Origin of the sequence: Phaeodactylibacter sp. (assembly GCF_040219495.1) — a bacterium.
GTDB lineage: Bacteria > Bacteroidota > Bacteroidia > Chitinophagales > Saprospiraceae > Phaeodactylibacter.
In genome coordinates this window covers 1-57671 of the sequence record NZ_JAVJSK010000101.1, presented here as the reverse complement: position 1 = coordinate 57671, position 57671 = coordinate 1, and the positions used below count along the sequence as shown (strand labels likewise).

The following is a 57671-nucleotide window of genomic DNA, read 5'->3' as shown; positions in this document are numbered from 1 at the left end:
GCTGTTTACGCTGGCGATACTCGCTGCTTCCTGTGTAAGCAAAAAAGAGTACATGGCCCTCCAAACCGAGCTGGAAATTGCTAATAAGGATGTTGCCCGATTAGGCGAAAGCCTCAACGATTATATGAAACGCCTTTCGGATTGCGACCGGGAGAAGGCTAACCTTAAAGCCCGCCTGCAAGCCTCGGAAAGCAATATGGTCTTGCGGGAAGAGCAAGTCAGAGACCTGAAAGACCTGGTGGCCGACCTCCGGCAGCAGCGCGATGCACAGCTCAATCAGGTAGATGGCCTGACTACACTTTCGCAGTCTGCCAGCGACAACATCAAGGAAACACTCTCCCAATTACAAACCAAAGACAAATACATCCGGATGCTACAAGCGGCCAAGACCCGCGCCGATTCCATCAACCTGGCCCTGGCGGTCAACCTTAAAGGAGTGCTGAGCAAAGGGATTGAAGATGAGGATGTGGAGGTAAAGGTGGACAAGACCGTTGTTTTTATCAACCTGTCTGATAAAATGCTCTACCAGAGTGGGAGCGCCAAAATCACCGACCGCGCCAACGAGGTGCTGGGCAAAATCGCCAGGATTATCCAGTCCCGACCAGACCTGGAAGTGATGGTGGAAGGTTATACCGACAGTCAGCCCATCAACACCGCCTGCATCAAAGATAACTGGGACCTGAGTGTGCTGCGCTCTACTTCTGTGGTGCGGGCTTTGCAGTCCAACCATGGTATTGACCCCAACCGCCTGATTGCTGCGGGCCGGGGCGAGTACAATGCCCTTTCTGGTAATGATACGGCAGAAGGCCGGGCCATGAACCGCCGTACCCGAATCATTATCCTGCCAAAACTGGATCAGTTTTATGATCTCCTGAACCCAAACCAGGCACCTAAGTAGTACGGTCCTCTGAAATCCCAACAAGCTCTAGACGGCCCTGCAACTGAAAAGTAGCTGCAGGGCCGTTGTTGTTTAAGCTACGCCTTTGTCCAGCTTGTACCTTCTTTGCTGTCCTTCAGCACAATCCCTACTTCCTGGAGCACATCCCTGATTTTATCAGAAGTGCCCCAGTCCTTGTTGGCACGCGCCTCGGAGCGGATATCGATGATGAGGCTCATCAGCCCATCCATCGGGCTATCGCCATTACTTTCACCAGCCAGTCCTTCATCTTCAAGAGCGAGTATGTCATCCACAAAGTTGCGGAAGGTCTCCTGAAGGCGGCTGAGGGTCAGCTCCGTGAGGTCAGTCAACTTGAGGTGGCCAGCCTTGAGGCTGTTGACCTTGGTCACGATTTCGAACAAGACCGCCAGTGCTTTAGGCGTATTGAAGTCGTCGTTCATCTCGGCATGTACCTGATCGATGAGTTTGTTGAGCTCCTCGTCAAGCGGGCCCGGTTTGCCGCTGCCGGGGTGAGCCATCTCCTGTAGGAGTTTGCGGCCCTCCATCAGGCGCTTATAGCCTTTTTCTGCCGCCTGCAGCGCCTCGTCTGTCAGGTCGAGGGTACTGCGGTAGTGCGACTGCAACATAAAGAATTTTACCACCATTGGGCTATACCCTTTGATGATGTGCGGGCTGTCGCCGGTGAAAAGCTGCGTGGGCGTGATGGTGTTGCCATCGCTCTTGGACATCTTTCGGCCGTTCATCAGCAGCATATTGGCATGCATCCAGTAACGGGCGCCGCTGCAGTTGCAGGAGCCCATATTCTGAGCGATCTCATTCTCGTGGTGTGGGAATTTCAGGTCGTTGCCCCCACCGTGGATGTCAAAGGTTTCGCCCAGGTATTTGGTGCTCATAGCCGAGCATTCGAGGTGCCAGCCGGGGAAACCTACCGACCAGGGAGAGCTCCAGCGCATCAGGTGGGAAGGTGAAGCTTTCATCCAAATGGCAAAGTCTGCCGGATGGCGCTTTTCGCTCTGGTTTTTGAGATCGTCCCGGCTTTCCGCCAAAAGGTCTTCAACCTTCCGGCCCGACAGCTTCCCATAGGCTTTAGTCTGCTCGATAAATTTCAGCGTATCGAAATAGACCGAGCCATTCGCTTCGTAAGCATAGCCGTTGTCGATAATGTCCTGCACCATTTTGATCTGCTCCGGAATATGCCCGGTAGCCCGTGGCTCTATACTGGGCGGCAGGGTGTTGAAGATGCGCATCATATCATGGAAGCCGTTGGTGTACTTCTGGGCAATCTCCATTGGCTCCAGTGCTTCCAGGCGCGCCTTCTTTGAAATCTTATCCTCTGTGCCGATCTCATCACTATCACCTTCGAGGTGGCCCACATCGGTGACGTTACGGACATAGCGCACTTTGTACCCCAGGTACATAAGGTAACGGTAGATGACGTCAAAGCTGGTGAAGGTGCGGCAGTTCCCTAAATGGACATCGCTGTAAACGGTAGGGCCGCACACATACATTCCAATGCGCCCTTCATTCAGGGGCGTGAACACTTCTTTTTCGCGGGCAAGGCTGTTGTAAATCTTTAGCGTATTTTCCATTCAGGGTATTTTTTGACGGCGCAAAAATAAGAAGCCTAACCGCAGGAATCAAGCAAATTATTGCTTTTACGAACGTGGTAAGCGGTAATTAGTTCCCACCGAGGCGGCCCGCTTCGTCTTCCAGCCCGGTCTTCCGCTTGCGTGATTTGATCTTTTGGTTACCAAACTGGTAGTTCAGGCTCACGCTGATGCGCCGGCTGTCCCAACGGCCACTGCCCTGGGAAATCAGCCCGGCGAAGTTGGACTGCCCGTCCCAGCCGGTTTCGTAGAACAAGTCCTGCCCGCTCACCCGCACATTGAGCTTATCGTCCAGGAATTTGCGTTGCAGCCCCAGGTCGAGGCTCCAGTTGCTTTCGTATTCGAATACGCCGCCCCAAACGCCGGGGCCGCTGTAGTAGCCCGAGATTTCACCCTGAAAGCCCAGGGGCAGGTTGAAGGTATGCTGCTGGAAGATGCTGTAAGTGAACGCCTGCAGGTCGACCACCGCCCCGTTGCCGTAGTCGGCCTGATTGTCGAGGTGGGAGGCACTGATATTGAAGTAGGCATTCCACTTTTCTGTAATCTGTACCGGTGCACTGATATTAGCGCTGATAACAGTTTGGCTCGCTAAGTTGTCCCAGGTGATGAAGCCTGCACGGGGGTCACGCTCATCCGGTGCCATCAGGCGGGTGATTTGGTCGGTGGTTTTGCTGTAGGCAATTTTGAAGTTGTAGCGGTAGGCCAGGGTGTAGCCCAGCTCCAGGTTGTTGACGATTTCTGGTCGCAGGAAGGGGTTACCTTTTTCGTAGGACAGTTGGCTGATTTGATTATTGAAGGGGTTCAGCACATTGTAATCGGGCCGGTTGATACGGCGGCCGTAGTTGAGCGATAAGCTGTTTTGCTGCGACAACTGATAAGTCACGCCTGCGCTGGGAAACCAGTTGAGGTAATTGAGCTCCACCGGAGGCTCCTGCAACTCGGGCCTGAAGGCCTGAAGGTCACCGGTAGCATCAGTCTGCTCAGCCCGGACGCCAGCGGAGATATTCCATTTTTCTCCCATCTTACGGGCGTAGTTAACATAGCCGGCGTAGACATTCTCGTCGTAATTGAAGCGGTTGGAAGAGTTGTCGTTGCGCACCGGCACCCCGTCATTCACATCAAAAAACAGGAAAGTATTGTCCGAAACGACCTTACTCAGCTTAGTTCCTGTACTGAATTTACCCCCCCAGAGCGGCTGCTCATAGTCCACTTTGAAGGTATAAATGTCAATATCCGTTGGCGTATCAAAGCTGTTGATAATCTCTGTGAGCAGGGTTTCCTCATTCGCATCGTAGTAGAGGTTAGGCTGGTAGCGCTCGCTCTCGTTGCGGAAGCGGCCGTAGTCGGCATCAACATTCAGCGTACGTTCGTTCCCCCCATCGTAGCGGTAGTTAAGGTTGAAGGTATTCTGTGTGCGGGCATCATCAGCAGCATTGCGTGCTACCAGGATACTGTCGGGCAGGGAGAAGCTGGAGTTGAGGTTGAAAATCTCGATACGGTTGAAGGCATCGTTTTGCCCCTCGAATCCGCGCCCATCGGTCAGGAAGCCGATGGTGTGTTTGTCGGAAATAAAGAAATCAGCTCCCAGGCGGTAGTTAAAAAACTCCCGCTTATTGCGGTGGTTATTGACCTCGTCCAGGCGTAAACCGTTCTGAAAGCTTACAAAATTCATATTATTGAAGCCTTCCCCTTCCCCGTATCCACCGCCGCCAAAGATATTCATATTTCCGTTGCGAAAGTTGCCACTTGCATTCAGGTTAGCGTTGTTGAAGCGCCCCTGACTGAAGGTGCCATTCAGGGAGCCATTGGCCCCAACGCTGTCGTCTTTTTTGAGGCGGATATCGATGATGCCGGCATTGCCTTCTGCCTCATACCTGGCCCCGGGGTTGGTAATGATATCGATACGGTCAATCTGGTCGGCCGGGAGGTTTTGCAGGAAGTTGCTGAGGTCCTGCCCACCAAGCGGCAGGCGTTTGCCATCCACATACACGAGCACGCCGGATCGGCCGAGCACGTTGATGTTGTCGTTGTTGTCTACCGTCACGCCCGGTGCTTTGCGCAATAGCGATAGCCCGTCGGACCCGGTGCTGTTGATGGTGCCCTGCACATTGAAGACGGTGCGGTCGGGCTTGATTTCCACCATAGCGCGCTGTGCGGTCACTGTGGCTTCCGCCAAATCAATGGAGGTACTGCCAAATTGCAGAACGCCCAGGTCTTTTTGTTCGCCTTCCGTCAGCGTGACCTCCGGCAGCCAAAGGTCAGCAGCGCCCACATAGGAGGCTTTGAAGAGGTAACTACCCGATGACATATTCTGAAACCGGAATACCCCGGATTCATCACTGACTTCCACTTTGATGATGGCAGTGTCAGCCGGGTTATACAGGATAACATTCGCAAAAGGTACCGGCTCTCCGGTTTCGTCTTGCAATTGTCCTTTGATACTGCCCTCCTGGGCCAAAAGGGTGATGGAAAAAAATAAGAGTGTAAGTGATAATAAAGCTTTCATGGTGTCGCAGTGGTATGGTGCTGCTTGCACAGCCGGGTGTTCAAAACTATGTGAGTATAAACCGAAAAGTCAAACCTGTTCAAATCGTCTTCCGGTGTAATGGAGACAAATATCTGACAATAGCTGCACAGGGGCACGCTTTTTTCGATGAACAGCCTCCTGGGCAGATGAATTAGCAATAAAGTTTACGAAGTACGGATTGGGATGGATTTTACCCGGACGTTTCACCCTGCAAAAAGTCGAGGCAAAGGGCAGCTGACCATGAAAACTGATCGGTACCGCAGCCGATTTCTCCTGAAGCAGAACGCCGGGGGTCAAAGTATTCGTAAAAGCCATGCGTGGTGATCAGTTCAAGGCTGTGCTGCCGAATTTTATCCGCCATCTGCGTCATATCGTACCGCACCAGACCATGGTAGAGCAGCCAGTTGAGGTTGATCCAAACGGGGCCCCGCCAGTACTTTTTGTAGTTGAGGTCTTTGGCTTGCAGGCTGTAGGTAGGACAAAGCAGAATATTAGGGTCTTTGCCGCCAAAGTCATCACTTTCCAGGGTACGCAGCATCACTTCGGCCTGTTCCTGAGTCGGTACTTCCCCGCAGAGCGGAATAAGGCCGGAGGAGGTGTGCACCGGAATGACCTCCCCGGCGCTTAAATCGTAGGCATTGTAGATGCCCCGCTCTTCATCCCAGAGCTTTTCGTTCATAGACCATACGGTAAGCTCGTGCCATTGCATTGGCTCGGCGATATCGGCTCCGATCAGGCTGCCTATTTGGATTAGCGCCTCGTTGGACCAGGCGAGGACGCCGTTAAAAAGTGGATCCTGAATCAGGAAGGGGCAGTCTTTGTAGATTTTTTGGTCATCATAATCGTGCTGCCGGAAGAGATCGACCAGATAAACGTAGCGGTCGTAGTCCTCCTGCGTAGGCCGGTGTTCGGCGGCTTTAGGGTTTTGGAGGTCTTTGCGCTCGTAGGGCGGCAGTTGCGACGGATCGACCACAATGCGCGACAAGGCGCGGTCCCAGATCGGGCTGTTGTCGGTGCCGCCTTCCCAGGGGTGACGGATATAGACCAAGCCTTCTTCTTCCGGGTCTCGGTAATCGTACAGGTAGCGGTGCAGGGCCAGCACCTTCGGGTACATCTCTTTGAGGAAGGCTTTGGCAACGGCTTTGTCGGCAGCGGCTTCGTACATCCGCCAGAGCACAAACCCATGTACCGGCGGCATCGTGATGCCAGAGGTTTCCACCCCTTGAGGAGCGTGGGCCGACCGGCTACCCTGCCAGAAGTCCGGGCCGGGGAAATACCGGGCCTGCGGGTCATCCCCAAACACAATCTGCGGGACCATGCCTGTGTTCCATTGGGCACGGAAGAGGTGGCGCATTTCCGCCATTGCCCGGTCGAAGTTGTGGTAAGCATTCCCGATGGCAATGAAGCCGGCATCCCAGTTCCATTGATGCGGGTAAAGGCTGGGTGCAGGTTTGGTAAATTTACCGTTCCAGTTTTGATCGAGGACGGCCTGCGCCGCTCTTTGCAGTTTCTCGTTATTCATGGGTATTCGCTGATTAGCCGCCTTGGTCAGTTGTACTCAAGGCGGGCGATTTTAAGCCGGTTGCGCCGCTCGCTCGGGATCAGGAGGGTATTGGCATCTATTTGCATAGCGTCACGGAACCGGAGCCGCAATTTAAGGTTTTCGGTGCTCATCAGGCTATTGCGGTCAAAACGGCCGTTGCCGCGCAGTACATATTCACTGACGGTGTTCTCATACTTGATCTCATCATTGAACAGAAACCGCAGGCTACTGGCGTTTTTGAAGACGAAGAAGGAAGAATAAATACCATCGTCATCCTGAGAATACTGCTTTTTGTGCATAACGGTCGACCAGTGCAATTCCCCATCCGGATGAATAGACAGGACAAATATCTCGTCAAAATAGTAGTCTACAGAGAACCGGCCATTGCCATCGTAGAAGTTGCGGGTCATATTGGCACCGTTGCGCTCAAAGGTGCGGCTCATCTCACCGATCAGCAGGACGCCACCGTCCTTGCGCAGCACCACATCCCGTAGAAGGGCTTCGGGCACCCCCTTGTTTTTGTCTGCTTCCTTGCCCAGGAGGTTCACAATAAACGCTTCCGAAAAGGGGTGGCTGGCCTTGACAAAATCATCAGGCCTGTCGGGGTTGATGTTCATATAGAAAAAGCCATCTGAGCGGCCCAGGTTTTTTTCGGAATACAGCCCCGCTGCTACTAATCTTTTGTTGAGTGGATCGATGGAGAAGATGACATCAAACGTCAGCTTATTTGGCATTGTCAGGTCAAAGCGGGTTAGGCGGTCTGTCAGCCCATCGTAGTGGTAAAACTCAAAAAAGTGGTCTTCCCGTTTGGTGCGGTAGTTGTCACGTTCGGCCACGATGGTCATATCCCCATCATTATCCACCAGCACCTCCAGAAAGTTTTGGTAGAAATTGAAATCCTGTGGGGAGACTACCGTTTGCCAAAGCAGTTCCATGCTCTTATTGTCAAAACAAACGGCACGCATAACATCCTGTTTTTCGGTAAAGAAAAGTAAGGTTTTGCTCTTATCCTCCGAATAAACGGGCATAAAGCTGGGGGTGTAAAAAAGGTAGCCCAGATCAATGATAGTTACGGAATCCAAGAGATTAGCCCCTGGCCCGTAGCGTTGTGCTTTGAGCTTGACGTGCGTATGGTCTTTAAACTGGTAAAACAGGGTAAAATAGCCATCATCCGGCAGGATGTCCAGCACCTTTGGCATGCGTCGGTCGAGTTCCAGTTCTTTGGTCCAGGACTCTTTCATGGCTTTATCCAGGCCCACCACTTCAAAGGTGGTACTGCGGTCTCTGAACAGCAGGGTATGCCCGCCCATTTCGCCCAAAATGTGGTAGGCAATATCGTTGCGTAGCATAATGGGCTCCGATAAGGTGACCGTCTGTGCAGAAATAGCCACTCCGGCGGTCAGGAAAAGCAGCAGGCTGATTATTTTTTTCATAGCTTTAAATCTTATTTTTCTCTGATACAGACGGCTTTTCGACTGTTCCCTTTGTATGAAAATACTGAAATTTAGCAATATGTTTCGGAAATCAGGGTTCTCACCAAAATACGGCAACCATGGCTGAGCTGCTGAAAGCAGGCGCAGTATTTTTTGTTGGCTTCCTTGCGCTTTACCTTCTTATTGTCCTTGTGGTCTGGCTCGGTCAGGAGCGGATGATCTTTCAGGGGCACGTTTTGCCCCAGCACTACGCCTTTTCCTTCAAAGCTGATTTTGAGGAATACAGTATCCCGGCGGCAGATGGGGCAATACTTAACGCGCTATTATTCCGGTCCGATTCCTCCTCCCGGGGTGTGGTGCTTTACCTGCACGGCAACCGTGGCAACCTGAGCCGGTGGGGGCACATGCACCGCCCCTTCACCCAGCGCGGGTACGATGTGCTCCTGATAGACTACCGGGGATACGGCAAAAGCACAGGCAAGCCTACCGAGTCCGGGCTCTATCAGGACGGGGAAGCTGCGCTACAGTGGCTTTTGCAGTATTATGAAGCCCGCAAGATCATCATCTATGGCCGTTCGCTAGGCAGTGGAGTGGCCGCCTATTTGGCTGCCCGCAACCCACACCAACTCCTTATCCTGGAGACCCCCTACGATGCCCTCACTAATGTGATACAACATCAGGCGCTGCTACCGCTGCCGGGGTGTATTTTCCGCCACCACTTCCCCACCTACCGCTACCTGCCCGCAGCGGAGGGGCCTATTTACATATTGGCCGGCAGCCACGACCGGCTTATTCCTTTGTATTTGTCCAAACGGCTACAGCCGCTGATCGGCACTCCGGAAAACTTCAAGGTGATTCAGGGGGCCGGGCACCGCAACCTGGCCGCTTTCCAAGCCTATCATTTTGAGCTCGACCGTTTGCTATTGCCTTGACGGATTTCTTATCTTTGCCGCAACAAGCGACAACACCACCTCCAAAATGAGCAATAGAAATAAGCTCCAGAAATTCGCGGAGCTCCTGACTTTCCCCAATGTATACGAGAACTTCAACCCAAAGGAGCCGCAATTGCACGGGCTGAATGGCGCACCCGTCAGCCTGAAGGGGGAGTGGTGTGCCAAACACTTCCAGAATGACAACCCGATTGTGGTAGAGCTCGCCTGCGGGCGGGGAGAGTATACCCTGGGCATGGGCCGAATTAGCCCCAACCGGAATTTTATCGGTGTAGATGTGAAAGGCGCGCGCATTTGGAAGGGAGCTGGCATCGCACTGGAGGAAAAACTCGAAAATGTTGCTTTCCTGCGTACCCGCATTGAGCAACTCGATCTGTTTTTTGAGCCCGGTGAGGTCAGCGAGATCTGGATCACGTTCCCGGACCCTTTCCTGCAAAAGAGCAAGGCTAACCGCCGGCTGACCGCGCCGCGTTTCCTGAATACCTATAAGAAATTGCTGCGCAGAGACGGGCTGATCCACCTCAAGACTGATGAGCCCAACCTGTACGAATATACTCTGGAAACCCTGGAGGAATACCCGGATGCCAGAGTGCTCTACCACAGCGATGATATCTATGCGCTACCCGAACTGCCCATGCCAGAGCTTAGGATTAAGACCTACTATGAACGGATGCACCTGGCGGCTCAAAAAACCATCAAGTACATCCGTTTTAGGCTGGAGCAATAATTACTTACCTGTCAGTTCTTTCAGTTTGTCTTCCAGCTCGTACTCATCGCCGGGCACATAGCCGTTGTGGTTATAGACGATGTTGCCTTCCTTGTCCAGCACAAAAGTCTGGGGGATGGTCTGGAAGTTCAGCGCGTTGCGCAGCTGCTGATTGGGGTCAGAAAGGATGGTGTACGTCCAGCCTTTAGACTCTACCATCGGCTTCACTTTAGCGAGTGCCCGCTGTGTATCAATGGTGACGGCCACAAGTTCGGCATCGTATTCTTCCTGCCAAAATTCATAGAGGTCCGCAATAGCGTCCAGTTCTTTTTTGCAAGGCGAGCACCAGGTGGCCCAAAAGCTGAGAATGGTAATTTTGCCGTCTTCAGCGTACTGCTTGATGTCGAGGGTTTGCCCATCGAGCGTTTTCACCTCAACAGAAGGCAAGCTTTTGCCTTCCTGTGAGAAGGCGGCCGTGCCGAAAATAAACAGTGCTGCAATAGAAAGTAACAAGGCTTTTTTCATGGAGTCCGTAATTTTCAAATTGGTGGTCAAAGATAAAACTTCTGAAGTTAAGAGCATAACCTGCCGGAAGCTTCATATTTGTTAGTCGAATGACTTTTTTTGCATAAAATTTCATTATTCCCTCAATTCGCAGGATTTTTGCTGCCGGTTTTAGGAAACGGTTAGTGCTATCCTGACGTAAAACTACCAAATGGTCACCATCTGGTATATCAATAGCCCGACCTTAACGCAACTTTAGGAATACATACCTCAGTACACAACGAGACGAATGAATTTGTTACAAACTCTACGAAAGATACTCGCAGCCAGCGCCTTGCTCATTTTTGGAATAAACTGCGGCTTTGGTCAAAATGACGGTGGCACGCTTTCCGGTAACCTCCAGGCGAACGGCAACTTCTTTATCCGCGACAGCCTCATTGGCGCGGCTAATACCCCGCAGTACGACCGGCAACTGTACGGAGCTGATGCCTGGCTGAACCTCTCGTACAACAACTGGGGCTTCGACTTCGGGCTGCGCTTCGACCTGTTCAACAACTCCAACCTGCTTAACCCTACCGGTTCCTTTACCGGTGAAGGCATTGGCCGGTGGTACATTCACAAGAAAGTCGACAAGTTCGATATCTCGGTTGGTTACCTCTATGATCAGATCGGCAGCGGTATCATCTTCCGGGCTTTCGAGCAGCGCCCCCTGCTGATTGATAATGCGCTCTACGGTGCCCGCCTGGCCTACGACCTGGGCGAAAACTGGCAAATCAAGGCGTTCACCGGGCGGCAAAAGCAACAGTTTGATATCTACGAGCCGGTGATTAAAGGTGGCGCGATAGACGGCTACCTGAGCTTCGGAGAAGAAGGGAGATTTTGGGCAATAGCACCGGGCCTTGGGGTCGTCAACCGTACTCTCGACGATGCATCCATGAACTCTATTGTGGCTACCGTCAATACCTACACGAAAGAAGATGCCTTTGTGCCCAGGTACAATACTTATGCCTTTTCGGCTTATAACACGCTTTCCGCCGGCCCCTGGACCTGGTATGTGGAGGCCGCCTACAAAACCGAGGATAACCTGAGCGATCCCTTTGGAGAGTTCGTGCTTTCGGATTCCAGCCTGGTGGTTGGAGACAAATTGTACAAGGCACCGGGCACGGTCTTTTACAGCAGCCTGAGTTATGCCAAAAGCGGGCTCGGCATTTCCGTTGAAGGAAAACGCACGGAGAATTTCGACTTCCGGGTACGGCCACAAGAGCAACTCAACCGGGGGCTGGTCAACTTTCTGCCGCCTATGGCACGGGTGAACACCTATCGGATGACCGCACGCTACAACGCCGCTACGCAGTTTTTAGGCGAGATGGCCGTACAAGCGGATATCCGCTACAACTACAAGCGTAAATTCAGCGTAAATGCCAACTTCTCCAACATCACAGACCTGGACAACAACCTGCTGTACCGGGAGCTGTACACCGAGTTTACCTACAAGTACAAGCGGACCTGGCAATTCCTGGCAGGAATGCAGATACAGCGCTACAATCAGGAGGTTTTCGAATTCAAACCCGATGCACCGATTGTGGAAACGGTCACGCCTTATTTTGATATCCTGTATAAGATTTCCCGCCGCAAGTCTATCCGTTTTGAAGGGCAGTACATGATTGCCGGCAAAGACGATAAAGGGGAAGGGCACGACTACGGTAGCTGGCTGTTTGGGCTGGTGGAGTTCAGTGTTGCCCCCAGCTGGACCTTCACCGTTTCTGATATGTTTAATATTGATCCGGGCAAAGCTTCGCCAATTGACGACAGTGGGGAGAAAGCCGCTTTGCACTATCCCCGTTTTGATGTATTTTATACGCACGGGCCCAACCGCTTCTCCCTGAGTTATATCAAACAGGTGGAAGGCGTTGTTTGTACCGGTGGTATTTGCCGGTTGGAGCCTGCCTTCAGTGGCGTGCGGTTCACTGTAAATTCCAATTTCTAAAAACTTAACACATGAGAAAAGTACTTTTCCTGTTCGCAATAATAGCCTTGTCTTCAGCTTGTGAAGAAATCTCACCCGTCATCACCCCCGTCATGGAGGTGGAGAGTATATGTGACGACCCTGCGCCCATCACCGATCAGCAAAGGCAAGTCCTGGTAGAAGAATTCACAGGCGTACGCTGCGTCAACTGCCCGGCGGGAAGTGCCGCACTTGAAGAGCTGATCGGGCAGCACGGCGATCAATTGGTTGCGGTATCTATTCATGCCGGTTCTTTTGCACCGCCTTACCCGGAGAGTTTCGATACTTTGCGTACGGCCAAAGGGGAAGAAATCCTAAGCTTCGTAGGAGAGCCCCTTGGGTATCCCACCGCAGTGGTCAACCGCAAGAAATTTCCCGGTGGCTTCAATCTACAGTTGCCCCGTAATGGGTGGCCGGGCGCTATCGAACAGGAGTTGCAGGAAGACCCGCGCGTCCTGATTGACATCAAAAATAACTACGACGAAGCTACTCGCGAACTGGAAACCTGCGTTACCCTGCAGATGATGGACGACCTTAGCGCTGAAGAGTCGGTTTTCCTGACCGTAATGCTCCTGGAAAATAATGTGGTCGACCTTCAGCTTACCCCGGAAAGCTCAGAGCCTGACCCCAATTACGTGCACAAGCATGTTTTCAGAGACGTGCTTACCAGCGCAGCGGGCAATCTTATTCAGGATGCGGTCACTGCGGGCAGTTTCGTGCAGCAATCTTTTGCCATTACCCTTAAGGAAAAATACAAAGCGGACGATTGCTCGATTATCGCTTTTGTCCATTTGGGCGGTGATACGAAGGTGGTCTTGCAGGCGGAAAAGGAAAGTTGGTAGGCATCCTGTAGATTACCATCAAACTTGTCTTTGTCTAACCACACCCTCTTGGCTGCCTGATGAGTCCCCTGTAGCGGGTTAGCCATTTGAACGGACTCGGCGTTAGAAAAACCTAAAAAAGACCGATGACAACTCCGCCTATTCAAAGCCTGCACTCATAACCGCCAGGAACTTATTTTTTCATGACAGAAAGTACAACCTTATCTTGCGGGTTACGGGTATCCCATGCTTGTAACCAGTATACTCCAGCGGGCAAATGCTGTAGGGATAACTCAGCGGTTGAAGGCTCACTTATGACCCGTTCGGCACTCACATTCTGACCTAAAATATTGTACAATGCAAGCCGCAGGCTTTTCTCAGTATTGAGTTCGACCTTCACAAACAAAACTTCCTCAACCGGATTAGGATAAATGCTAATGGTCTCCTGATCGAGCGAAATAGTACTGACTACAGTATGATTATAGACTTCTGACATGGGGGAGTCGCAACTACCTGATGTTGCTTGCACCGTATAAAAACCACTTTCCAATGCCGTGTAAAATTGTTCTGTTGCCCCAGGTATCGGTTCACCATTGAAGAACCATTGATTCCCGGTTCCCCAAGTGGAAGCCAATATATTCCCATTCACCTGGATGGATGGCTGAGGTGGGCTAAAAAGTACGTCTATGTACACATTTTCAGATGGATGGCTGAAGCAGCTTAATTGCTGTGCGACTTGCACGGTGTATTGACCAGCTTCACTAACGGTGATCGTCTGAGTGGTGTCTCCCGTTGCCCATAGGTAATAAGTATATCCATCTGATGCAGTGAGCTGAGTCGTTTCTCCCTGACAGATTTCCGAATCGCCAATGATAAACACTTCCGGCTGAGGAGGGATAGAATCCGGCAAGTAAGCAACGGTGAAGGTATCAGAGGGTGGCCCCAGGCAACCAATACCCTCCAGGCCTCTTACAAAATAGTCTCCCGGAGCCGAAACCGTTAGTGTTCTAATCGTATCTCCTGTAGACCAGATATACTCATCGATCCCCGAAGGACCTCCGGCAAACAGATCTATGGTTTCTCCCAGGCAAAGTGGCAAATCACCAAATGCACTGATTACAGGAGCATCAGGCTGAGGTGAAAATCCAACAAAGATGTCTTCCGAGGCCTGGCTCAGGCATCCGGTTGAATCCGATACGGCGTAGTTGAATAACCCAAAAGAAGTCACTTCCAAAGTTTGCCCTCTACTCCCATTTGACCAATAATAGTTTTCATAACCCTCAGGTGCACTGATGGTAACAGTATCACCTGTACAGCCTCCGTACTCTTCCGCTTCCAAATCCACTACAGTCTCAATTAAAGGCTCACAGGTTTGCGTTATGAATATATCGAACGCTGTATTAAATGCAAGCTTTCCCGTACCCCAATTGATCAGGCTTCGGACTACATGATCAGAAAAATCAACAATTTCAAAAGTGCTGGCTAGCGTGTAGGTTTCACCGCTGAATTTATAAATATATAGTCTCGAATCCGATAAAGACCGGTCGGCGATATATATGTAGTTTGAATCTGGATCTGGCTCTACCCTTGGGGCATAGCGATCTGGTAGCTGAAGTGTAGCTGAAAGCTGGGGTTGATCGTTGGAAACGTCGACAATATGACCACCATCAGAGTAAAGAACGGAACCTTTAGCTTCTATTTCAACACCAAATCCGTTCACGATGTCAGCGTAATTTCCAATTTGTACGACTCCTTCCTCCGTTGCCTCCAGCTCAACCAAATCAAAACCTGTGTTGCTGTTATTGTATCCAAAAATCCTGTTCTCCGGGCTGGTTACCGTTAAAGCGTTACTGCCAATATAGCTGTATGAACCTGCCCGGAGAACACCGTTGTCGTATATTCCGATGCCTTCACTGCTGCTAAAAACGCTCTTGTGGATCACCATCAACGCTTGTGGATCACCAGGAAGGACCAGCATTTCATCTGCAAATAAAGGTTCGTTATCAGAATTGAAGCCCAGGCTTATCGTTAAATCAACAGATAAACTCGTTAAATCAACACGCTTGATCAGAGAGGTTCCATCGAAACCGACATACAAGTACTGATCGTCGGGCGATAATGCCAGTACCGAAGGTTCACTACCGATAAAAAAGCAGGTATCAACGGTGGCAAAATGAGGATTGATAACACACAAGCTGTTACCAACCTCAGCGTCACCAGGTGTTACCGCATAAATCCTGTCTTGAGAGCTGACATAACAAATGTCATTGTTAGGAAGGTTTAGCCTTTTGTATTCCTGAGCAGATAAAGCGGAGACAGCAATCAAGAATACGAATATCAAATGGGTCACTTTCATGGCTGTAAATTTTGCTATTGCCGAATTTATTTGACCAATCCCTGATTTTACCCTTTCTTTTCAAGAAAACAAATCAACAATATCGATAAAGAGGGCCTATGACACCTGGAATACATTTTTCAAGGCTTTACTACCTTACTTCCTTTAAAATAGCTTCTTCTAGTCCCCTTGGTTCTTTGGATTATACAGCTGCCGGATTTTTGCCTTGCCTATCCCGAACGGTAGCAGATAGCGCATCATATCCAATTTGCTGAACAATACAACTGCTGGCTTATGCTACGCTAAAATTCAGTTTACCCCACCTTCCGGTAATTCACCACCGCCAACCCATTCACCGCCAGCGCGTAGCCACCCATCACCGCAATGTGCTGACGGATGTCCCAGACATCACTCCCCTTCAGCAGCACCAGCCGCATCACATCCACGAAGTAGGCCACCGGATTGATGCGGGTGATGTCCTGCGCCCAGGGCGGCATACTCTCGATGGGCGTAAACAGGCCACTCATCAGGATGAAAATGATGAGGAAAAACCAGGCGATGAACATGGCTTGCTGCTGCGTCTCCGTGATGGTACTGATGAGCAGCCCGAAGCCGAGGACGACAAGCAGGTACAAGCCAGCAAAGCCAAAGATCAGCCACAGGCTGCCCACGAAGGAGATATGGAAGACCAGCTTGCCCACCACCAGCCCGATCGCCAGCTCCACCAGCGCAATAATCCAAAATGGCAGTAGCTTGCCAATGATAAACTCGTGCTTGCGGATGGGGCTCACATTGATCTGCTCAATGGTGCCGATCTCCTTTTCCTTCACGATGTTCATGCCCGCCAGGAACATGCCCACAAGTGTTACGAGGATCACCAAAATACCGGGCACCATAAAGGTTTGGTAATTCTGCTCTGGGTTAAACCAGTTGGCGGTCTCGATTTGTAGGGCCGCCGGCTGTGCGATGCCACCCCCATGATTTTGCCGAAAGGCCGCATTGAAATCCCGGATAATCGCATTAGCATAAGCCGAAGACAGCCCGGCTTTCACCCCGTTGATAGCATCTACCGCCACCTGTAGCTGACTCCTGCCATCGCGCAGCAGCTGCCGCTGAAAGTCAGGGGGTATTTCCAGATAGAGATCGGCATCACCCTGCTGTATCTCATTCAAAGCGACCTTGCCCGAAGCGGAGGTGCCCGTAAGGATGAAGTGCTGGGAAGCCTCAAATTGCCCTGCGAGCTGCCGGGATGCCTGCGAGTGGTCCAGGTCGACGATATGCAGCTTGACGTTGTCTACCTCGTAGTCGGCGGCAAAGGCCAGCACCAGCAGCTGAATGATAGGCATGAGGAAAATAAGCGGCAGCATCACCCGGTGGCGAAAGATTTGCCGGAACTCCTTCTGTACGATGTAGGGAACGGTTTTCATGCTAGCCGGATGTTGAAGCTGCGCACGCTCAGCGCAATGAAAAATACGGTCATGCCCAGCAGGATGAGCGTCTCCTGCCAGACCAATTCTATACCGCCGCCTTTGAGCATCACGTCTTTCAGGATGATGATGAACCACTTGGCCGGAATGATATTGCTGACCATTTGCAGCGGGAACGGCATCGACTCGATCGGGAAGATGAAACCGGACAGCAAAATCGTCGGCAGCATGAGCACCATCAGGCTGAAGAGCATGGCTACCTGTTGGCTGTCGGTACGGGTGGAAATGAGGATGCCGAGCGACAGGGCCGTGAGCACAAACAAAAAGCACTCCAGCCAGAGCAGGGCATAATTGCCCCGTATCGGCATGCCGAAGACTTCCGTGCCCAGCAGCAGGATCACTGCCGTATTCGCCAGCGCCAGGAGAATGTACGGAATGACCTTGCCGATCACAATCAACGGAGGCGGCAAAGGCGAGGCGAGCAATACTTCCATCGTCCCCACTTCCTTTTCCCGGGTAATGGCGATGGAGGTCATCATAGCAGAGACCAGCATGAGGATGACCGTCATCACGCCAGGCACAAACATAAATACGCTCTTGAGCCCGGCGTTGTACAGCATGCGCACTTCGGTCTGTATGGCCATGGGGGGCTGTTGGAGGGGCTGTTGTTCCTGCAGGAAATCTCCAATGATGGCACTTGCATAGTTGGCGAGGGTTGTAGCCGTATTCGGGTCCGTACCATCAGCGATGAGCTGTAGGCTACCGGGCATCCCACGCGCGGTTTCTTCTCCAAACTCCGGGGGCAGTACCACCGCCATTTTGATATGGCCTGCCCGGAAAGCCGCTTCGATCTCCTGTGTACTGCGCAGGGGCAGTGCCAGCGTGAAGTATTCGGAAGCGCTCAGGCGCTGCGTCAGGCGCTGGCTTTGGTCATTCTGCGCATAGTCGAGCACGCCGATGTCTGCATTTTTAATCTCGTTGCTGATGGCAAAGCCAAAGAGCAGCACGAGCACGGCGGGCATTCCCAGTAAGATGACTAGTGTACGCCGGTCGCGCAGGATGTGGTAAAACTCCTTGCGGATGAAAATGGCTAATTTTTTATTGAGCCCCATTGTTTAAAGTTTTAGTTTATCCCACAGTAGAGCGGGAAGCTCCCCGACAGGATGGCAGCGGTATCCGGTATTCAAACATCCGGCCGTGTCAGCTGCAAAAAGACCTCATTCATCGTCTGTACTCCGAAGGAGGCTTTCATGGCGTGCGGGGTGTCAAGGGAGGCAATCCGCCCCTCCACCATGATAGATACCCGGTTGCAATACTCCGCCTCGTCCATGTAGTGCGTAGTGACGAAGACCGTCATGCCCGCATCCGCAGCTTTGTAAATCATTTCCCAAAACTGCCGCCGGGTCACCGGGTCCACTCCGCCGGTCGGCTCATCGAGGAAGACGATGGCAGGGCGGTGCAAAATAGCAATCGAAAACGCCAGCTTTTGCCGCCACCCCAGTGGAATACCAGACACGAGGCTATTGGCAAATTCTGACATACCCAGCTCTTCGATCAGGCGGTCCGTCTCTTGCTTTACCTGTTTGCGGGGCAGGCCGTAGATGCCGCCATAGAAGCGGATATTTTCCCGCACCTTTAGGTCTTCGTAAAGCGAAAATCTCTGGCTCATGTAGCCAATTCGGCGCTTGATCTGCTCGGTCTCGCGGTAGACATCGTAGCCAGCTACGGTAGCCTGTCCTTCGGTGGGGCGCGACAAGCCGGTGAGCATGCGCATAGCCGTGGTTTTACCAGCGCCATTAGCGCCCAGGAAACCGAAGATTTCTCCTTTCTCCACCTCAAAGGAAATGGCGTCCACAGCGGTGAAATCACCAAAGCGCTTGGTCAGATTATGGGCAGTGATGGCGTGGTTCATGATAAACTCTTTTCCATAAACAAATCTTCAATGGTCGGCTCAACTGGCCTGATTTCCACCCCGCTATGCCCCTTATCGATTAAATAACCGTGGATGAGCTCCGGCCATACCGGCGATTTCAGGCTGAGGTGCACATATTCACCGAAGGGGAATACAGTGTGCGCAGGCTCAAACTCCCGCAGGTCCTGAATCAACTTATAGAGGTGATCAGCTTTTACTGCGAGCAACGGCTTGTCGTAGCCGGCCACGATGCGTTCGGGCGTATCTACCTGCAAAATCTCCCCTTCCTGAATCAGGGCCACGCGGTCGCACAGGCTCGCTTCGTCCATGTAGGGCGTGGAAACAAGGATGGTGATGTTCTTGGCTTTGAGCCGCTTGAGCATTTCCCAAAACTCTTGCCGGGAGACGGGGTCGACTCCGGTGGTGGGCTCGTCGAGTAGCAATATGGTCGGTTTGTGTATCAATGCGCAGCAGAGGGCCAGCTTTTGTTTCATCCCTCCTGAAAGCTTGCCCGCACGCCGGCCTTTAAACGGCTCCAATTGTACGTAGATATCACGAATAAGCTCATAGTTTTCTGCTATAGTCGTACCGAAGATGGTGGCGAAAAACTTTAGGTTCTCCTCCACGGTCAGGTCTTGATACAGGGAAAAGCGCCCCGGCATATACCCAACACTACGGCGGATAGCCCGGTAGTCTGCAACCACGTCCTTGCCGTCAAGCCGGGCGGCCCCTTCGTCTGCCAGCAGCAGGGTAGCCAAGATGCGGATGAGCGTGGTTTTGCCCGCCCCGTCTGGCCCGATGAGCCCGAAAAGCTCGCCCGGCTGCACCTGCAGGCTGATGCCGCGCAGGGCAGCGGTATTACCGTAGAATTTTCTGAGATTTTCCACTTGGATCATAAGCGTTGGATTAGGCACATTAGACTTGATGCGTCGGGCATCAAGTCTATTATTCAAATACGACTTCGCCCGGCATGCCCATTTTAAGGGTACCGTCATTCTTTACTTTTACCTTGAAGGCGTAGACCAGGTTCACCCGCTCCTCTTTGGTCTGCACGGTTTTAGGCGTGAATTCCGCTTCATCGGCAATCCAACTGATGGTACCCGAAAGGCGGCGGTTGCTTACCGCATCTTCGTCCACCAATACCGTTACCTCCTGACCGAGCTTAAGCTGTGGCAACTGCGCACCGCTGACGTAAGCCCGTAGTTCCAATTCGCTGAGCGGAGCGATGGTGTACAGGGGTTTTCCCGCAGCCGTCATCTCGTAAGGTTCGGCGAGCTGCAAGAGTACCGTGCCCGATACCGGGTTGTAGAGGTAACAACGGCGGATTTGCTCTTCCACCACTTCAATTTGTGCCTCTATCGGGGCAATTTCCGACAAGATGCCCCGGTTGGCGGTTTTGTTTTGGGCCCGGATGGCAGCGATTTCTTTATCAATCACTTCCAACTGCCCCTGCAGGTCATCGAGTTGCTTGGCGGGCGCCGCTTTATCGACGATCAGAGCTTTCAGCCGGCGTTCTTCGCGCAGCAGGTTTTGCTTGCGCTCCTGCAGTACGCGCACCTGAGGCTCTGCATCCTGGGTTTTGCCAGTCACCGCATGGATATTAGCCCTGAGCTGTTGACGTTGCAGGTGGAGAAGGGTCGTATCGACCAGCCCAACGAGTGCGCCCGCTTTGAGCTGCTGCCCTTCAGCAGCATTAAAAGCCACGAGTTTCCCATTGGCTTCCGCCGAAACGATCACCTCCCGGGCCTCAAACTTGCCGTAGGCATCCGAAGAAGGCCCGGCTTCCTGACAGGCTGTAAGGGGTAATAAAAACAGCAGGGGTATCATTATTTTGGTATCCATATTTAGCGTATTCCTTTGAGGGTGAGTAATTGAATGTACAGTTGCTGCTGTTGCAGGCGATAGCGTTCCACATTGAGTTGCGCCTGACGCACCGCAGCCGATTGAGTGATGTAGTCGGCCGCCACGGCAGTGCCTTCCCTGAGCTGCGCATCAATTTGCTGCAGCACTTCTTCCTGTAATTGGGTGATTGCCCGGCCCCTTTCGATTTGCTGGTCGAGGGTAGCCATCTCCGTGCGGATCTGCACTTCCTGCTGCTCAATTTGAGTGGTAAATGCGGCGCGCTGCTGCCCGATCATTTCTTTTTGGAGGCTCAGCAACTGCCGGCTGCGGCCGGCTTTGCCCCAGTCCACAAAGTTCCAGGTGAAACGGACCCCGCCCATCGCAAAGGGACTCAGGCTGTTGTCGAAAAAATTGAGTGGATTTGGCGCACCTATCCCGGCCTGCAGAAAGGCACCGACAATAGGCTTTTGACCTGCTTCAATGCCCGACAGGCCCGACATGACCTGCTGTTGCTGTTGCGCGAAGAGCAATAGCTCCGGGCGTTGCAGCTCCGCCTGTAACAACTCCGCTTCCTGTTCAGGCAGCTCAAATTGTATTTCGTTGGGTACAGCCCGGCCCAGCAGCACCGAGAGCCCCTCGCACAATGCCCTGACCTGGCCTTGCACTTGCGCAACTTCTGAGTCCAGCCGCAGTGCTTCCGCTTCAAGCCGTTTGAGCTCGCCCGGTAGCAATACCCCATGCTCTACCCCCGACTGTACCTGTGCGGTGCGGCTCTGCAGCTGTTCGGTACTGCTTTCCAGAATACGCAATCGTTCCCGATGTAGGAGGATACCAAAGACATACTGATTGACCCGGGCTTTGAGCCCTTCCAAATCTACCTGGAGCTGCGCCTCTGAAACGGCCAGCCGGGCCCGCTCTTCCTCCTGCCTGGCATCAATGCGCCCCCCATCGTACAAGTTGTACTGCACGTCGGCCGTAGTTTGGAAGCGGTATAGCGGCAGGTCAAGTGCAGCTCCACCCGGTACCGGCAGCTCGAAGGGGAATTCCACCACCTCGCTCTGCAGGCTAGCCTGCGCATTCCAGCTGATCTGTGGCAACCGGGCCTTGTCAATTCCTTCCTGTCGGAGGGCACTTGCCGAGCGTAGTAAGCCACCCTGTGCGGTGAGCGGATAAGCCTGCTCCGCCAGTTGATAGGCTTGCTCCAGGCTCAGCGGCTCCTGAGCCCAGCCCGGCAGAACAAACAACAAGCATAAAAAGGGTACATATCTCATATTCTTTTTTTTAGCCATTTGGGTAAATTAAGTGCAAAAAAAATCACGCCTTTCGGATCGATCTGATGACAAATGCCGCCACTTCCCGTTTGCGGGCTTCCATCATCTCATCATACGTTGCCTGGTCAATCTGCATCATGCCCTGAAACATCGGCCGGGCCAGAAAAGGGAATACACAAAGGGAAAGCAGATTCATGACCAGGCCCACAGGATTGACAGGTTGTATATTCCCTGCCGCCACCTCCTGCTGTACCTGCATGATAAACGGCAAAGGGTTGGGCTTTGCCTGCCGGCTGAGGAGCTCCTGTGCAAAGGCTTCCCCCTTTTGGTTGAGCTCACTGATGACGAAGCCTGGCATTTCGGGGTTTTGCATTAGCAAGCTGATGTAGCGGTCGACAAACTGCTCGATTTTTTCAAAAAGCGGTATTTCTGCCTCAAACACCTGATTGATACCTGCCGAAAACTTGGCGAAAGCCTCATCAAAAACCGCCCGGAACAGCTTATTTTTACTGCGGTAGTAGTAGTGCAGCAAGCCCTTGTTGATCTCGGCCCGGTCGGCAATTTCCTGCATTCGGGCAGCGGCAAAGCCTTTAGTCATGAAGACCTCCCTTGCCGCTTCCAGTATTTTTTGCTCAGTACTTGGCTCCATTTTTACCTGGTTGGGTAATTTTCAACAAACTTACCTATTTGGGTAATATAGTGCAAGCTTTACGGCAACCTTTTTCCGGAAAAAGTCCTTCTAGTTAGGAAACTAATGATCACAGATTGGCAATAAGCAGGTCTATTCCTACCTTTGCGCCATAATTGAATGCCGCATGAAACAACTGCAACACCTCATTAATACAGCCTGGGAAGACCGCTCCCAGCTCAGCGAAAAGCCCGTTCAGGAAGCCATTGAGCACGTGATGGCGCAGCTCGACCGGGGCAAGCTCCGCGTTGCTGAGCCTACAGAAGACGGTAACTGGAAAGTAAATGAATGGGTCAAAAAAGCCGTCGTGCTTTATTTCCCACTTGCCAAAATGGAGACCATCGAAGTGGGGCCATTTGAATTCCACGATAAAATTCCGCTCAAAAAGAACTACAAAGCACAAGGCGTGCGCGTGGTGCCTCATGCTATTGCCCGCTACGGTGCTTACCTGGAAGAAGGCGTCATCATGATGCCGAGCTACGTCAACCTCGGTGCCTGGGTAGGCAGCGGCACGATGGTAGATACCTGGGCAACTGTGGGCTCCTGCGCGCAAATTGGCCGTAATGTGCACCTGAGCGGCGGTGTGGGGATTGGTGGCGTACTGGAGCCCCTGCAAGCCACGCCAACGATTATCGAAGATAACTGCTTTATCGGTTCCCGAAGTATCGTGGTGGAAGGCGTGCGCGTGGAGCGGGAAGCCGTGCTCGGCGCCAACGTTGTGCTGACACAGTCTACCCGGATCATCGACGTAACAGGCAAGGAGCCCGTGACTTATAAAGGCCGGGTGCCGGCACGTTCTGTGGTCATTCCGGGTACTTACCCCAAGGAGTTCCCGGCGGGCACTTATCAGGTAGCCTGTGCGTTGATCATCGGGCAACGCAAGCCAAGTACCGACATGAAGACCAGCCTTAATGATGCGCTTCGCGAGTTCAACGTAGCGGTATAGGCACTATGAAGTGGCTATTTGATTTATTCTGGAAAAAAGAGACCATACCTGCGGATCCTATGAAGTATCTGATTGCGGGCCTCGGCAATATTGGGGCGAAATACGACAACACCCGGCACAACATCGGCTTCGACGTAGTGGATGCCCTGGCAGAAAAGCACGGGGGCGAGTGGGCGACTGAAAAGCTGGGCGATGTGGCAACGATCAAGCAGCGGGGGCGCACCTTCGTTTTGCTCAAGCCCTCCACCTACATGAACCGCAGCGGCAAAGCGGTCCACTATTGGATGCAAAAGGAGAAGATCGACAAGAACCGCCTGTTAGTGGTGATCGACGATCTGAACCTCGACTTTGGCAAAATACGCCTGCGCGGAAAGGGCAGCGACGGCGGGCACAACGGGCTGAAAGATATCGATCAGGTGACGGGGGGAAATAACTATGCCCGCCTGCGCATCGGCATTGGCAATGATTACCATCAGGGGCAGCAGGTCGATTACGTGCTGGGCGAATGGTCTTCTGAGCAGCAGGCAGAACTGCCCAACATCATCAAGCGGGCAGCAGAGGGCTGTATTGCATTTGGCACGATTGGGCTGCAGCATGCGATGAGCCAGTATAACGGATAATCAGCGTGGCCTTGCAGTCTGGCCAACAGGTGCGGATGCCTTACCTCAGATTTGATGCTGTACCGAATTTTGCTTTTGAATGGTAAACACCATCGCAATACCCCTGCCATCTAGGCCGGGACGCTCGATACGGATATTACCGCCCATTTTTTGTACCAGCTTTTTGACAATAGACAAGCCCAGTCCACTACCTGTATACTGCTCCCGGTCGTTCAGGCGTTTGAACATTTTGAATACGTACTCGTCATACTCCTTTGGGATGCCAATACCGTTGTCTTCCATCCGAAAAGTGTAGTGCGTGGTACTTTCCGTACAGCTTAGCTGAACCACAGCCTCTTCGTTTTCATTGTATTTCCAGGCGTTCTCCAACAAGTTTTTCAGTACAATTTTCAAGGGCTTCTCTGGCACATAAAGCGCATGATCCTCAAAAGCTAGCGTACCATTTTTCTCTCTGATCAGCGAATCCAAATCTGTTTTGATGGTGCCTATGATTTCGCCCAGCCCTACATTGGTGTATTGCCTGTGGAGCTCATCCAGTTGAGTAAAGCTGTAGACATCTTTGATGAGTTCATCAAGCTGAAGCGCTCCTCTGGAAATGTACTGCAGGAATTCTTCAATATTCTCGGTCTCCCCTTTTTGGAGGCGCCGCTGAATGAGCGTGGCGAAGCGGCTGATATTTCGCACAGGCTCCTTCATATCATGCGAAGTGATGTAGGCGAACTGCCGGAGTTCCTGATTGGCCAGCTGAAGTTGTTCGTTGGAATTCCGGAGCTCCCGGGTACGGGCACTGACTTCTGTTTCCAGGCGCTTATTGCTTTGCGACTTAAGGCGGTAGAGAAAAAACAGGGCGGCCAGCAAGCCCAGGGCCAGCAGCCACAAACCCATGTACTGATTGCTCAGTTTATTCTGAATGTGCAGTTTTTCCTGCAGGCGGGCATTTGATCTTTTATGCTCCGCTACGTCGAATTGTGTTTGTAAAAAAGTGATCTGACGGGAGCGATCGATGCTGAGCAGAGAGTCGCTGAGGGATTTGAAAGCTTTGTGGTACTGCAGTGCTTTGGCCATATTGCCTTTTTTTTCATAGAGTGTGGCAAGGGTTTCAAGCACTTCGTTTTGTCCTTCAGAAACCCCAATTTCGGTATACAGCTCCAGTGCCTTCAACAATTCGGGCGCTGCCTTGTCCAAAAGCCCTTCTGTAAAATAGGCATACCCTATACATTTGCAGCAATGCGCCTGCCCGTAGGTATCCCCGAACTTTGTATATTCTTTCAGCCCGCGGCTGCAGTAATACAACGCACTGTCTGCCTGCTCCAACTTGGCAAAAGACCACCCCATATTGATTTCAGCTGAAAACCTCGCATAGCTTATTCCTTTTTCTTCTGCGTATTGTTTGCCTTCCCGAAAGACATGTAATGCCTGCTCGTGCTTATCTTGTAGTTGAAGCCCGATACCACGGTGAATATGCCCAAATGCGACCCCATTGGGCCGGTTGAGAGAATCCAACACTGCAATAGAGATGCGATATAGAGAGTCCGTATCCTTAAATTCCCGTAGATTAGTCAGTACATCTGCCAACAGAATCTTAATATCAAATTCCATCACCCGGTCATAGTCTTTTCGGTTGGCATCGAGTGCGCCCAGCAAGGCTTCGTAGGCCTGATTGTATTCCCCCTGCAGCAAAAAGATATAACCCCGGGACCGCAACCCCCAGGCTTGCTCCTTATGGTTTTCCTGCCACGAATACAGATACATCAGAGAGTCATTGTACAATAATCCCTGGTCTAGCTGCCCCTGATAAAGATAAGCTTGTTGTAAGAACTTGTAAGCTTTTGCCCGGCTCGTGTCCCGGTCCTTTCCTGACAACTCCAGTACCCGCCGGGTAAGAGCTATAGCTTCCTTACTATTGGTGCGGAGTTGAAGTTCTGCAGCTTCAAACAAGAGGTTGATCCGTTCTTCTTCTGAGCCGGCCTGTTCCAATTTTACCTCCAGTGAATCAGAAGCAGGGACTGCCCCAAATACTACTCCCCCCGAGCCTTGCAATAAGACCAGAAACAATAGTATATACTTCTTGGCAAGGAGGTACTGTTTCATCCTATCAATCATTACGCATTTTGAGCTGTTGCCTGACTCATGCCGGCAATTGTCAAAAAAAAGCACACCGCCTTATTTGCCTGTGCTATAGTGAACAATGCTCACTACAGAAATTAAAGCAAATATCGTGTCCTCTATGCTTCGCTTTACTGAAAAATGGATTGAAAATAGGTTGGGAGTATTTTCACTATGGCTTTTTTGCAGCCATCAGAACTTAAAAAAGACGGCTGCTTCATAAGCACTTCTCAAGATACAAAATATTAAATCGAAAGTTTCTCAAAAACAAGCAAATTGATTCTCAAAAATGCAAAAATCCGGTGATTTCACACCTCTTTTAACCTGATAATCTTCACCGGGCAGTTGTCGGCAGCGCGGGCATTAGCATCGTACTCCAGCCAGTTGACCTCCTTAAGGTAGTACTGCCCCCGCTGCCGGCTCTTGCGTAGGTAGCTCTTGCCATCTGTTTTGGAGATGACCCAGTGTTCGGGCGCTGCCTCTATGCAGGCATTGCACCCAATGCATTTGTGCCGCAGGAAGCTAATTTGTATTTGGCTCAACTTTGTACAATTTATCGGATGGGCGGATTTTTTCACCAACCGGCATAGAGAAGTGTGCCCCCCGCCGGGTTATAGCCTGCACGGGCTGCTCTTCCAGGTGCAGGGAGGTGACTTTGGTGCGCAGATAACCAGTAGTAGGGCCTGTGATGATCACCTCGTCGCCCAACTGCAAATCACCAGATTGCAGCTTGAATTCACCGATGCCAATACCGCTAAAGTATTTGATACCCGTACCCAGGAAGACTTTGCGTTCTTTGGCCACAGAGCCCGGTGCATCCGTCCATTCGCCCATCTTCTGCCCCAGATAGTAGCCGCCCCAGAAGCCCCGGTTGTAAACCTGTTCGAGGCGCTCCATCCATGCATCTACTTTTGTGCTGCTGAAGGTGCCGTCCTGTATAGCGTCCAGCGCTTCCCTGTAGCAACGGGTCACTTCGTACACGTATTCCGGTCCTTTGCTGCGCCCTTCTATTTTGAAAACACCTACGCCTGCCTCTGCCAGCTTATCGAGAAAACCGATGGTATTCAGATCTTTGGGCGACATGATGTATTCGTTATCGATGAGCAGCTCGTGCCCTTCTTCATCCTTTACGATATACGTGCGGCGGCAGTTTTGCTTGCAGGCACCCCGGTTGGCAGAGGAGTTGTGGGTGTGCAAGCTGAGGTAACATTTGCCGGAAACGGCCATGCAAAGCGCACCATGCACAAAGGCCTCGATTTTTACCGGCTGCCCGGAAGGCCCGCAAATATTCTGCTGTTCAATGGCCCGGCAAATGTGCGCAACCTGAGACAACGTCAGCTCACGGGAAAGCACCATGACCTCTGCAAACTGCGCGTAAAATTTGACAGCCTCCACATTAGTGATATTGGCCTGAGTAGACAGATGGACATCCACGCCCAGCTCGCGGGCATACTGCATTACGCCCGGTTCCATAGCGATGACGGCGTCGATCAGATGCTCGGCTGCGGCGGCTACGATACGGCGCATCATCGGCAGATCGTGGTCGTAGAGTACGGTATTGAGCGTGATATAGGAACGCACCCCGGCAGCCCGGCACAGGCGGCTCACCTCCGGCAGGTCTTCCAGCGTAAAGTTGTTGGCAGAGCGGGCACGCATATTCAGCTGCTCCACCCCGAAGTAAACCGCATCTGCGCCAGCGTCTATCGCAGCAGTCAGGCTCTCAAAAGCCCCGGCGGGGGCCAGCAATTCCAGTTTTTGCATTCTCCGGTAGCATTTTCAGCCAGTAAAGATCGGGGGGAACTGCCGGACAGCAAGTGACATTTGTCATGCACAACAGACCGATATTAACCTTGTATTAAGCAACTAGCGGGCGCTAAATCTGTATCATGAAGCAGAAGCTCCTATATTTGTACTATGATATCAAATCGCACTTATGATTAGAGCCTTTTGGGTAAGTATGGTTTTGCTGCTTGTGGCGGGTTGTAAAAACGACCTTGCAGAAATCGAAGCGCTCAACGAACAGCTGCGCATCGATGTGGAAACAGCTAAGGAGGTGGAGATCCTCTACAGCGACTCGGCACAGGTACGCGTGCGGGTCACTGGCCCGACAATGCTCTACCACCTCGACCGTGCAGAGCCGGAGCAGGAGTTCCCTGACGGTGTTAATGTGGAGTTTTTTGGGCCAGACGGGGAAGTAACCAGCCAACTGACAGCCCTGTATGGATTGCGGCGGCAGAACAAAAAAGAAGTGGTGGTGCGCGACAGCGTGGTGTGGAAAAGTGTGGAAGGCGACACCCTGGAGACCGAGGAACTGTTTTGGGACGAACGCCGGGAGAAAATTTACTCCAACAAATTTGTCGTCATCACCCGCCCGGACGAAGTCATTTATGGGCATGGCTTTGAAGCCAATCAGGATTTTTCCTACTCCCGTATCAATGCTATAGAAGGCCGTATCAAGGTGGATAACCCCGAAAAACAGGATAATCCATAATGCTGCTTGCGCTGATCATATTATCCCTGGTGCTATCAGCCCTTTTTTCAGGTACTGAAATTGCCTTCGTTTCTGCGAACAAGCTGCGGGTAGAGCTCAAGAAAAAGAAGAACGCCCGCCGGGGCCGGATCCTCTCCAGGTTTTACGATGACCCGGCCAGCTTTCTGGGCACGATGCTGGTAGGCAACAACATCGCGCTTGTGCTCTTCACCACTTTAATGACCAAGCTTATCGAGCCTTACCTGCTGGATTGGCTCCCTTTTCTTAATGAGCGGCATCTGATGTTATTACTGCTGGAGACCCTGATCATTACCGTTGTCGTACTCATTTTCGGGGAGTTTTTGCCCAAAACCCTTTTCCGGCTTTTTGCAGATCAGGTGCTCTACTTCCTCGCGGTACCCCTGCAATTGCTCAAGTGGCTGTTGCTCGCGCCCTCCTGGCTAATGACCAAACTCTCCAACCAACTGCTGCGCCTGCTGCGCACTCCAGAGGAGCAGGTTGACCGTGCCTTTACCCGCCTGGACCTGGAGCATTTCATACAAGGGGCACAGGGAGATGAAGAAGAGGACATTGACAAGGAGCTCTTTGGCAAAGCACTAAACCTGAGGGGTGTACGCGTACGCGAGTGCATGATCCCCCGCCCTGAAATTGAAAATATTGACGTTTCGGCCACCGTGGAAGAGCTGGAGCAGCTCTTTCGCGAGACCAAGCTTTCCCGTATTATTGTGACCAATCAGGATATTGACAACGTGCTGGGGTATGTGCACCATCAGCAACTTCTCAAACGGCCGAAATCCGTTAGCCGGGTGATTATGGATTTGCCCTATGTACCGGAGGCAATGCCCGTAGCTGATCTGCTGAGCCGTTTTATACGCGACCGCATCAATATCGCTATGGTAGTGGATGAATTCGGGGGGATTTCCGGGCTCATAACCATGGAGGATATCCTGGAAGAGCTTTTTGGCGAGATTGAAGACGAGCACGATCAGGAAGAGCATGTGGAGCGGGTCATTGAGGAAGGGCAGGAGTACATCTTCTCCGGCCGCCTGGAAGTGGACTACCTGAACGAGAAATACGCTTTGGATTTGCCGGAAGGCGACTACCACACCTTGTCCGGTTATATTGTCACACAGACAGGTACGATACCAGAGCAGAATGCAGAGCTGTGCTTTAGCGGCTACAAGTTTGTACTGGAGCTGGTGAGCGATACCAAGATCGAAACCATCCGGATGATCCGGGAAGAACCTTTATCTTTGGATTAAGAGCGTGTTTGGACTTTAGTAATCGGTCTGCAAACTACACTTTTTTGCTTATACTTCGTCCCGAAAATCCTTCCCGCAAACTGCGGGACAGGCTATTTAGCTAAGGCTAAACTCCGGTTTTCGTACCTCGTCTAACCAAAAAACTGTTAGTTTTCGACTAGAAGACAAAAGTCCCAACACGCTCTAAAAACAAGTGCAGCTATGATCACGCCGCCCACCTTTGCGTTTTTGCGGGAGCTAAAAGCCAACAATAACCGGGATTGGTTCAATACACACAAACCCCGTTACCAAACCGCGCACAAGGAATTTAAAGCTTTTGCCAATACTCTGCAGGACGAGGTCTCTCACCACGACGAAATCGAAAACCTCAAGCTGTTCCGCATCTACCGCGATGTCCGGTTCTCTAAGGACAAATCGCCCTACAAGCCCCACTTCAGCGGGGGTATGGTGCGGGCTACCAAATGGCGGCGGGGCGGCTACTACTTCCACCTTTCACCCGGCGGCTCTTTTGCGGGTGGTGGCTTCTGGGGCCCCAATACCGATGACCTTAAGCGCATCCGGACCGAAATTGCCCATCATGCTGAAGATATGCGCGAAGTGCTTCAACACCCGGATATTCAAACCCATTTCAATGGGCTGGAAGGCGATCAGCTGAAGACAGCACCCCGGGGCTTCCCAAAAGACCACCCAGCCATTGACCTGCTGCGGTACAAGCAGTTTTTGCTCACCCATACCTTTACCGATGAGGAAGTCATGGCTGCAGGGTTCGTTCAAAAGCTCAGCGGGGTATTCAAAGCCATGCGCCCTTTCTTCGATTACATGAGCGAGGTGCTGACAACGGATGAGAATGGGGTGCCGATTGAATAATTTTCAAAAAAATTCACTTTCTCACTCACCTTTTTCTATGGCCAACCGATAGTATAGGTAAAACAGCCACCTATGCCAATCAGTGCTAACAGTACGGACGAAGAGCTGCGGCAAGCCTGCCTGAAGGGCGACCGGCGGGCGCAGCAAGCGTTGTACCAAAAGTACTATGGCAAGCTATTGGGTATCCCCATGCGCTATACAGGCAACCGTGCAGAAGCTAAAGATTTGCTCAATCAGGCATTCCTTCAGATTTTCCGGAGCCTGCCAGACTACACCGATTCCGGCAGCTTTGCGGGGTGGATGTCTACCATTACCTTCCGGGTGACGATGGACCACCTGCGCATGGAGCAACGCTACCGGGAGCGCTACCGTATGGAAGTGCCAGAGCGGGCCGCCATTGACAGCCGTATTGAGGGACAGCTTGAGGCAGCCGATATCTTCCGCTGCATACAACAACTGCCCGATTACCTGAGGGTAGTATTCAGCCTGTACGTCATAGATGGCTACCAACACAAAGACATTGCAGCCATGATCGGCATCACTACCGATACCAGTAAATGGCGCCTGCGCAAGGCGCGTCAACTGCTGCAGGCTGCGCTGGAACAAGATTATTTAAACAACGATCAGTCGGCATGAAAGACGAAGCACAACAACCTTGGGAAGCAGAAGTGCGCCGGGTGGTCGAGACGCACGGGTTTGAGTATGACCCGGCAGCCTGGGCGGGTATGGAGCTGCTCCTGGACAGCACTCCGACTGCCGCAGGTAACAAGGCTGGAAATTGGTGGGCGAGTGCCTGGAAATGGCTGCTGCCGGCCGGCTTGATACTGGCAGGGGGGATGTGGTGGATGTTGAGCCGACCGGCGCCGCCTTCATTGCAGGGTAGCTTGCCGGTAAGCACCGGAAAGGAGGACATTCAGCCTGATAAAGACAGGGAGAACGATTCAACCCTTTCAGAAATACCGGAGCGGGAAAACAACCTCAATCCGGTCATAACTTACATAGCCCCAGTTCGGACCATCCCGGTTACACCCTTTCGTATCGTAGCTAACTATGACCCTGGCTTGCCTGCAGTAAAACGGGTACTTCCTCCGGAACTCCCATTGTTACCCGCACGGCAGCTGCCAAAAGTTCTGATGCCAACGACCGTAAAGCAAGAGCCCATGGAAGTTGGGTTCAAAAGAAAGCGCAACCGAAAAGCCCTGTTCCCGGAAATTTTTGAAAGCTACTAGTGCGACTAGACCGAATTAATTGATAGTATTTCCACGCTTAAGCCTTCTCGGGTGCGTGGCCTTTAACTGTCAAAAATTTACGGCTCAATCCACTAGTACACTGTGTATTAAGTTAGTGAGTATTTTGAACGAGGGTATTTTTGTCTCAATCAAGGCGCTGCGGAGCCTCGTAGCCTAAGCTACGAAGGCGAGCACGCAACGATGAGTGAGGGAAAAAGAGCCCTTCAAAATGCTTAAAAATTTATTACACAGTGTACTAGTATCCCGTACTAAACATGACCTGAAATGAAAAGATACCAATTGCTGTTTTACTTCTTTCTATTATCCGGGATCGGTTTCAGCCAGGAAGCAGCCCTATCCCGCTGGACAGTAGGGCTGGAAACCGGGCTCAACTTCAGGGTAAGCTGCCCGGAATGCCCCCACTTTAGCAATGATCATCTTGGAGATGCAGTACCCGTTGCGGCACGCACCTCCTACCGGTTATTGTCGTGGCTAAGCATGGAGGGCGCTTTTAGCTATCAGACTGCCCGGTACAGCCAACTGGCTGGGCTCAATTCGGGGGTGGGCGTTTATGACCTGGAGTTTCGTCTGCCAGCATTGCACCTGACCGCAGGGCCAAGGCTTCAGGTACGGATAGGGCAGGGGGACCTGGGGCTGGAATACCGCATGGGATTACTTACTTACACTCAATCGGTGCAAGTACATGACAACACAGGGTACGCACAACGCTTCAGCTACGACTGGCAAACCGCTATTGCAGAAGCCTGGCGCCTAAGCTATACCTACTGGCCTACCGCCCGCATTGCGGTATCCTTCAACTATGAGTTGTTCACTTCCCGGAGTGGTGAATACCTGAATCTGGACGCCCGGTCAGCCGAACGCTTGCTTGACAGCCCCGCTCTGCAAGGCGCACTTCAGCCCCCCACAGATACATTTTGGTTCGACAATTTTCATTTTTCTAACCTCCTGATAGGGATTCACTATCGGCTGTAAAACCGTGAATGATGGAAAAACATCTATTCCTGCTGTCCGTAATATGGAGCTTTATTCTGCCTAATTCCAGCTTTGCCCAAAAAGAACCTAGTGCAGGGCTGCGCCTTCAGGTACATGCTCCGGTGGTCCATTGGCTGCAATTTGGGCAAGGCTCAGGAGCTGCAGCGTGGGTGGCACTTCCACTTTCCACCCAAAGCAGTCTAGAGTTTTCGCTGGGCTACCAGCATTTCAGTGGTTATCAGCGTGGCTTGGTCACGATCAATGAAATCATTAACCCTTATGAATACTGGCGTCATACCGAAAGTTTGGAACTTAACGGCATGACATTCTTCTCAGCGACTTTAAGCCATGAGTATCGGCTTACTGATAGCCGATGGTCGGTTGGGACGGGTATTCGTTTTTCCAGGCTAATTAGCTCAGAAGGTTATCAGCAAAGCCATGAGCGGTACCGCGTTTATCGAATCTCGACAGATCCGTTCGCGAACTCTCTGAATGTTGATATAGACCAAAATTATCAAACCAGAGCTCGGACCGGTTTCGCCTACACCCTAAATGAGGAGCAGCTGAATCTTTACGACTTGGGGCTGACTATTGCACTAAGGTATAGGCTTATCAAAGGCTTAGTGGCAGAGACCCGTATTTACCAAGGTTTGCTCAACCGATGGAGTAACAATTATAATGATCTGGAGGCGCTGCACATCACCTCATTCTCCCTAGGTCTTTCTGCCCGCATTTTTTAAATCTTAGCACAATGAAACAAATAATACTATTCCTGTCGGTTCTATTTATCGTTTCCTGCCAGAAACCCACGGTGGAGGTCCGGGTTGCTCAGCAGAAAGCTCCCTTTTATTTCCGGTTTGAAGTCAAGGATACGATATTCAAAGACTATCAATATGTGGATTATACGCTGGGAGATTCCATATGGGTATCCGACTTCCGTGATACCGGCTACCATTACCTCACCTGGCGCAATGAACTTGAAGATATCAACGGCATCTACTATTTTCAAACGGGATTATCGGATATGCGTTTCGGGTCGCCGCTTACCGAAAGTATTTTCGGGTTTGGCTTTTCAATCCCCGGTTTAGAGCTAGGTAAAATTCCGACCCAGGGAATGATTGAGGACTTTTTCTATCCGGGCCGTAGCATCCCCTTTGGCTTGGGAGCTGAAAAAGTGAACGCCATGTTGAGGTTACAGATTGGTAACCCTGCCTTTCTTCTTTCTTCCCAAACAGTATTTCTCTATGAACCTTACGGCGAGCTGAACATCAAAAAGATAGAGGAATACACAATGCAGTATCGTAGTTCACCTGAAGAAGTGCTCAGAGGCAAACGCATTACCTGCACCTTTGAAGGGGGCATTGGGGTATACGCACCTCAACCATCTGTAGATGCTGTTTCGTATACCGATGTTGTCATTGATTTACGAAACGGGGAAGCCGTATTCTTCATGCCATACGAGTAGTCCACCTCCATCAGATGCACACCATAAAACCAAGAGTTATGACAAGACTATTTCTAATTACAGTACTACTTGCTCTGCAAGCATTTGGGTTGTTTGCCCAGCCTATTTCCTTCGGGCTAACCCCAAGGCTGGTCGCACCCATCGTAACCGACGCTAAAATCGGTCAGGGCTGGGCGGCAGAAGCCTGGTCCAAAGTCGAAATCGGCCCCGGCAACGGGGTAAAGTTGAAATTGGGCTACCAGCAAATTGGTGATTATAACAGCGCGGTGGAAACGAAGCGCACCTATATTTTTCCTGACCGTACTGTCAGACAAACAGAGTCCGCAAGAATAAAGGGGCTGGAGACCTGGTATGTGGACCTCTCTTTCTGGCAGTATACCTGGGACATCAAAAGCCCCTGGTCCTTTGAACTGGGAGCACGGTACAGTTTTTCCGCCCAGGCCCGGGGACCATATGAATTAAGGCAATCCCTGGGCTTTGGATCAGGGCGGTTCAGCAGCGGAGGCTTTGGTGAAGAGATGCTCAGGGGGCATGACTTCGGGCTCCACCTTTCCGGCGCATTTGAGCTCTTCGATGGATGCTGGCTGGAAGCACAAGCTTATCAGGGGCTGCTCAATCAATGGAAGGATTTTGAAGATTTCGAAGGCCCCACTGTTTACGTCACTACGCTATCTGTCGGGCTGGCTTTCCGGCTGTTCTAAATCAAGTTAATCATGAAGAATCTATACTACTTTTCGCTCACACTTGTGATTGCTGCGCTTGCTTCAAACTGTGAAAAGGAACCACCCCTGATCACTTTTGAAGAAGTTTATGTCTCTCCTGTTTACACCCAGTTTGAATACCGGGATACGGGACAGGTCGATTACACCCTTCAGGAATACCGCCTGGGCAGCTTTCTGAGTTCGGACACCCCTGTCTACCAATGGAACGAATGGGACAAAGTTACCAGCCGGGGCCCAGCACTCTTAGTCGACATCAGAGAACGGTTGGGCTGGAATAATTTTTACCGATTTGGGCTGGAGTTTTGGGCAACACCGGGGGAAGAGGCCCTGTGGTCGGAAGCCCATTTGAAGAAAATGTTTGAACCGGGCAGTACTTTTCCATTCGGAGAGGGGCCTGGAAAAGTAGACCTCAGTTTTGCGCACCGGGACCCGGATTTTTTCGAGGATGAGCGTTCAAAAGCTTCTTTTCTGAAGCAGCCTGACGGTCAATTGTCCATTACACAAACCGAAGACTACAGTTACACCTCGCCCGGACAGGAAACGGTTAGGGGCATGCTGGTGCACTGCACTTTTGAAGGCAGCATCGGACAGTATGACCGGTTTGAAGGGGCCTGGCTTGATGATTTTACCACCAATACGGCACTGGAAATCAGGGAGGGGAAAGCTACCTTTTTTGTCGCTTACCGATGACTGCATTAGAAAGCGCTTTCAGGAAATTCACTGATTAGGGTAAACCGCTGCTCCAATTTTCTCAACAAAACACACCGCGCGATGAAAAACTTATATCTAACAGCTCTTATGCTCTTACGGCCGCTTCTAAGATCTGTTTTTACACTAATCGCGTTGAATAGCTTTTTGTTCTCACCGCTCTCCGCTCAGGGGCCAGTTTTGGCAAGTTGGGTATACGAAGAGTGATAATGATACATTACTAAAAAGCGCAGGTATCGGTAGTCACGATGTGATTATCGATACCTACAAAAAATTGAAAGTACAAAGGGGAACGTGTATTTCTTGGCACTCAGAGGTGATAATACAAAATAGTACCCAGGCCCCAAGTACTGTAATTGAAGGAATAATTATCAGCTTTATAAAGCAGTGTTCCTGCTAAAGTAAGTTTTGGGGACAGGTTTTTGGCAACGCCTACACTCAAGCGGGGAGTATACCTCGACCAAGTAAAGAAGGATTTGTCTTGCTCTTCAGAGACAGCATTGGTCTGAAGATCGGTTAACTTCGTTTTCCGGTGGTGGCTCATGTGGTAGCCCACGCCAGCCTCTACGAAAATGGACAGGTCTTCCCTTTGTACCAGGTCGTATTGGACGAGTAAAGGGATCTCCAGGAAAGAGATCGTGGCTTCACTTTTAAATTGACATTCGTAATTGGGATTGTTGATGAATATATGGTACGACGACCGGGGCGGATCTTCGGGATCAGGAAAATGGACGCAGTCATAGTTTTCACTGCGATTATAGGCGTCCAGCGCAATTCCGATACTTAGCCGCTTGTTTAATCTGGCCATTGCCCTGACACCGTAGCGAAACTGGAATTGATTTCCGTAGCCAAGGCTTTGATATCTGGGAATATTAGACGTTGTTACGAAGTCCAGAGCGGTAGCGACGCCTAGTGAAAATCTACTTTGGGCAGTAGCAGTGTATTGCGCAAAAAACAGGAAAAGGAGGAGGGTCGCAATATATTTCAGAGAGGCGTTATTCATGTCAGGAGTAGTTTGGTTGTTAATAATAAACAGTCGGCTGTGGTAATTATTTGGGGAGGCACAATTTTAACGAATGGGGATTTACTTCGAGCTTTCCTCAAATTATTCTTTTCAATCTACCGTATACCCCGTAGCACTTGCTAACTTTGTGACCAATTTATCACAAGCCACCGGGAACGGCTGGGCGACATTACGTCTTAAGGGACGGCACCCTGCTCCGCCTGAAGTTTAATATCGACAATACCCGCATCCGCGTATTCGACCCCAATCGAAGGCTGATTGCAGAAGCCCGAACCAGACACCGCATATTTCGATTTAAACACGAACTATATATTGAGCTGTACGAAGACGTAACTTTCCGAAAAGAGTTACTTGTACAGCTGAGCCGAGACATGGTCAACCGGGCGCGCAGACGGTAAAAAGCTACCGGGCTGAGTGCGTTTTAGGATCCCCTGGGTGTTCAGGATCCGGAGGGAGCAATCTAAACGCTATTCCTTACTTTTGCAGCAAATCCAAAAAGCTGCTGCTCATGAGAAACTGTGTTTTGCTCTTATTTTTAATGCCTGCTTTCCTTTCTGCCCAGGTCGTCAATACCGAAAAGCTCCGTTCCACCAATGAAGACGGCTGGCTGGCAGAAGCGGGGTTGGATTTCGGGCTCACCCGCAACAAAGCTGGGCAAACCCTCAGCCTGGGCAGCCGCCTAAGGCTGGAATACGATACAGGCAAAAGCCGTTGGATGGTGCTGGGTGCTTACAACCTTACTCAGTTTAGAAATGTGGAAGACCCGGGCAGCGTGCCCCGCAATTTTGCCAACAATGCCTTCGGGCACCTGCGGTACAACTACCTCGCTAATGACTGGCTGACCTGGGAAGCCTTCACGCAGTTTCAATACGACCAGATCCAACAAATAGACGCAAGAGTGCTGACCGGTACCGGTCCCAGGGTGAAACTGCTGCGTACGGATAGCAGTCAGTTGTTCTTTGGGCTCCTGTACATGTATGAGCACGAAGCCTCCACGAATATTTTTGAAGTGCCGGAAGAGAGGAGCGTGAATGTCTTCCTGTATGACCACCGCCTGAGCACCTATCTGTCTGGAGGATTCCAAATCACGGAGACCTTCAACATCAACCACGTCACCTATTTTCAGCCCAATCTGGCTGACTTTGGCGACTTCCGGATCTCTTCTGAAACAAGTTTAACCTTCAAAATCAGTGAAAAACTGGCGTTTCGGACGTACTTCCAGCTGATGTATGATGAGCGACCACCTATTCCTGTGCCTAATACCATGTATGCACTGAGAAACGGATTGGAGATTGCTTTGTAATTTACTTCAGCTTCTCATTATTCGCGTGCCGGTCGGCATCCCGCTTCGTCTTTTTGGCGAGGTTCTGGTGTAGCGCTTCGGTGAGGTCCACACCGGTCTGATTGGCCAGGCAAATCAGCACAAAGAGGACGTCGGCCATTTCATCTGCCAGTTGTTTCGGGGCGGCCTCGGCATCCTCCGGGCGCTTGAAGCTTTGCTCGCCGTACAGGCGGGCCATCAGCCGGGCCATTTCGCCCACTTCTTCCATAAGCACGGCGGTATTGGTCAGCTCATTGTAGTAGCGCACGCCGATGGTGTTAATCCATTCGTCTACGGTGGCCTGGGCTTCGCGCAGGGTTAGTTCTTTTTGCATAGGGTTATTCGCGGATTTTGCTGTCAATGAAAATGGTGACCGGGCCGTCGTTGAGCAGGCGTACCTGCATATCCGCACCAAACTCACCGGTTTCCACCGTACGGCCGGAAGTGATTTCCAGTATTTTGATAAACTTCTCGTACATCGGTATGGCATATTCCGGGCGTGCCGCTCCCATAAAGGAAGGGCGGTTGCCTTTTTTTACACTGGCGTGCAGGGTAAACTGGCTGACCGCCAAAATGCCTCCGTCTACATCTTTGACCGAGTGGTTCATCTTGCCTTCCTCATCGCTGAAGATGCGCATTTTGGCAATCTTATTGGCAAGCCACTCCAGGTCTTCGTCGGTGTCCTCGTCCTCAATACCTACAAACAATAAAAGCCCGGGCCCAATCTCGCCCACAACCTTTTCGTCTACTGTTACAGATGCTTCGCTAACACGTTGCAGTATAATTCGCATAAATTAAGTGTGGTTTTTGTTTGAACAGGCTACCTTTAGGATAGTTCTGGTTCGACTCAACATCCAAATCTGCCCGTATGAACTACCGTCAACATCTCATCGTTCTTTACGCCCTGTCTCTGCTTTCTTCCTTACAGGCACAGTGGACGCCCCGCCAAATACTCCACCCCCTCAACCCGGAAACAGTAAAGGCTATGCCGGCAGACCTGAATAATGATGGCAAAAAGGACCTCGTGCTTTTGTCAGAATCGCCCTCCCGCCTATCCTGGCAAGTGAGCCTGAGCGACCCGGAAGCATACGAACTAGTGCAAATACTATCTACTACAGCCGCCGTTAATGATGCCACCACCGGTGACTTTGACCAGGATGGCGATCCGGATATCATCGCTTCTGTCGATAATCCCTCCCGCATAGTATGGTATGAAAATACCGGTGCGACCGGAGCAGACCGTTTCGCCCCGGAGACCACCATTCTGCAAGGCGAATTTATGGAAGGGCTGCAGCTCTTTGACCTCAATACCGATGGCTGGCCGGATCTCATTTTCACCGGTTTCCTGAATGATGTACCGCCTGATTTTGCATTCCATATCATGATGGGGACCGGGCCGGGGACATACAGCCCGGCAGTAAGTGCTCCCTTCCGGGTGCCGATCGGGCTAGCCGAATTTCCTCCTTACTTCTTCTTCCAGCCAGAAGTTACACAGCCTGTTCTACACATCTACGGGCGATTCAGGCCCGACGGAGGGAACATGCAATCGGCCCGAATCACCTTTGACTACGATAATTTATCGTTTGGTGATTTTATGCCTATTGATGATGTAAATTTCCAAATCCGGGATATGGCAGATATCGATCAGAACGGCAGTCCTGAGCTACTTGGCTCGGGCTTTCAGGAAGGCATCTTTTACTATACCAATATTAATGGTACCTGGGAGCGGCGTACAGTCTACGGCAGCCCGCTGGCCAATAGTTGGGGCTCCAAATTCCATGATGTAGATGCTGATGGGCTGACGGATATCGTTTTCGGGCTGGACACCCTGACCAATCCGCCATTTTTTCAACCGGAGCGGCTGTCCTGGGTCAGGCAAACGGCTCCCCTGGAATTTGGTGCCATACAGCCACTTACAGCCGGGGTACCAAGTAATGCGGTGTTCGATTTTCACCCTATTGACGGGGACACGCTCCCTGACCTGCTGTTTTACTCCGAAGACGAACTGCGCCCCGGCTATCAGTCCCGTCAACCGGATGGCAGCTGGTCAACCAACCAATATTTCCCAGCCGGCCTTATCCCTGACCACTTCGTAGCAGGTGATGCAGATGGGGACGGAGACACCGACCTTTTCGCTTCCGATATTATCGCGAATACCATTTTCAGCTTCCGGCAGGAAGCAGGAGCGCTCCGGTCTGTGTACATTGAGCGGGCCAACCTCCCGCTACCCGCTTACATTAGCGGGGGCGATTTTGATGAAGACGGAGACTTCGATTTATTGGTAAGCGAATCCCGTCCATTGCCTGATGGGCAAGTCTACTGGATGGAGCAAAATAACGGGACCTGGGAAGCGCACCTGATTGATGAGGAGCAATATGCCCTGCCTTTCCTTTTACCTCACGATATGGACGGGGATAGCGACCTTGATATTGTTGCCAGCAGTGGCGTTCATGCGGTGATTTACTACCCGAATCTGGGGAGTGGAAACTTCGGTGAGCGTGTAACGGTAAGCACCACGCCAAGCTACCGTTTTGCCATGCTGTCCGACTGGGATGGAGACGGCAGCCAGGACCTCATTGCCCGCCCTGTTGGCCCGTTTGACCAGGTAACTTTACACCGCTGGAACGGAAATGGGTTTGATGAAGCTATTCCACTCACCCCTGCAGGCACCGGGGCACCGGAATTACCTGCGCCCTTCGATATTGACAGTGACGGGATGCCGGAGCTCGTGGCTTCCTTTACTTCTGAAATCCGGTTTTGGGAGCACGAGGCGCCCGGCGCACTATCCAGTACTCTTTTACTGGACCTCCCTTTCAGTACAGATACCGGGCGCTTCTTTGCAGCTGACCTAAATGGGGATGAAGAAACAGACCTCTTTTTCCTCACCCTCAATCCCAATCAGACGACTTCCCTATATTGGCTAATGGGCCCGGCTGACCTGAACAGCCTGGATTTCCAATCCATAACGCTTGATTCTTTGGGGTATGCCTCAGTGGCGCATCACGCTCCTGTTTTCAGCACGGCTCCAGACCTTATCACCTTGCATGAGCACGACCGCACCCTCCGCATTTTTGCCAATGGAATGGGCCCGGTACCGACTCATGAGGCACCCGGTAGCGGAAAAGAAGTCAAGGTATTCCCCAATCCTGCCAACGGCTATTTTGAACTGCTGGCAGAGGAGATGAGCATCCGGCAGGTAGATATTTTTAATGTACAGGGGCAATGGGTACATACGCAAGTTGCGGAAAACCGCCCGGTTGTTATCCAAACTACCGGCTGGGCGCCCGGGCTTTATTTCATCAGGGCAAGCGATGAAAAAGGTGCAGCAAAAACGGTGAAAGTAGTGATATCCAGATAGGCAGGCTTTAAAATAACCGCCCCTGCTCCCCAACCTTCTCATGCAGGTCAGGCGTATTGTTGCGCACGTTGTTGACGCGGTCGGACACCTGGTATTTTTTGAGGATGCCATCCGGTGGCGGCTGCAACATATCCATGACTTCGCTTACGCTTAAATCTGAAATCCAGCGCTGCTGATCTATAGGCTTGGGCAGCACCAGCGGCATACGATTGTGCAGGGGAGCGACCTCTGCATTAGGCGGAGCGGTGATGATGGAAAAGGTCTTTACGGCGTAGTCGCCATCGTACCAGATATCCCAGATGCCCGCCATGACCAGCAAGCTTCCGTCTTTGGGCAGGATACGGAAAGGGGTTTTCAGCTTGCCCTCAGTGCGCCACTCGTAAAAACTGTCGGCCACAACCAGACAGCGTCGCTTGCGAATGGGCACCCGGAAAGAAGGCTTGGCTCCGATACCTTCCATGCGGGCGTTGATGAGCTTTGAAGCATTATGGCTGTCTTTGGCCCAGTGCGGGATCAGCCCCCAGCGGTAGTAGTTGAGCCGGTCCGGCTGTTCGTTGGTGAGCACATAAGCCTCTTGAGTGGGCGCGATGTTGAAACTGAGTTTCAGGTTTTGCCCGGTCTCAATATCCCCCAACTGCTGTTTGAGCTTCTCCGGGGAGGTGACAAATGAGAAACGTCCGCACATGTTTGCATCTTTTTGTTGGCTCCAGCGTTTGGATTACGGCCAGAAAAGCAAGGGCACCAGTATCTTACCTCTTTATCCACAATTATCCACAGGGTTATGCTATTTCAGATCGTTGGACAAGGCATTAAAACTGTAACACTATGTTGGGCCGCCTTGTTTTTAAGGTTTTCCACACCGCTTTTCAGGGGGCTCCCTAAAGGTAAGAAAACCAGGGGTTCACAAAAACGCTTTTCCACATCAATTGTGGGCCGGGGCCTTGGTAACCGGTGCAGTGGCCCACACTTACCAAGAATGGCTGATCGCCATATGTATTTTTAGGCCATATCAAATACTTTCTGGGGATATCCACCCTAGTTTTCTACACTCCGGTAAGGCCGTGGGAGGGGGTGTGGAAATAAAAGTTACTGAGGCCGGCCCTTTTAAACAACATGTGGACAAGCGGCCTAACTTGCTGATAGTTTAGGAGTCAATGGTGTGCAAAATTAGTGTAAAGCTGAGGGGCCAGCTGTTAACACTGGATTAACCTAAAATCCACATTGATTTTTATCCACCTTTCCACACCCCTAATGATGATAGGGGAGTTTTAAAAAATTTATAATAAAGACTATTAAAGGGGATCAGCTTTCATTTAGTTTACTTCTGCATGGCCAAACAATTGGATGTATATTTGTTCCCCATTTGAAAAGTGTTTTTTGAAGGATTGCTACTTCATGATATAAAGCTAAAAAAAATGGAAGCCGTATCAACACCTCGTTCTACCAGCCGCACCGTACCGGGACCCGCAAAGGGCTACCCCGCTGCCGTGAAAATCTGGTTGTGCATTGGATTGTTCATGATTTTCGTTCAGGTCGTTGTGGGCGGTGTGACCAGGCTTACCGGTTCGGGGCTATCCATCACCCGGTGGGAGATTGTAACAGGGACCCTGCCCCCTCTGAACGAAGCAGCCTGGGAGGCGGAGTTTGCTGAATACCAGGCGACACCGCAGTACCAAAAGATCAACGAGGGGATGAGTATGGGCGATTTCAAGTTCATCTACTTCTGGGAGTACATCCACCGGTTGTGGGCCCGGCTCATGGGCTTTGTGTTTATCATCCCCCTTGGTTTCTTCGTAGCGCGTGGCATGGTCGACAAGCCTCTTTTAAAACGCCTGGGTGTCGTTTTCCTGCTGGCAGCACTTGTGGCCTCCTTCGGGTGGATCATGGTCGCCAGCGGGCTCATAGAACGCCCTTGGGTGAATGCCTACAAACTGACCATGCATTTGTCGCTGGCGCTCATTTTATTCAGCTACTTATTCTGGACGACTTTGAAGGTGATGCAGCCCAATCCGGAAGTAATCCACAATAAAATGTTGAAAAAGGGGGCTATTTCCATTTCCGCACTTGCGGCGGTGCAGATTGTCTTGGGCGGGGTTATGTCGGGTATGAAAGCCGGGTTGTATTTCCCAACCTGGCCTGATATGAATGGTGTGGCTGTCCCGGATGTATTGCTGAGCGCTTCTAACTGGACTGTGGAAAACTTTGTGGATTACGACGCAGCCCTGTTTATGCCTGCCTTAGTGCAGATATTGCACCGGACGACGGCATACGTACTAACGGCAGCGGTTCTGTGGTTTGCTTACCGGGGGTTCAGGGCGCAAACGACCCCACATTTCCGCACGGGTTTATACCTGTTGGTAAGTATGTTGATAATACAAGTGGCTCTTGGCATCCTCACTTTAGTCAATTGTATCGGCACTGTTCCGGTCGGCCTGGGCGTCTATCATCAGGCGGGAGCGCTCCTGTTTTTAAGCATCATTTTATTTGTAGATTATCAAGTGCTGAAAACCAGCAACTAACAAATGTGGAAAAGTTTGTGGAAAAGTGAATTTCTGGTTTCAGACTCGTTTTTCTACTAAAAATCCCCCATTCAGCATACTTGGCTGGATGGGGGATTTACGATACTAATCGCCACCAGGCTTACCCCAGAATGGCTTTCACTTTAGCGGAAATGGCCTTGCCTTCCGCCCGGCCTGCAAAGCGCTGGGAAGCCAGTCCCATCACCTTGCCCATGTCCTTCATAGAGGTGGCGCCTACTTCCTCCACAATTGCTTTTACTTCCTTTTCGAGCTCCTCGTCTGACATCTGCTCGGGCAGGTAGCGCTGAATGACTTCAATTTCTTCTGCTTCCTTATCGGCAAGGTCTTTACGGCCTTCTTTTTCGTAAATCTGCAGGGAGTCTTTACGCTGCTTGACGAGCTTTTGCAGCATTTTGACTTCATCGGCTTCCGTGATCTCTTTGCCAGAGCCACTGGTTTTTTCCAGCAGGATGGCTGATTTAATGGCGCGGATGCTACGCAGGGCGGCTTGGTCTTTGGCTTTCATGGCTGCTTTGAGGTCAGTCATGATTTTCGTTTCAAGGCTCATATCTAGTTCTGTTTTGCTTGTCAATCATTTTTTTGCACAGAAAGTTCAATCCTGTTCTTTCTTCCAGTCCTCCACCCACCTGGACAGTTGCACAAACTCGGCCAGGCTCAGCTGTTCGGGGCGCTCGCTGAATAGCGGCTCCTCGAGCAGCGGTGACCCTTTGAGCAGGCTTTTCATGGTGTTGCGCAGCATCTTCCGGCGCTGGCTGAAGGCTTGTTTGACGACGACACGGAAGGTGCGCTCATCGCAGCCCAACTCCTTGTTTGTTTTCCGGGTGAGGCGGATAACTGCGGATTGCACTTTGGGGGGAGGGCTAAACTTGCCTTTATCAACGGAGAATAAGTACTCCCCATCGTAGTAGGCTTGTATCAGTACGCTGATTACGCCGTAGGTTTTGCTGCCCGGCCCGGCCACCACCCGCTCGGCCACTTCCTTTTGGAACATGCCCACCATCTCCGGGATGTAGGCGCGGTTCTCGACCATTTTGAATAAGATCTGAGAAGAAATATTGTAGGGGAAGTTGCCAATCAGCCCAAAAGGCTGTTCTTGTTGTAAAGCAGGGAGGTCGGCGCGCAGGAAGTTGCCCTCCACGATATGCCCTTTCAGCGCAGGGTAATGTTTATTGAGGTGTAAAACCATGTCCCGGTCGGCTTCCACCACGATCAGCTGCTCCGGCCGCTGCAGGAGGTACTTGGTCAACATGCCCTGCCCGGGGCCGACTTCCAGTATTTTATGGTACGCCTTGCCGCCAAGCTGAAGGCTATGGGCAATGCGCTCTGCGATAAGCTCGCTGTTGAGGAAGTGCTGGCCGTAGGATTTCTTTGCTTTCAAGTCAGGACTGCTATTGGTGAATAAAATTTATATTTTTGCATTCCGGTGAATCTGTCACCGCTGCACTGTCACAGCCCTAAAGGTACAACGATGAAGCCGTAAGAGCGAAGACGGTGCAGATAAATCGAACTTGCCTCAAAATTCCTGCTTTAGGTTATCAGGAGGTATTTTTCAGGTAAGTTTAACACAACTGCAGGAATGAGCAAACTTAGAATAGGCCTGAGCATAGGCGATATCAATGGTATTGGACTGGAAGTAATCCTGAAGACTTTTGCGCACGAACAGATGTTCAATCATTGCATCCCAATGGTTTTCGGTTCTTCCAAAGTCGTTTCTTACCATAAAAACATCATTGAAGGTAGTATTGACTTCCACGCCCTTCGGCCGGGCGACCGCCCGCAGGAGGGGAAGCTCAATGTAGTGAACTGTTGGAACGAGAATGTGAACATCACGCTGGGCAAGGCTTCAGAGCTGGGTGGGCAATACGCCGGCCGCTCACTCGAAGCTGCGGTGAAAGCGCTTAAAGAGGGGGAAATTGATGCCCTGGTTACCGCGCCAATCAATAAAGAAGCCATGAAACTGGCACAATTCCCTTTCCCCGGGCATACCGAATACCTGGCCCGCGAACTCGACCGTGGCGAGCACCTCATGTTGATGATCAACGATGGGCTGCGGATTGGGCTGGCGACGAACCACCTGCCGTTGCGTGATGTGGCAGACGCTATTGATAAAAACGTGGTCAAACGGAAAATAGAAGTCATGGAGGAGTCCCTCCGCATTGATTTTGGCATAGAGCGACCCACTATCGCTGTATTGGGCCTGAACCCCCATGCGAGTGATGGAGGCGTCATCGGGTCTGAAGAAGAAGCCTTTATCCGCCCCGCTATTGTGGAGTTGAAGAAAAAAGGTATGATGGTATTGGGGCCATTCCCGGCTGATGGCTTCTTTGGCGCAGGGCACCACACTAAGTTTGACGGCATACTGGCGATGTACCATGATCAAGGGCTGACGCCGTTCAAAGCACTGTCCTTTGGCAATGGGGTGAACTTCACCGCCGGGCTTACGCATATCCGCACTTCACCGGACCATGGTACGGCCTATGACCTGGCGGGCAAGGACGAAGCAGACCCTGCTTCTTTCCGGCAGGCGGTTTACAGTGCGATAGACATTGCCCGCAACCGCCGGCAATACCTTGAGTTGCACGAAAATGCCATGAAAGATTTGAAAAAACCAGCTGATATTGAAGGCGATGATGAGGTGCTGACGGATAACGAAAATTAGCGCCCCGACTGCTTTTGCGCAAAATTTAACGCGTTCTGTAAAACAATTGGCAGAGATTATTGGATTACCTAGTGCATGACCTGGGAAGTACCTGAGCATAATAGACTTGATGCGCCGGGTCAGTGCAGTGGGAAGAAAAGACTTATTCTAACCCTGTAATGATCCCCAACGCATCAAGTCTAAGAGCGTGTTGGGACTTTTGTCTTCTAGTCGAAAATTAACAATTTTTTGGTTAGACGAGGCGTGAAAACCGGAGTTTAGCCTGAGCTAAATGAGGATTTTCGGGACGAAGTATAACCAAAAAAGTGTAGTTTGCAGGCCGATTACTAAAGTCCCAACACGCTCTTAGTTTAAAAATTGGCAAAACCCTGACGGGTGAGTATATTTGCCTTTGCTAATGAGCCACAGCGCAAACAAGGTATGCCCTTAGGTGTTGTAGTGGTGAAGATTGAACACTAACCATAGAATTCAGGTATGGATACAGCGACGGAAAAGAAAAAAACCACCCGCAAGGCACGGACGAAGAAGCCTAAATATAGTAAGGAGCAGTACTTACAGTGGTACGAACTGATGTTCCGCATCCGAAAATTTGAAGAGCGGGCACTGATGATGTACGGTCAGCAAAAAATCCGCGGTTTCTGCCACGTTTACATCGGGCAGGAAGCCATTGCAGCGGGTATGGAGTCAGCCATCCGCCCGGAGGATGCGATTGTTACCGCTTACCGTCAGCACGGTATAGCCCTGGGCCGTGGCTGTGACACCAATGCCTGTATGGCGGAGCTGTTCGGCAAGGAGACAGGTATCGTAAAGGGGAAAGGTGGCTCTATGCACTTCTTCTCTGCCGAAAACCGGTACTTTGGCGGCAACGGTATCGTGGGTGCTCAAATCCCAATCGGCACCGGCATTGCCTTCGCTGAGAAATATAAAGGTACTGACAACCTCTGTGTGACCATGTTTGGTGATGGTGCTGCCCGTCAGGGTGCTTTGCACGAATCTTTCAATATGGCAATGGCATGGAAACTGCCCGTACTTTATGTGGTAGAGAATAACGGGTACGCTATGGGTACCTCCGTAGAACGGACCAGTAATGTGACCGAGCTCTACAAAATGGGGCTGGCTTACGATATGCCCAGTGAACCCGTAGATGGCATGAACCCGGAAGCCGTGCACGAAGCCATGAGCCGTGCAGCAGAGCACATCCGTTCGGGCAAAGGGCCGTACTACCTCGAAATACGCACCTACCGTTACAAAGGGCACTCCGTATCAGACCCGGCCAAATACCGTACCAAGGAAGAAGTGCAGGGATACAAAGACCGCGACCCGATCAAAATTACCGAGCAGACCATTCTGGAGAATAAAATCGCAACAGAAGAAGAGCTCAAAGAGATTGAAAACGCGATCAAAGAGGAAATCAAAGCAGCTGTGACATTTGCTGAAGAATCAGACTTCCCTGATCCTTCAGAACTCTTCACGGATAATTACCTGCAGGAAAATTATCCTTTCATTAAGGACTAAACTTTCGCAGTAAAGATCCAATAAAGAAACACAAAATCAGTAGTCTCAAAACCGGGGCTGCTGATTTTTTTTGCCCCCTTGATAAATATCACCTCAGGTACTGAGCATTCTCAATTACAAGGCCTGATTTATCGTGCATCTTTGAATCGTAATCAACAAAAAACTAGGATTCATGCAAAACGCCAAAGCAATTGAGACGGCCCTGAAAAAATTGGGCATAGCCAGCCCGGCAGCAGTTCGCTACAACTTGCTCCCGGAGGAATTAGTCGAAGCTACCCTATGTAAGGATCAGGGTGTATTAGCCGACAGCGGCGCGCTCTGTGTCAGCACAGGGAAGTTTACCGGCCGCTCACCACAGGATCGCTTTATTGTCGAGGATGAGGTGTCAAAAGACCGGGTGGACTGGAATGCTATCAATAAGCCTTTTGACGGAGCTGACTATGATAAGCTGCGTGCCAAACTGGTGAAGTATTTTGATGGCAAAGAAATTTACGTCCGCGATGTACAGGCCTGTGCAGACCCTGAATACCGTACGAATCTGCGTATCGTAACCGAATATCCCTGGAGCAACCTGTTCGTGTACAATATGTTCCTGCGCATGAACGAAGAAGAGCTTGCACAGTTCGATCCGGAGTGGACCGTACTTTGCGCACCGGGCTTCGAAGCAGATGTGGAGACGGACCATACCCGCCAACCCAACTTCTCCATTATCAATTTTGGTAAGAAAGAAGTATTGGTAGGAGGCTCCGGCTATACTGGTGAGATCAAGAAAGGTGTATTCTCTGTACTGAACTTTGAATTACCTGCCTTCCGCGACCTGCTGACCATGCACTGCTCTGCAAACGTAGGCAAAGACGGTGACGCTGCCGTATTCTTCGGGCTGAGCGGTACCGGCAAGACCACTCTCTCCGCAGACCCTAAACGGTCTCTGATCGGTGACGATGAGCACGGCTGGGGCGAGAATGGTATCTTCAACTTTGAAGGTGGCTGCTACGCTAAAACCATTGACCTGACCCGCGAAAAAGAACCGGAAATCTTCGATGCCATCAGGCACGGCGCAATTCTGGAAAACATTGGGTTCTTCCCTGATACCCGCACTGTCAATTACGAAGACAGTAGCGTTACACTGAATACCCGGGTATCCTATCCGATTTACCATATTGAAAATATAGTTGAGCCATCTATGGCCGGGCATCCGAAGAATATCTTCTTCCTGACAGCTGACGCATTCGGTGCATTGCCTCCGATCAGCAAGCTGACACCGGGACAGGCGATGTACCACTTCATCTCTGGCTATACTTCCAAAGTAGCAGGTACTGAAGTAGGTATTGACGAGCCCATGAAGACCTTCTCAGCCTGCTTCGGCGCACCATTTATGCCGCTGCACCCCACTGAGTACGCCCGCATGCTGGGTGAGCGCATGGAGAAATACGGTGTGAACGTCTGGCTGATCAATACCGGATGGACTGGTGGCCCTTACGGTGTGGGCACCCGCATCAAACTGAAGTATACCCGCGCAATGATCACGGACGCACTGGAAGGCAGACTCGACAACGTCGAGTATGAGCAGGAGCCTGTATTTGGACTCCACATTCCTAAAGAGTGCCCTGGCGTACCTTCAGAGCTTCTGAACCCTCGTGATACCTGGGCAGACAAAGATGCGTACGACCGCAGAGCCAATAAGATGGCGAAAGCTTTCATTGACAACTTCCGCAAGTTTGAAGACGGCGCGGATGAGGAAATGATGGCAGCAGCGCCACGTACTACTGAAAAGGTATAAACATACGGACTAACAACTGGTCCTCTGTAAAATACAAGGTACTGGGATCAGTGATAACTTTTGCATAACTAGACAATAGCTTGGTTTTCGAATGCTGCGGGCGAACAATTGTTCTCCGCAGCATTTTCTATTTGCGAGCCGGTTGAAAAATTCCAGTGTGCCCTTTTTAATACCGAAACCACCGATCGTGGAACGATAAGGGACCTGGGGAGAATCAGCACAGCTAAACCCAATTCAAAAAACGCCCCGATACCTTTTAAAACCTAATCATATGAAAAATCTGCTCATCCCCGTTGATTTCTCCGATGCTTCACGCAACGCATTTCAGTACGCCATGGCACTGGCCAAACACATTGGTGCCGAAAAGGCTAAGCTGGTACATGTCTTCCTGCCGGAGTCAAGTGGCGAGGCGGACTTCATACCTCCCGTTCACGCAATCATGGAAAGCCGGCACGAACTGCTCAATGACTTTCTGAATGACCTGGCCGCCGATAACGCTGGTAGCCTGCCGGTAGAAGTACAGACAGAACTGCTGGTCGGTTTCCCGGCCGACGAGATTGCTTCAATCAGTGAAGGTTTTGACCTTATCGTTATGGGCACCACCGGCGATGGAGGGGTACTCGAGCGCATCTTCGGCAGTGTCTCATCGAGTGTATCACAACGAGCAGCATGCCCTGTTCTGCTCATCCCTAAAGACGTTACTTTCAGCCCAATCAGGCACATGGTATACGCCAGCCACTATGATGCCCACCACGAGACCGTCGTAAAAAAGCTCATGGCTTTTAACAGCCTTTTCAACGCGCACCTCCACTTTGTGCATGTGCAGCGCCATAAAGACCTCCCCTTCGTAGCAGAGCAGGGCAAGTTATTTGAAGAGCTTTTTGAGAAGGGAAACCCGCGATTTGCTTTTGAGATGGCAGAGGTCAAAGACGAATCCGTTGTGGAAGGCCTGAGTGAATATGCTGCTTCCCACCATGCACAGGTTATTGTGATGGCGACCCGCCACCGGGGCTTTTGGGACAATATCCTGCACAGCAGTCAAACCAAGAAAATGGTGCTTGCTGCGGAGACCCCGCTCCTCATCCTTCATTTGGATATGGAGTAAACAAATCAGGGGAACGCCACTCCGGTGCTCCCCTGATTTTATAGTCATAGTCTGACAACAGCGATGTCTTTTACTGCGCTTCGTCCGGTTGTGGCTTGTACTCTGCCCGGAATGAAAGCTGGCCCTGCGCTCCTGTGATTTCCAAAAACACCTTATTTACACTGTAGGCGTTTGCAGACTTCAGCAAATCAAGAAAACGGGTCTCCTGGGTCATCTTACCCTGGCAGAGCATCTTGGTAGCGGCAACCTCGCCGATATCAAGCGTACCATCATCCTGAAGTGAAAGATCAGCACTAAACTTGTTACAGCCGCTATACCCGGAAACCTTACCATTAGCGATAGTAATCATCGGTATATCCTCTTTACCGACTTTTACGCTACGCCCATCGAATACATACTCCGTAAGGTACCACTTCTTCAGCTCGATCTTAGGGAAAGCGGGTTTGTAGTCTTTCGGGACAGCCTCTGCCCTTTCAACGGGTGATGCCGTTGCATCAGCCTCTGCGGCCTGCCCGGCACCCGCACTCTGGCTCGAATCCGTTTCAACTCCTTCCTGTGCAGCGTCGCTGCCGCAAGCCAGCAGGCTAACGGCCAACAACATCATCAAAAGCGTTCTCATTTTCTATCTTGTTTATTAGACATTGGTTCTTTTTGGAAATGGCACTCCGCCGGTAAGAGCGTTATGGCCAGCCGGGGGCGAAATTACAAAATTTTGATTCTATACTTACCTTTAGCGACGGATTGACCATTATTCCTTGTTTTATCCCCCGGCTGATAGTGCTACAGCCCGGTTCTGGGCCTGGTAAGCAAAGCTCCCAGGGTATGTACCCCACGCTTTTTGAGCCGGTACAGCAATTTCAGGAGCAGCAAAGCGGTGATATAGGCATCCCCGGGTGCCGTATGCCGGTCGCTCTGAGGGATGCGGTACTGATCGCAGAGGTGATCGAGGCCAAATGTACCGGGGCGTGACAGCTGCGGATTGCGCGCAACCCGCCTGGCCAACACGCCCGTATCCAGCACTTTATTCCGGAGCTTCCCGGCTCCCGCAGATTGGAGGGCAGCGTTGAGCATGGCTACATCGAACGCAGCGTGGTGCGCCACCAACACATCCCCACCTGCAAAAGCCAGAAACCGTCGCACGCCCTCTCTTTCTGAAAGGCTGTCTATTCTTTCGCCAGGTAAAATTCCGTGCACGGCTACCGTTTTCCCTTCCGGGCTGTACTCCTGATGCACATAACACTCCAGCCGGTCTGCCACCAGAAGGTGCCAGTTTTTGACCCGCACCGCACCAATTGATAGAATTTGGTCCTTCTGCACATCAAGCCCCGTAGTTTCGGTGTCGAACACGACAAAGCTGACTTCTTCGATAGGAGTTTTATTGTGGAAGGGGGCCTCCTCCACACTTGTCAGGTAAGTTTGCCAGAATGCCGGGGCATTTGGATCGGGCGGGGCATTTTTCTTAAACCAATTGAACATAAGCGGTAGGATATTGAGCCAGGGAATGGAGCATTTAGCTAAGCAAAGCCAGCCGGAACCGGGTATTCAGCAGCGACTGTAACTCCTTGATCGGGCGGAAGCAATTCCGGAGGTTGATCCGTTCCATCTTCGTCAAATCAGAGGGGTTAAAGTAGCGGCCTGAATTTTGCTTTTTCAGCCCTTGCAACGCCCGATAGCGCATCAGGATTTCATAAGCATCAGCAGCCTGCTCGTAAAGCTCCTGGTTTTTAGGCTCCAGCTCTGCCAGGCGCTCAAACCGCCGGAAGGTGTTGTTGATTTGCCCTTCCCGGGCGTGCAGGACCAGCAACCGGGCAGCATCTGCCAGGGGCATCATAGCCCGGGCTTTGATATCAAACTCGTCCTTGTGGGCACCACTGTTTTCTACCACAAAGTTCCGGAAAAAAGTCAGTGGTGGCGGGTTTTGCAACGCATTTTTGCCCAGGTACACCAGGAAGATCCCCTGATCGTCGAGCGCATCAAAGATGTGTTCCGTTAGTGCCGTCGACAAGGCACGGTCGCCATGTATCGGTCGGAAGTCAAAGAAAATAGTACAGAACATGACGGCCTTAGGCTCCGGCTGATGAATCCACCTGGAGAATTGCTGTTTCCACTCGCTCAACGACAGGCACCAGGAAGGGTTGCTGGCCATCATATCAGCCGGGCAGTATTCGAAGCCCACCTCGTTGAGCAACCGGGTGACCCGGCCCGCAAAATCAAGATAGTAAGCTTTGGTGTTTTCGTATGCCGCTTCGGGCACATCCCCGAAGACCAGGGCATTATCCTGATCCGTACGCAACAACTGTTCTCTCCTGCCCTCGCTGCCTAATGCCAGCCAGCAGTAAGAAACATCGGGGCGCGAAAGGCCCTCTGCTTCCATTGCCGTCTCTGCCAGCTCAATACAGCGTACGATGATCTCGTCGTTGATTTCGGTCATCACCGTGGAAATGAAAGCGATCGACACTTCCTGGAAAATGTACTTCTTCAGCAGCTCTTCCGCCCGGTCCCGGATTTCCCGCAGGGCTGCTATTGCTTTACAACGCCGGATTTCCCGAATCAGAATGGCCGGGTTATTGCCCTGCATCACCATCAGGTCATGTTCTGAAAGTACGCCAACCACTTCACTCTCCGTGGTCCCGTCAGCAGTCAGGCAAATGTGGTTGATGCGGTTTCTGACCATCTCCATTTGTACATCCGCGACCGTCACCGTTGGAGGCATCGTGACCACCGGGCTGGACATAATCGCTGAGATGGGCACATCCAGCCCTATTTTACCGGTAGCGACCTTCCGCCTCAGGTCTTTGTCGGTCATAATGCCCGTAGGGCGGCTGCCTTCATCAACAACGATAATTGACCCCACTTCCTGCTCTGACATAATCACTGCTGCCGCCTGTATGGTCGTACCGGGCGGACAAGTGACCGGGTCTTTACTACGCTCCAGCGATTGTACCTCCATAAGCGCAAAATGCTCTACGGCCTTTTCGGAGCGGTCCAGAAAAAGCTGGGAAGGGTTCGCGATTTTATACTTTTGCCCGATTCCCGCCGCGTAGGTACTCGCCAGGTACAAGGCCACCTGCGGGTGCCCTTCCATCACTTCCTGAAACCCTTCTATATTAATGGCGTAAAGCAGGGTTTCCTCAGCAGCCCGGGCGGTAAGCGCATAGTTTTCTGCGGCCAGCATAGGCCGGATGCCGAACACGTCCCCTTCATCGCACTGCTCTACCAGAAAGGATTCAGCCCCGGCCTCCCGGAACAGCTGCACCGCGCCTTCCCGTACAATAAAGATATGTGTCCCCGGCCGATCCCCCTGATGAAAAACCTCCTGTTGAGGCTGATAATATTGTACAATCACCCGTTCTGAGACTTGAAGTAGCAGGTCTTCGGACAACAAGCTGAAGGGAGGGTAGGCTTTCAGGAAGTCATAGATGCGGCGCGGAATAATGTTCTCCATGGCATTCGGGTTTGGATTATGGAATATCCTGTTTTTTGAGAACTGCACCAAATATTAACGCAATTAGATGTATATATTTGTTTATATCAGCCCGGAGCCCTATTTTGGAGCTTTGTTTGCAGGCCCCTGAGCCAGCCGCCCAAGTATATACAGCCATGAAAACTCACTTCAACGTCAACTTCCTGGAAGACTCCACCGAGACGCTGCGTGCTATTGCTCACCCTATACGCATTGCGATCATTGACTTGCTGTACAATAATGGCCAAATGACCGTTACGGATATTTACCAGCACCTCAACATCGAACAGGCGATTGCCTCCCACCACCTGCGTATCCTCAAAGGCAAGGATGTTGTCGCGGCAGAACGCGATGGCAAAAACTCCCTTTATTCTTTGACCCGATCTGAATTCTACGAAATCATTAAGACCCTGAAAAAGGTGATATAGCAGCCGGACTAATACTTTGTTAAGCTGGGTATACAGAGATAAGCAGTCTCTTTCCCCTGGCTGGATATAACATGCAACTTCTCCGAAGTCTTCCAATATATGCGGTCTGTTCTAACCCGTTATTTCATACTTGACAACACACAAGTCCGAAACAACGAGAGTGCCTGAAAAGGTGTGCCTCAAAAAAAGCATGAGATTAGCAGCATAAAAAACGCAAAAGAAAAAGCAGCGCTCGAGTACTCTCCTCGCCCCTGATCAGCCACCCTTCCCATTCTTTACGAAGCACTCTGCAAACTATGCGTGAAACCCAAAGCACCCACAACCGGCAGTACCAGCCCCCACCCTCTAAGAGCTTGTTGGGAAATTTTGCGAACTGATTTTCAACGATTTGAGGTTCTGACTAAGAAATTAAACCTGAGCTTAGCGGGCTAAGTGAAGGTTTAATTTCGACGTCAGGTTCTTAAATCCTTTAAAATAAGGAAGCATCAACCCTTTTATTTTCTTTCATTCGGGATATTCGTTTTTTACCCAATGAAATTTCCCAACAAGCTCTAAACCCTAACCTCTGAAAAGCCCGCCCCAAACACCATAACATCAAAAAACCAAAACACCATAGAACCACCACCCCCCACTTCCCCACATATTTTTTTGGTCAACCCCCGTAGTTTTGCAATAAGATTTTGAAAAAGACAGAAAAAAACTCAGAAAAAACTTGCACACATATACATATCTATATACTTTAGCTGAAATAAAACATGCTTGTCAACTATTCTAAATACAGCTAGTATGAAACTTTTGACTAAAACCCTTACGCTCGCCCTGCTGCTGACTGCCATCAGCATGCAGGCACAAATACTCGAGGATGACGTGGATCATTCTTACAAGCCCCTCACGTTAAAATTGGACGATAGCGGGAACAAATACATCCGTTTTATCGTCTGGCATCAACAATGGACGGTCACGAACAACCTGGCAGTAGATGACGCCAACCTGCAGTTGACCCATCTGGCCCGCCGTTCCCGTTTTCTGGCTTATGCACAGATTTCTCCGCGCTTCCTGATACTGACCCACTTCGGGCTCAACAATCTGACGCCGGGCAACATGACCTCGCTGGGTAATAACGGGGATGGCCCGCAGCTCTTCCTGCACGATGCCTGGACGGAATTCAAGGTCAGCAATGACAACTCCTTCTTTATTGGTGGCGGCCTCCACTACTGGAAAGGCCTCACCCGCCTGTCCAATCAGAGTACGCTCAACTTTATGACAATGGATAACCCGCGCCCGTTTGTGCACTGGCACTCGCTCGGGGTTACAGACCAATTTGCACGGCACTTAGGCCTTTATGCCAAAGGAGTCATCGGTAAATTTGATTACCGGATCGCACTGAACAACCCGGGCAGCAATGCAAATGGCAGCCTGCCGCTTGGTAACGGCGCAAGTTATGGAAGCAACAGCAGCAGCGTTGCTTATACCGGCGTTTCCACACCTGACAGGGATGGCAACCCAACCGGGAATAATATTATCGAAGGTTACTTCCGGTACAACTTCATGGATGGCGAATCCACCAAACTGCCTTATGCCGTAGGCAGCTACCTGGGCAAAAAGAAGATCTTCGCATTGGGCACTGGCTTTTTTGCCCACCCCAATGGCATGTTCAACGAGGCTACAGGCGAGCACGAGAATGTGACCCACCTGGCGGTAGATGCGTTTCTGGACATGCCCCTTTCGGATGGGGACTGCCTCAATGCCTATGCTTCTTTCATGAGTTTCAACTACGGTGACAACTACGTAGCACGCTGGGCGGGAACCGGGAATGTGCTGTACGGCCATGTGGGCTATAAGCTGCCCAACTCCCGTTTTATGCCCTACGTCGCGGTCCAAAACGGCAATTACGAAGGCTTTGAAGAGAATACCTCTGCGCTCGATATCGGGCTCAACTACTTCCTCAACGGGCATAGCGCCAAGCTGACCCTGGAGTATCATACCATCAGTAATGATATCCGGGAAGGCGGCCTGGATGCCAACGGCAATATTCAGGACGTGCAGCAAATCCGTTTGCAGGCGCATATTTTTCTCTAGATTTTATTTACCTTGACGCAACAAAGTATTTATATAACTATATTCAATCATCTAAAAACTCAGGCTTATGTCCAACGACAACAAAGCTCAAAAGTACTGGAAAGAGAACCTAACCTACCTGGGCATTCTGCTCGCGGTGTGGTTCGTAGCATCCTATGTTTTAGGCATTTTCTTGGTTGAGCCCCTGAACACCGTCCGCATCGGCGGCGCCAAACTTGGCTTCTGGTTCGCTCAGCAGGGTTCTATCTATGTTTTTGTCCTTCTAATCTTTGTGTATGTCTGGCTGATGAACCGGCTCGATAAAAAATACGGGTACGATGGTTAGAGCGTGTTGGGACTTTTGTCTTCTAGTCGAAAAATAACAATTTTTTGGTTATACAAGGCACGAAAACCGGAGTTTAGCCTTAGCTAAATGAGGATTTTCGGGACGAAGTGTAAGCAAAAAAGTGTAGTTTGCAGGCCGATTACTAAAGTCCCAACACGCTCTTAGGGTATTTGCGCCTGCGACCTTGGCCCTTTGG

The 57671-nt window shown here is 51.2% G+C and carries 53 protein-coding genes (1 of these 53 running past the window's edge); 27 read left to right on the top strand and 26 right to left on the bottom strand.

Features of this window, described 5'->3' with window-relative positions; translation table 11 throughout:
• Positions 1 to 898: the 3' portion of an OmpA family protein gene (locus tag RIC19_RS15850; RefSeq protein WP_350179318.1), read on the top strand. Its footprint begins 32 nt before the window's first position; only the last 898 of its 930 coding nucleotides appear in the window; its start codon lies beyond the left edge, outside the window; its stop codon occupies positions 896 to 898.
• Between the two features lie 77 nt (positions 899 to 975).
• Here the strand turns inward: RIC19_RS15850 and cysS are convergent, their stop codons facing one another.
• The 4 genes from cysS to RIC19_RS15830 form a co-directional block, all read right to left on the bottom strand.
• Complete coding sequence (cysS, locus tag RIC19_RS15845; RefSeq protein ID WP_350179317.1) at positions 976 to 2487, bottom strand: cysteine--tRNA ligase; 1512 nt, start codon at positions 2485 to 2487, stop codon at positions 976 to 978.
• Between the two features lie 88 nt (positions 2488 to 2575).
• On the bottom strand, positions 2576 to 5011 hold the full coding sequence (locus RIC19_RS15840) for a TonB-dependent receptor domain-containing protein (RefSeq protein WP_350179316.1): 2436 nt from the start codon (positions 5009 to 5011) through the stop codon (positions 2576 to 2578).
• Positions 5012 to 5222: 211 nt separating this feature from the next.
• On the bottom strand, positions 5223 to 6554 hold the full coding sequence (locus RIC19_RS15835) for an MGH1-like glycoside hydrolase domain-containing protein (protein WP_350179315.1): 1332 nt from the start codon (positions 6552 to 6554) through the stop codon (positions 5223 to 5225).
• A 26-nt stretch (positions 6555 to 6580) separates the two neighbouring features.
• Entirely contained in the window at positions 6581 to 8008 is a 1428-nt protein-coding gene (locus RIC19_RS15830) for a hypothetical protein (protein WP_350179314.1), read from the bottom strand.
• A gap of 119 nt (positions 8009 to 8127) precedes the next feature.
• On the opposite strand from RIC19_RS15830, the gene RIC19_RS15825 reads away from it, so the two are divergent.
• The gene (locus RIC19_RS15825; RefSeq protein ID WP_350179313.1) at positions 8128 to 8940 is read left to right on the top strand and encodes an alpha/beta hydrolase; all 813 of its coding nucleotides are present in this window, start codon (positions 8128 to 8130) and stop codon (positions 8938 to 8940) included.
• 46 nt (positions 8941 to 8986) lie between these two features.
• The gene (gene trmB, locus RIC19_RS15820; RefSeq protein ID WP_350179312.1) at positions 8987 to 9685 is read left to right on the top strand and encodes a tRNA (guanosine(46)-N7)-methyltransferase TrmB; all 699 of its coding nucleotides are present in this window, start codon (positions 8987 to 8989) and stop codon (positions 9683 to 9685) included.
• Here trmB and RIC19_RS15815 read toward each other — a convergent pair whose 3' ends face one another.
• Positions 9686 to 10189 (bottom strand): TlpA family protein disulfide reductase, encoded by a 504-nt coding sequence (locus tag RIC19_RS15815; protein ID WP_350179311.1) that lies wholly within the window; start codon positions 10187 to 10189, stop codon positions 9686 to 9688.
• A gap of 268 nt (positions 10190 to 10457) precedes the next feature.
• Here RIC19_RS15815 and RIC19_RS15810 point away from each other — a divergent pair, with 268 nt between their 5' ends.
• Together RIC19_RS15810 and RIC19_RS15805 are read left to right on the top strand one after the other, a co-directional pair.
• Positions 10458 to 12155 carry a DUF6029 family protein gene (locus RIC19_RS15810; protein ID WP_350179310.1) on the top strand — a complete coding sequence of 566 codons (1698 nt, stop codon included), beginning with the start codon at positions 10458 to 10460 and terminating at the stop codon, positions 12153 to 12155.
• A gap of 11 nt (positions 12156 to 12166) precedes the next feature.
• On the top strand, positions 12167 to 13015 hold the full coding sequence (locus RIC19_RS15805; RefSeq protein ID WP_350179309.1) for an Omp28 family outer membrane lipoprotein: 849 nt from the start codon (positions 12167 to 12169) through the stop codon (positions 13013 to 13015).
• Positions 13016 to 13187: 172 nt separating this feature from the next.
• On the opposite strand, the gene RIC19_RS15800 is transcribed toward RIC19_RS15805, so the two are convergent.
• The 8 genes from RIC19_RS15800 to RIC19_RS15765 all read right to left on the bottom strand — a co-directional run bounded on the left by RIC19_RS15800 (position 13188) and on the right by RIC19_RS15765 (position 22430).
• Positions 13188 to 15350, bottom strand: coding sequence for a T9SS type A sorting domain-containing protein (locus RIC19_RS15800; RefSeq protein WP_350179308.1), 2163 nt, complete (start codon positions 15348 to 15350; stop codon positions 13188 to 13190).
• Between the two features lie 293 nt (positions 15351 to 15643).
• On the bottom strand, positions 15644 to 16756 hold the full coding sequence (locus tag RIC19_RS15795; RefSeq protein ID WP_350179307.1) for an ABC transporter permease: 1113 nt from the start codon (positions 16754 to 16756) through the stop codon (positions 15644 to 15646).
• On the bottom strand, positions 16753 to 17868 hold the full coding sequence (locus RIC19_RS15790) for an ABC transporter permease (protein ID WP_350179306.1): 1116 nt from the start codon (positions 17866 to 17868) through the stop codon (positions 16753 to 16755). The genes RIC19_RS15795 and RIC19_RS15790 overlap by 4 nt, the downstream gene beginning before the upstream one ends.
• 71 nt (positions 17869 to 17939) lie before the next feature.
• Complete coding sequence (locus RIC19_RS15785) at positions 17940 to 18668, bottom strand: ABC transporter ATP-binding protein (protein WP_350179305.1); 729 nt, start codon at positions 18666 to 18668, stop codon at positions 17940 to 17942.
• Positions 18665 to 19564 carry an ABC transporter ATP-binding protein gene (locus RIC19_RS15780; RefSeq protein WP_350179326.1) on the bottom strand — a complete coding sequence of 300 codons (900 nt, stop codon included), beginning with the start codon at positions 19562 to 19564 and terminating at the stop codon, positions 18665 to 18667. Before RIC19_RS15780 ends, RIC19_RS15785 begins: the two co-directional genes overlap by 4 nt.
• A 49-nt stretch (positions 19565 to 19613) precedes the next feature.
• Entirely contained in the window at positions 19614 to 20510 is an 897-nt protein-coding gene (locus RIC19_RS15775) for an HlyD family secretion protein (RefSeq protein WP_350179304.1), read from the bottom strand.
• Between the two features lie 2 nt (positions 20511 to 20512).
• Positions 20513 to 21781 carry a TolC family protein gene (locus RIC19_RS15770; protein WP_350179303.1) on the bottom strand — a complete coding sequence of 423 codons (1269 nt, stop codon included), beginning with the start codon at positions 21779 to 21781 and terminating at the stop codon, positions 20513 to 20515.
• A 43-nt stretch (positions 21782 to 21824) separates the two neighbouring features.
• Complete coding sequence (locus tag RIC19_RS15765; RefSeq protein WP_350179302.1) at positions 21825 to 22430, bottom strand: TetR/AcrR family transcriptional regulator; 606 nt, start codon at positions 22428 to 22430, stop codon at positions 21825 to 21827.
• A gap of 166 nt (positions 22431 to 22596) precedes the next feature.
• Here RIC19_RS15765 and RIC19_RS15760 point away from each other — a divergent pair, with 166 nt between their 5' ends.
• The gene (locus RIC19_RS15760) at positions 22597 to 23415 is read left to right on the top strand and encodes a 2,3,4,5-tetrahydropyridine-2,6-dicarboxylate N-succinyltransferase (RefSeq protein WP_350179301.1); all 819 of its coding nucleotides are present in this window, start codon (positions 22597 to 22599) and stop codon (positions 23413 to 23415) included.
• 59 nt (positions 23416 to 23474) lie between these two features.
• Positions 23475 to 24035, top strand: a complete 561-nt coding sequence (gene pth / locus RIC19_RS15755) for an aminoacyl-tRNA hydrolase (RefSeq protein ID WP_350179300.1) — start codon at positions 23475 to 23477, stop codon at positions 24033 to 24035.
• Positions 24036 to 24080: 45 nt separating this feature from the next.
• Here the strand turns inward: pth and RIC19_RS15750 are convergent, their stop codons facing one another.
• From RIC19_RS15750 to RIC19_RS15740, 3 genes are all read right to left on the bottom strand, one after another.
• A complete protein-coding gene (locus RIC19_RS15750; RefSeq protein WP_350179299.1) occupies positions 24081 to 26126 on the bottom strand; it encodes an ATP-binding protein in 2046 nt (681 codons plus the stop codon).
• Between the two features lie 323 nt (positions 26127 to 26449).
• Positions 26450 to 26683, bottom strand: coding sequence for a ferredoxin (locus tag RIC19_RS15745; RefSeq protein ID WP_350179298.1), 234 nt, complete (start codon positions 26681 to 26683; stop codon positions 26450 to 26452).
• Entirely contained in the window at positions 26664 to 27902 is a 1239-nt protein-coding gene (locus RIC19_RS15740) for a peptidase U32 family protein (protein ID WP_350179297.1), read from the bottom strand. The genes RIC19_RS15745 and RIC19_RS15740 overlap by 20 nt, the downstream gene beginning before the upstream one ends.
• 172 nt (positions 27903 to 28074) lie before the next feature.
• On the opposite strand from RIC19_RS15740, the gene lptC reads away from it, so the two are divergent.
• The 10 genes from lptC to RIC19_RS15690 all read left to right on the top strand — a co-directional run bounded on the left by lptC (position 28075) and on the right by RIC19_RS15690 (position 35860).
• Positions 28075 to 28632, top strand: a complete 558-nt coding sequence (gene lptC, locus RIC19_RS15735; protein WP_350179296.1) for an LPS export ABC transporter periplasmic protein LptC — start codon at positions 28075 to 28077, stop codon at positions 28630 to 28632.
• Positions 28632 to 29894, top strand: coding sequence for a hemolysin family protein (locus RIC19_RS15730; RefSeq protein ID WP_350179295.1), 1263 nt, complete (start codon positions 28632 to 28634; stop codon positions 29892 to 29894). The genes lptC and RIC19_RS15730 overlap by 1 nt, the downstream gene beginning before the upstream one ends.
• 201 nt (positions 29895 to 30095) lie before the next feature.
• Positions 30096 to 30761, top strand: coding sequence for a DUF2461 domain-containing protein (locus RIC19_RS15725; RefSeq protein ID WP_350179294.1), 666 nt, complete (start codon positions 30096 to 30098; stop codon positions 30759 to 30761).
• A gap of 72 nt (positions 30762 to 30833) precedes the next feature.
• Positions 30834 to 31397, top strand: coding sequence for an RNA polymerase sigma factor (locus RIC19_RS15720; RefSeq protein ID WP_350179293.1), 564 nt, complete (start codon positions 30834 to 30836; stop codon positions 31395 to 31397).
• Positions 31394 to 31990, top strand: a complete 597-nt coding sequence (locus RIC19_RS15715) for a hypothetical protein (RefSeq protein ID WP_350179292.1) — start codon at positions 31394 to 31396, stop codon at positions 31988 to 31990. Before RIC19_RS15720 ends, RIC19_RS15715 begins: the two co-directional genes overlap by 4 nt.
• Positions 31991 to 32275: 285 nt before the next feature.
• Positions 32276 to 32983 (top strand): hypothetical protein, encoded by a 708-nt coding sequence (locus tag RIC19_RS15710; RefSeq protein WP_350179291.1) that lies wholly within the window; start codon positions 32276 to 32278, stop codon positions 32981 to 32983.
• An 11-nt stretch (positions 32984 to 32994) separates the two neighbouring features.
• Positions 32995 to 33723: a hypothetical protein gene (locus RIC19_RS15705; protein ID WP_350179290.1), complete on the top strand. Its 729-nt coding sequence runs from the start codon at positions 32995 to 32997 to the stop codon at positions 33721 to 33723.
• A gap of 11 nt (positions 33724 to 33734) precedes the next feature.
• The gene (locus RIC19_RS15700) at positions 33735 to 34448 is read left to right on the top strand and encodes a hypothetical protein (RefSeq protein ID WP_350179289.1); all 714 of its coding nucleotides are present in this window, start codon (positions 33735 to 33737) and stop codon (positions 34446 to 34448) included.
• Positions 34449 to 34486: 38 nt separating this feature from the next.
• Positions 34487 to 35149 (top strand): hypothetical protein, encoded by a 663-nt coding sequence (locus RIC19_RS15695; protein WP_350179288.1) that lies wholly within the window; start codon positions 34487 to 34489, stop codon positions 35147 to 35149.
• Positions 35150 to 35161: 12 nt separating this feature from the next.
• On the top strand, positions 35162 to 35860 hold the full coding sequence (locus RIC19_RS15690; protein WP_350179287.1) for a hypothetical protein: 699 nt from the start codon (positions 35162 to 35164) through the stop codon (positions 35858 to 35860).
• Between the two features lie 328 nt (positions 35861 to 36188).
• Here RIC19_RS15690 and RIC19_RS15685 read toward each other — a convergent pair whose 3' ends face one another.
• Both RIC19_RS15685 and RIC19_RS15680 read right to left on the bottom strand, forming a co-directional pair.
• Positions 36189 to 36881, bottom strand: a complete 693-nt coding sequence (locus tag RIC19_RS15685; protein WP_350179286.1) for an outer membrane beta-barrel protein — start codon at positions 36879 to 36881, stop codon at positions 36189 to 36191.
• A 197-nt stretch (positions 36882 to 37078) separates the two neighbouring features.
• Positions 37079 to 37204: a hypothetical protein gene (locus RIC19_RS15680; RefSeq protein ID WP_350179285.1), complete on the bottom strand. Its 126-nt coding sequence runs from the start codon at positions 37202 to 37204 to the stop codon at positions 37079 to 37081.
• A gap of 206 nt (positions 37205 to 37410) precedes the next feature.
• Between RIC19_RS15680 and RIC19_RS15675 the strand changes: the two genes are divergently transcribed.
• Positions 37411 to 38205: a DUF481 domain-containing protein gene (locus tag RIC19_RS15675; RefSeq protein WP_350179284.1), complete on the top strand. Its 795-nt coding sequence runs from the start codon at positions 37411 to 37413 to the stop codon at positions 38203 to 38205.
• 1 nt (position 38206) lies between these two features.
• Here RIC19_RS15675 and RIC19_RS15670 read toward each other — a convergent pair whose 3' ends face one another.
• Positions 38207 to 38557: a nucleotide pyrophosphohydrolase gene (locus RIC19_RS15670; RefSeq protein ID WP_350179283.1), complete on the bottom strand. Its 351-nt coding sequence runs from the start codon at positions 38555 to 38557 to the stop codon at positions 38207 to 38209.
• A gap of 4 nt (positions 38558 to 38561) precedes the next feature.
• Complete coding sequence (gene dtd, locus RIC19_RS15665) at positions 38562 to 39014, bottom strand: D-aminoacyl-tRNA deacylase (protein WP_350179282.1); 453 nt, start codon at positions 39012 to 39014, stop codon at positions 38562 to 38564.
• Between the two features lie 77 nt (positions 39015 to 39091).
• On the opposite strand from dtd, the gene RIC19_RS15660 reads away from it, so the two are divergent.
• A complete protein-coding gene (locus RIC19_RS15660) occupies positions 39092 to 41581 on the top strand; it encodes an FG-GAP-like repeat-containing protein (RefSeq protein ID WP_350179281.1) in 2490 nt (829 codons plus the stop codon).
• Between the two features lie 7 nt (positions 41582 to 41588).
• Here RIC19_RS15660 and RIC19_RS15655 read toward each other — a convergent pair whose 3' ends face one another.
• On the bottom strand, positions 41589 to 42266 hold the full coding sequence (locus tag RIC19_RS15655; protein WP_350179280.1) for an SOS response-associated peptidase: 678 nt from the start codon (positions 42264 to 42266) through the stop codon (positions 41589 to 41591).
• A 730-nt stretch (positions 42267 to 42996) separates the two neighbouring features.
• Here RIC19_RS15655 and RIC19_RS15650 point away from each other — a divergent pair.
• The gene (locus RIC19_RS15650; RefSeq protein WP_350179279.1) at positions 42997 to 44100 is read left to right on the top strand and encodes a COX15/CtaA family protein; all 1104 of its coding nucleotides are present in this window, start codon (positions 42997 to 42999) and stop codon (positions 44098 to 44100) included.
• A gap of 121 nt (positions 44101 to 44221) precedes the next feature.
• Here RIC19_RS15650 and RIC19_RS15645 read toward each other — a convergent pair whose 3' ends face one another.
• Together RIC19_RS15645 and rsmA are read right to left on the bottom strand one after the other, a co-directional pair.
• On the bottom strand, positions 44222 to 44668 hold the full coding sequence (locus RIC19_RS15645) for a GatB/YqeY domain-containing protein (RefSeq protein WP_350179278.1): 447 nt from the start codon (positions 44666 to 44668) through the stop codon (positions 44222 to 44224).
• 45 nt (positions 44669 to 44713) lie between these two features.
• The gene (gene rsmA / locus RIC19_RS15640) at positions 44714 to 45499 is read right to left on the bottom strand and encodes a 16S rRNA (adenine(1518)-N(6)/adenine(1519)-N(6))-dimethyltransferase RsmA (RefSeq protein ID WP_350179277.1); all 786 of its coding nucleotides are present in this window, start codon (positions 45497 to 45499) and stop codon (positions 44714 to 44716) included.
• A gap of 198 nt (positions 45500 to 45697) precedes the next feature.
• Between rsmA and pdxA the strand changes: the two genes are divergently transcribed.
• The 4 genes from pdxA (at position 45698) to RIC19_RS15620 (ending at position 51180) form a co-directional block, all read left to right on the top strand.
• Complete coding sequence (pdxA, locus tag RIC19_RS15635; protein WP_350179276.1) at positions 45698 to 46780, top strand: 4-hydroxythreonine-4-phosphate dehydrogenase PdxA; 1083 nt, start codon at positions 45698 to 45700, stop codon at positions 46778 to 46780.
• Positions 46781 to 47254: 474 nt separating this feature from the next.
• Entirely contained in the window at positions 47255 to 48295 is a 1041-nt protein-coding gene (gene pdhA, locus RIC19_RS15630) for a pyruvate dehydrogenase (acetyl-transferring) E1 component subunit alpha (RefSeq protein WP_350179275.1), read from the top strand.
• A 172-nt stretch (positions 48296 to 48467) separates the two neighbouring features.
• Complete coding sequence (pckA, locus tag RIC19_RS15625) at positions 48468 to 50075, top strand: phosphoenolpyruvate carboxykinase (ATP) (protein ID WP_350179274.1); 1608 nt, start codon at positions 48468 to 48470, stop codon at positions 50073 to 50075.
• 271 nt (positions 50076 to 50346) lie between these two features.
• Positions 50347 to 51180 (top strand): universal stress protein, encoded by an 834-nt coding sequence (locus tag RIC19_RS15620; RefSeq protein ID WP_350179273.1) that lies wholly within the window; start codon positions 50347 to 50349, stop codon positions 51178 to 51180.
• Positions 51181 to 51250: 70 nt separating this feature from the next.
• Here RIC19_RS15620 and RIC19_RS15615 read toward each other — a convergent pair whose 3' ends face one another.
• The 3 genes from RIC19_RS15615 to RIC19_RS15605 all read right to left on the bottom strand — a co-directional run bounded on the left by RIC19_RS15615 (position 51251) and on the right by RIC19_RS15605 (position 54625).
• Entirely contained in the window at positions 51251 to 51799 is a 549-nt protein-coding gene (locus RIC19_RS15615) for an META domain-containing protein (protein ID WP_350179272.1), read from the bottom strand.
• Positions 51800 to 51960: 161 nt separating this feature from the next.
• Positions 51961 to 52656, bottom strand: coding sequence for a 3'-5' exonuclease (locus RIC19_RS15610; protein WP_350179271.1), 696 nt, complete (start codon positions 52654 to 52656; stop codon positions 51961 to 51963).
• Positions 52657 to 52690: 34 nt separating this feature from the next.
• Positions 52691 to 54625: a DUF294 nucleotidyltransferase-like domain-containing protein gene (locus tag RIC19_RS15605; protein ID WP_350179270.1), complete on the bottom strand. Its 1935-nt coding sequence runs from the start codon at positions 54623 to 54625 to the stop codon at positions 52691 to 52693.
• 155 nt (positions 54626 to 54780) lie between these two features.
• On the opposite strand from RIC19_RS15605, the gene RIC19_RS15600 reads away from it, so the two are divergent.
• The 3 genes from RIC19_RS15600 (at position 54781) to RIC19_RS15590 (ending at position 57475) form a co-directional block, all read left to right on the top strand.
• Complete coding sequence (locus RIC19_RS15600) at positions 54781 to 55071, top strand: ArsR/SmtB family transcription factor (RefSeq protein ID WP_350179269.1); 291 nt, start codon at positions 54781 to 54783, stop codon at positions 55069 to 55071.
• 786 nt (positions 55072 to 55857) lie between these two features.
• Positions 55858 to 57150, top strand: a complete 1293-nt coding sequence (locus tag RIC19_RS15595; RefSeq protein ID WP_350179268.1) for a porin — start codon at positions 55858 to 55860, stop codon at positions 57148 to 57150.
• A gap of 67 nt (positions 57151 to 57217) precedes the next feature.
• On the top strand, positions 57218 to 57475 hold the full coding sequence (locus RIC19_RS15590; protein ID WP_350179267.1) for a DUF4212 domain-containing protein: 258 nt from the start codon (positions 57218 to 57220) through the stop codon (positions 57473 to 57475).
• Positions 57476 to 57671 lie beyond the last annotated feature (196 nt).

Bases quoted from the DNA above. Each gene is read 5' to 3' on its own strand.
- RIC19_RS15600 (WP_350179269.1), top strand. From the start codon at position 54,781: ATGAAAACTCACTTCAACGTCAACTTCCTGGAAGACTCCACCGAGACG.
- pckA (WP_350179274.1), top strand. From the start codon at position 48,468: ATGCAAAACGCCAAAGCAATTGAGACGGCCCTGAAAAAATTGGGCATA.
- RIC19_RS15835 (WP_350179315.1), bottom strand. From the start codon at position 6,554: ATGAATAACGAGAAACTGCAAAGAGCGGCGCAGGCCGTCCTCGATCAA.
- RIC19_RS15785 (WP_350179305.1), bottom strand. From the start codon at position 18,668: ATGAACCACGCCATCACTGCCCATAATCTGACCAAGCGCTTTGGTGAT.
- RIC19_RS15740 (WP_350179297.1), bottom strand. From the start codon at position 27,902: ATGCAAAAACTGGAATTGCTGGCCCCCGCCGGGGCTTTTGAGAGCCTG.
- RIC19_RS15765 (WP_350179302.1), bottom strand. From the start codon at position 22,430: ATGGAGCCAAGTACTGAGCAAAAAATACTGGAAGCGGCAAGGGAGGTC.
- dtd (WP_350179282.1), bottom strand. From the start codon at position 39,014: ATGCGAATTATACTGCAACGTGTTAGCGAAGCATCTGTAACAGTAGAC.
- RIC19_RS15685 (WP_350179286.1), bottom strand. From the start codon at position 36,881: ATGAATAACGCCTCTCTGAAATATATTGCGACCCTCCTCCTTTTCCTG.
- RIC19_RS15720 (WP_350179293.1), top strand. From the start codon at position 30,834: ATGCCAATCAGTGCTAACAGTACGGACGAAGAGCTGCGGCAAGCCTGC.
- RIC19_RS15730 (WP_350179295.1), top strand. From the start codon at position 28,632: ATGCTGCTTGCGCTGATCATATTATCCCTGGTGCTATCAGCCCTTTTT.
- RIC19_RS15595 (WP_350179268.1), top strand. From the start codon at position 55,858: ATGAAACTTTTGACTAAAACCCTTACGCTCGCCCTGCTGCTGACTGCC.
- RIC19_RS15650 (WP_350179279.1), top strand. From the start codon at position 42,997: ATGGAAGCCGTATCAACACCTCGTTCTACCAGCCGCACCGTACCGGGA.
- RIC19_RS15670 (WP_350179283.1), bottom strand. From the start codon at position 38,557: ATGCAAAAAGAACTAACCCTGCGCGAAGCCCAGGCCACCGTAGACGAA.
- RIC19_RS15810 (WP_350179310.1), top strand. From the start codon at position 10,458: ATGAATTTGTTACAAACTCTACGAAAGATACTCGCAGCCAGCGCCTTG.
- cysS (WP_350179317.1), bottom strand. From the start codon at position 2,487: ATGGAAAATACGCTAAAGATTTACAACAGCCTTGCCCGCGAAAAAGAA.
- RIC19_RS15705 (WP_350179290.1), top strand. From the start codon at position 32,995: ATGGAAAAACATCTATTCCTGCTGTCCGTAATATGGAGCTTTATTCTG.
- RIC19_RS15710 (WP_350179291.1), top strand. From the start codon at position 32,276: ATGAAAAGATACCAATTGCTGTTTTACTTCTTTCTATTATCCGGGATC.
- RIC19_RS15620 (WP_350179273.1), top strand. From the start codon at position 50,347: ATGAAAAATCTGCTCATCCCCGTTGATTTCTCCGATGCTTCACGCAAC.
- RIC19_RS15830 (WP_350179314.1), bottom strand. From the start codon at position 8,008: ATGAAAAAAATAATCAGCCTGCTGCTTTTCCTGACCGCCGGAGTGGCT.
- RIC19_RS15675 (WP_350179284.1), top strand. From the start codon at position 37,411: ATGAGAAACTGTGTTTTGCTCTTATTTTTAATGCCTGCTTTCCTTTCT.
- RIC19_RS15695 (WP_350179288.1), top strand. From the start codon at position 34,487: ATGACAAGACTATTTCTAATTACAGTACTACTTGCTCTGCAAGCATTT.
- trmB (WP_350179312.1), top strand. From the start codon at position 8,987: ATGAGCAATAGAAATAAGCTCCAGAAATTCGCGGAGCTCCTGACTTTC.
- RIC19_RS15750 (WP_350179299.1), bottom strand. From the start codon at position 26,126: ATGAAACAGTACCTCCTTGCCAAGAAGTATATACTATTGTTTCTGGTC.
- RIC19_RS15655 (WP_350179280.1), bottom strand. From the start codon at position 42,266: ATGTGCGGACGTTTCTCATTTGTCACCTCCCCGGAGAAGCTCAAACAG.
- RIC19_RS15775 (WP_350179304.1), bottom strand. From the start codon at position 20,510: ATGGATACCAAAATAATGATACCCCTGCTGTTTTTATTACCCCTTACA.
- RIC19_RS15790 (WP_350179306.1), bottom strand. From the start codon at position 17,868: ATGGGGCTCAATAAAAAATTAGCCATTTTCATCCGCAAGGAGTTTTAC.
- RIC19_RS15780 (WP_350179326.1), bottom strand. From the start codon at position 19,564: ATGATCCAAGTGGAAAATCTCAGAAAATTCTACGGTAATACCGCTGCC.
- pdxA (WP_350179276.1), top strand. From the start codon at position 45,698: ATGAGCAAACTTAGAATAGGCCTGAGCATAGGCGATATCAATGGTATT.
- RIC19_RS15770 (WP_350179303.1), bottom strand. From the start codon at position 21,781: ATGAGATATGTACCCTTTTTATGCTTGTTGTTTGTTCTGCCGGGCTGG.
- RIC19_RS15840 (WP_350179316.1), bottom strand. From the start codon at position 5,011: ATGAAAGCTTTATTATCACTTACACTCTTATTTTTTTCCATCACCCTT.
- RIC19_RS15660 (WP_350179281.1), top strand. From the start codon at position 39,092: ATGAACTACCGTCAACATCTCATCGTTCTTTACGCCCTGTCTCTGCTT.
- pdhA (WP_350179275.1), top strand. From the start codon at position 47,255: ATGGATACAGCGACGGAAAAGAAAAAAACCACCCGCAAGGCACGGACG.
- RIC19_RS15815 (WP_350179311.1), bottom strand. From the start codon at position 10,189: ATGAAAAAAGCCTTGTTACTTTCTATTGCAGCACTGTTTATTTTCGGC.
- RIC19_RS15690 (WP_350179287.1), top strand. From the start codon at position 35,162: ATGAAGAATCTATACTACTTTTCGCTCACACTTGTGATTGCTGCGCTT.
- RIC19_RS15825 (WP_350179313.1), top strand. From the start codon at position 8,128: ATGGCTGAGCTGCTGAAAGCAGGCGCAGTATTTTTTGTTGGCTTCCTT.
- RIC19_RS15700 (WP_350179289.1), top strand. From the start codon at position 33,735: ATGAAACAAATAATACTATTCCTGTCGGTTCTATTTATCGTTTCCTGC.
- RIC19_RS15715 (WP_350179292.1), top strand. From the start codon at position 31,394: ATGAAAGACGAAGCACAACAACCTTGGGAAGCAGAAGTGCGCCGGGTG.
- RIC19_RS15605 (WP_350179270.1), bottom strand. From the start codon at position 54,625: ATGGAGAACATTATTCCGCGCCGCATCTATGACTTCCTGAAAGCCTAC.
- RIC19_RS15610 (WP_350179271.1), bottom strand. From the start codon at position 52,656: ATGTTCAATTGGTTTAAGAAAAATGCCCCGCCCGATCCAAATGCCCCG.
- RIC19_RS15725 (WP_350179294.1), top strand. From the start codon at position 30,096: ATGATCACGCCGCCCACCTTTGCGTTTTTGCGGGAGCTAAAAGCCAAC.
- RIC19_RS15645 (WP_350179278.1), bottom strand. From the start codon at position 44,668: ATGAGCCTTGAAACGAAAATCATGACTGACCTCAAAGCAGCCATGAAA.
- RIC19_RS15590 (WP_350179267.1), top strand. From the start codon at position 57,218: ATGTCCAACGACAACAAAGCTCAAAAGTACTGGAAAGAGAACCTAACC.
- pth (WP_350179300.1), top strand. From the start codon at position 23,475: ATGAAGTATCTGATTGCGGGCCTCGGCAATATTGGGGCGAAATACGAC.
- lptC (WP_350179296.1), top strand. From the start codon at position 28,075: ATGATTAGAGCCTTTTGGGTAAGTATGGTTTTGCTGCTTGTGGCGGGT.
- RIC19_RS15760 (WP_350179301.1), top strand. From the start codon at position 22,597: ATGAAACAACTGCAACACCTCATTAATACAGCCTGGGAAGACCGCTCC.
- RIC19_RS15805 (WP_350179309.1), top strand. From the start codon at position 12,167: ATGAGAAAAGTACTTTTCCTGTTCGCAATAATAGCCTTGTCTTCAGCT.
- RIC19_RS15795 (WP_350179307.1), bottom strand. From the start codon at position 16,756: ATGAAAACCGTTCCCTACATCGTACAGAAGGAGTTCCGGCAAATCTTT.
- RIC19_RS15615 (WP_350179272.1), bottom strand. From the start codon at position 51,799: ATGAGAACGCTTTTGATGATGTTGTTGGCCGTTAGCCTGCTGGCTTGC.
- RIC19_RS15800 (WP_350179308.1), bottom strand. From the start codon at position 15,350: ATGAAAGTGACCCATTTGATATTCGTATTCTTGATTGCTGTCTCCGCT.